This window comes from Pseudomonas sp. Tul2A7 (assembly GCF_054790505.1).
Genome location: NZ_CP186499.1, coordinates 2,653,029 through 2,710,699, shown reverse-complemented (window position 1 = coordinate 2,710,699; position 57,671 = coordinate 2,653,029). Strand labels below are relative to the sequence as shown.

Below are 57,671 nucleotides of genomic sequence, written 5' to 3'. Positions count from 1 at the left end.
CAACTGCTTAAAGCACTGCCGGAACAGGTTCTGCAACCAGCAAAAACCGGCGATGACGCCAAACACCTGTGGACAACTTCGCGCTGGGACGGCCTCGCACTGGGCCTCAACCAACCAACGCAATCCGCCATGGGCCTGGCCCTGAGCCGCATACCCGGGATCCCGGACAATCAGTTGCCCGGGCCAACAGTGATCTTCGCGCAAAAGCACTGGCGCAACATCGATTCCGCATCCAGCGAACATGCCTTGCTGCTGCATTGCCCAACCGCCAGCCGTGACATCGCAGACGAGGCAGCGTGGCGAATGCTCGCGCAACTGTGCCAGACACCGTTCTATCAGCGTTTGCGCATCGAACTGCAATTGGGCTACGCCGTGTTCAGTGCGCTGCGGCAGATCCAGGGTCAAACCAGTCTGCTGTTCGGTGTGCAATCGCCAAATGCCAAACCTGCGGAGTTGCTCGAGCACATTCAACAGTTTCTCAACGGCATTCCCGCGCTGATCGAACAGCTTGATGACGTCGGCCTCAGCCAACACCGGCAAAAGCTCGCCGATCAATTCGACGACGCCACCCTGGCCGGCAAAGAGGCGGCCGAATTGCTCTGGCAGGCCAAGCTCGCTGGCCACTCGTCGGATTATCTTGAGCAACTGGTCGCTGCCATCGGCCTACTGGATCGCCAGACACTGCTCAGCGCCGCACAGCGCTTGATCAACGCAGAAGGTGGCTGGCTCTGCCTCGCCAGCGATCCAGTGCCGCAAACGCCATGGCAAGCGGGAAATTGATCATTACCGAGGCTGCAAGGAGCTTTCTCAAAGATTCACGGGCAAACCCGGTGAAATTTTGAGTAACATAGCAGCCTAACTATTTGGAACATCTCTGCGCTGCCGTGGACTATAACTATGGACAGCGCTATCCCACCCACCCTGAGGAGACACACCATGTCCTGGACAAAACCTGCTTACACCGACCTGCGTATCGGCTTCGAAGTCACCATGTACTTCGCCAGCCGCTGAGTTCTGCTTACGTAGAATTGCAGTGCAACGCCTCGGCTCGCCGGGGCGTTTTATTTTCCGCGTTGAAATGATGGAGCGTTCATGTTCGTCCAGATTCTGGGTTCGGCCGCCGGTGGCGGTTTTCCGCAGTGGAACTGCAACTGCGTCAACTGCGCAGGCTTTCGCGACGGCAGCCTGAATGCCAAGGCCCGCACCCAATCGTCCATCGCGATCTCCGATGACGGCGTGAACTGGGTGCTGTGCAACGCCTCGCCGGATATCCGCGCGCAGCTGCAAAGCTTCGCCCCGATGCAACCGGGCCGCGCCCTGCGTGACACCGGCATCAGCGCGATCATTCTGATGGACAGCCAGATCGACCACACCACCGGCCTGCTCAGCCTGCGCGAAGGTTGCCCGCATCAGGTCTGGTGCACGGACATGGTTCATGAAGATCTGAGCACCGGTTTCCCGCTGTTCAAGATGCTCACGCACTGGAATGGCGGGCTGGACTGGAACCGCATCGAACTCGACCAGAGTTTCACCGTGGCCGCCTGCCCGAACCTGCGTTTCACCCCGCTGCCATTGCGCAGCGCCGCGCCACCGTACTCGCCGCACCGCTTCGATCCGCATCCGGGCGACAACATCGGTCTGATCGTTGAAGACCTGAAGACCGGCGGCAAATTGTTCTATGCGCCGGGGCTGGGCAAGGTCGATGCACCGCTGCTGGAGATCATGGCGAGCAGCGATTGCCTGTTGGTCGACGGCACGATGTGGGACGACGATGAAATGCAGCGCCGCGGCGTCGGCACCCGCACCGGTCGCGAGATGGGCCACCTGGCGCAGAACGGACCTGGCGGCATGCTCGAAGTGCTGGAGCAACTGCCTGAGCAGCGCAAGGTGCTTATCCACATCAACAACACCAACCCGATTCTCGATGAAGATTCGCCGGAGCGTGCGGAGTTGGCGCGGCGCAATGTTGAAGTGGCGTATGACGGCATGAGTATTGTGCTGTAAGCATTTGAGACCGCTGCGCAGTCTATCGCGAGCAGGCTCACTCCTACATTGAAATGCGATCACCTGTAGGAGTGAGCCTGCTCGCGATAAGGCCGGTACAGACACCAGATATTTCTAGGGTTTTTCCCCGGAGAACCGCAATGACCGACACCCCGCTGTCCCCCACCGAATTCGAAGCAGCCCTGCGCGCCAAAGGCGCCTACTACCACATCTACCACCCGTACCATGTGGCGATGTATGAAGGCCGCGCCACTCGCGAGCAGATTCAGGGCTGGGTCGCCAACCGCTTCTACTATCAGGTGAACATTCCCCTGAAAGACGCGGCGATCCTCGCCAATTGCCCGGATCGCGAAATCCGCCGCGAATGGATCCAGCGCCTGCTCGACCACGACGGCGCCCCCGGTGAAGACGGCGGCATCGAAGCCTGGCTGCGTCTCGGCCAAGCGGTCGGTCTCGACCCGGATCAACTGCGCTCCCAGGAACTGGTGCTGCCCGGCGTGCGTTTCGCCGTCGACGCCTACGTCAACTTCGCCCGCCGCGCCAGTTGGCAGGAAGCCGCCAGCAGCTCGTTGACCGAACTGTTCGCACCGCAGATCCACCAATCGCGCCTCGACAGTTGGCCGCAGCATTACCCGTGGATCGACCCGGCCGGTTACGAATACTTCCGCACCCGCCTCGGTCAGGCGCGGCGCGATGTCGAGCATGGTCTGGCGATCACGCTGGAGCACTACAAGACCCGCGAAGGCCAAGAGCGCATGCTGGAAATTCTCCAGTTCAAACTGGACATTCTTTGGAGCATGCTCGATGCCATGAGCATGGCCTACGAACTGAACCGCCCGCCGTATCACAGCGTCACCGAACAACGGGTCTGGCATAAAGGAATCACCTTATGAGTTTCGACCGCAGCAAAGTCCCGACCTGGCGTCCCGGCTACCGCTTCCAGTACGAACCGGCGCAGAAAGGCCATGTGCTGCTCTACCCCGAAGGCATGATCAAACTCAACGAAACCGCTGCGTTGATCGGCGGTTTGATCGACGGCGAACGCGATGTCGCGGCGATCATTGCCAAACTCGACGAGCAGTTCCCCGGCGTGCCTGAGCTCGGTGATGACATCGAGCAATTCATGGAGGTTGCCCGTGCGCAGCACTGGATCGAACTTGCCTGATCTGCCGGCCAAGCCTGAAATCGGCCTGCCGCTGTGGCTGCTCGCCGAGCTGACCTACCGCTGCCCGCTGCAATGCCCGTACTGCTCCAATCCGCTGGATTTCGCCGAGCAGGGCAAAGAACTGACCACAGAACAATGGGTCAAGGTGTTCCGCGAGGCGCGGGAGATGGGCGCGGCGCAACTGGGTTTTTCCGGCGGCGAGCCGCTGGTGCGTCAGGATCTCGCCGAGCTGATTCATGAAGCACGGCAGTTGGGTTTCTACACCAACCTGATCACCTCCGGCATCGGCCTGACCGAGCAGAAAATCAGCGACTTCAAGAAGGCCGGACTGGATCACATCCAGATCAGTTTTCAGGCCAGCGACGAGCAAGTGAACAACCTGCTCGCCGGTTCGAAAAAGGCTTTCGCGCAGAAGCTGGAAATGGCTCGGGCGGTGAAGGCCCACGGCTATCCGATGGTGCTGAACTTCGTCACCCATCGGCACAACATCGACAAGATCGACCGCATCATCGAGCTGTGCATTGCGCTCGAAGCCGACTTCGTCGAACTCGCCACCTGCCAGTTCTACGGTTGGGCGCAGCTCAATCGTGTCGGTCTGTTGCCGACCAAGGAACAACTGGTGCGCGCCGAACGCATCACCAACGAATACCGGGCGAAGCTGGAAGCCGAAGGGCATCCGTGCAAGCTGATTTTCGTCACCCCGGATTACTACGAAGAACGCCCGAAAGCCTGCATGAACGGCTGGGGCAGCATCTTTCTGACGGTCACCCCGGACGGCACCGCCCTGCCCTGCCATGGCGCCCGACAGCTGCCGGTGCAGTTTCCCAATGTGCGCGATCACAGCATGCAGCACATCTGGTACGACTCGTTCGGCTTCAACCGCTTTCGCGGTTACGACTGGATGCCCGAGCCGTGCCGCTCGTGCGATGAGAAAGAAAAAGACTTCGGCGGCTGCCGCTGTCAGGCGTTCATGCTCACCGGCGACGCGAGCAATGCTGATCCGGTGTGCAGCAAATCCGAACATCACGGCGTGGTTCTCAAGGCCCGCGAAGAAGCCGAGACCGCCACTCAAACCATCGAACAATTGGCCTTCCGCAATGAACGAAACTCGCGCCTCATCGCCAAGGGCTGAGCCTTTCAGCGCCTCGCAAGCCGTCGCTGCCGGCATGGATTTCGCCGAACTGCAACTCGGCGCCAATGGGCTGTTCTGGAATGAATACCGCCCGGAAGATGCCGCGTGCCGGATCTGGCATTGGCGCGATGGCGTGGCGAAATGTCTGACACCGGATGGTTTCAGTGTGCGCAGTCGGGTGTACGAATATGGCGGTGGCGCGTTTTGTCTGACGCCGGATGGGGTGGTTTTCGTCGCTGAGACGGATCAGCAGTTGTATCGGCAATCGCTGGATGGTTCGCCAGAGGCGCTGACGTCGGGCGGATGCCGTTATGGCGATGTGCAATTCGCCTTCGGCCAGGTTCTGGCGGTTGAAGAACAGCAAGATCAGCATCGGCTGGTGGCGATTGATCTGGCGGATGGCGCGCGACGTGTACTGGCCGAAGGTGCGGATTTCTACGCGGCGCCCACCCTCAGCCCGGATGGTCAGCGTTTGGCGTGGATCGAGTGGAGCCGGCCTCATCAACCGTGGACTTCAACACGATTGATGGTGGCTGACGGTGATTTTTCTGCGCCCCGTTGCGTGGCGGGAGACCAGGTTGAGGAGTCGATTCAACAACCGCGATTCGATGCCGAAGGTCGTTTGTACTGCCTGACTGATCGGGGTGGTTTCTGGCAGCCGTGGGTTGAAACTAGCGATGGCTTGAAACCACTGCTCGCTGCGCAGGCCGATCATGCGCCGGCACCGTGGCAACTCGGCGGCTGCACTTGGTTTCCTGTTGGGGATTCCTTTCTTGCCAGTTGGAGCGAAGGTGGTTTTGGGCGCCTGACGCTTGGCGATGAAGATTACACGGGGGATTACAGCCGCTTCCGCCACTTGGCGCTGGATGCACAAAACATCTACTGCATCGCCGCCTCGCCGATCAGCCCTTCGGCGGTCATCGCCATTGATCGAACCACGCGCGGAGTGGAGGTGTTGGCCGGTGGCGTAGCGCCCCTGCCCGCCGAACGCATCAGCCGTCCGCAAACCCTGCGCTACCCAAGCGGTTCGGGCGAAGCACACGGATTCTTTTATCCAGCCATGAGCGGCGAGACAAAACCGCCGCTGGTGGTGTTCATTCACGGCGGCCCGACATCAGCCTGCTACCCGATGCTTGATCCGCGCACTCAGTACTGGACGCAACGCGGCTTTGCCGTCGCTGATCTCAACTATCGCGGCAGCAGTGGTTATGGCCGCGAATATCGACAGGCCTTGCATCTGAGCTGGGGTGAAGTGGATGTCGAGGATGCTTGTGCGGTGGTGAACTATCTCGCCGAGCAGGGTTTGATCGACGGTGAACGCGCATTCATTCGTGGCGGCAGCGCAGGCGGCTACACCACATTATGTGCGCTGGCGTTCAAACAGGTTTTCCGCGCCGGAGCGAGCTTGTACGGCGTTAGCGACCCGGTTGCATTGGCTCGGGCAACGCACAAATTCGAGGGTGATTATCTGGACTGGCTGATCGGTGATCCCGAGCAGGACGCCGAACGCTACGCCGCACGCACACCGTTGCTGCACGCAAACAAAATACGCGTGCCGGTGATCTTCTTTCAGGGAGAACTGGACGCTGTGGTTGTCCCGCAACAAACCCGCGACATGGTCACGGCGCTGGAGCAGAACGGCATCGCGGTCGAAGCGCATTACTACCCCGACGAACGCCACGGCTTCCGTCGCGCGGCCAATCAGGCGCATGCGCTGGAGCAGGAGTGGAAGTTCTATCGGCGGGTGATGGGGTTGGCGGACTGATCAGGGCGCCCCGTTGAAATCGCGCAGCCCCATTCGCGAGCAGGCTCGCTCCCACACTGGATCTGTGTCGTTCACAAATCCGCTGTGGGAGCGAGCCTGCTCGCGAAAGCTATCTACTTGGCGCCGCAGTACTCAGCGCTTGGCGATGATGTACACCGCATGCACGATCCCCGGAATATAACCGCACAACGTCAGCAGAATGTTCAACCAGAACGCCCCGCCAAATCCGACCTGCAGAAAGACGCCCAGTGGTGGCAACAGAATAGCGATGATGATGCGAATGAAATCCATGGGGCAGCTCCTGTATGGGGGGTTGGCTCACTTGAGCCATACAAGCTAATCGACCTGCGCCGTTCGTCAGGGTTCAGTGCAACGGCCATTTGATCGCCATCACCCGCTCAAAAAAACGCCCCACGCCAAAAGAATCAGGCGTGGGGCGTGCGTTATACCGCGAGACGGTTCTGGAAATCGGGTAGGAAACTTCAGCTCAGACGGCAATCCCTTTGCGGCATTGCAGTTGTGCGGTGCGCACTCGCGAAAAGCCGCGGCCCAGGCGCAGGAGCATTTCGTCGATGTTGGTTTTGCTCACGGTGAGCGCCGGAGTGAAGCGCAGGCAGTTGGCTTGCGGGGCATTGAGCAGCAGGCCTTCATGCAGTGCGGCGTGGACCACGGCTTCGGCGGAATCGTCTGACAGGGTCAATCCGTAGAACAGGCCCTGGCCGCGCAGTTCGCCGTGGTCGTAGCGGTGTGCCAATCGGGCCAGACCTTCACGCAGGTGCTGACCGTTATCTTTGATCTGCTGGAGGAAGCTGCGGTCGTGCACGCTGTCGAGCACGACCAGACCGGCCGCCGTCATCAATGCATTGCCGTGATGCGTACCGCCGAGCTCGCCGGCCTCGAAACAGCAGGCCTTGCCCCGCGCCAGCAGCGCCGCCAATGGCACACCGCCGCCAAGCCCTTTGCCGAGCACAACGATATCGGCGCGCACGCCGTAGGATTGTTCGGCGAGCAAGGTGCCGCAGCGACCGATGCCGGTCTGTACTTCGTCGAGAATCAGCAGAATGCCCAATTCGCGGCACAGTCGTTCGACACCTTTGAGGTAATGCTCGGTCGCCGGCACAACTCCTGCGTCGCTCTGGATCGGCTCCAGCATGATCGCCACGGTCTGCGCATCAACCGCCGCGTGCAGTGCCGGCAAGTCGTTGAACGGCACCAGATCGAAACCCGGCAGCAGTGGCGCAAAACGGTTGTGCAGGTTGCAGCTGTCGGAGGCGGAAATCGTCGCCAGACTACGGCCATGACAACCCTGCTTCGCAACAATAATCCGCGACGCGCCGCCGCGATGCAGTTGGCCCCATTTGCGCGCCAGTTTGATCGCCGCTTCACAGGCTTCGCTGCCGCTGTTGAGCAAATAAGCCTGATCGCTGAAAGTGGCGGCGCAGAGGCGCTCGGCAAGGCTGAGCATGCCGCGATTATGCAGATTGAAACCGGGATTGATCAGCGCCTGCGCCTGACTGCTGATGGCTTTGACCAACGCCGAAGGGCTGTGGCCAAGGCTGTTGGCACCGCCGGCCTGGGAAAAGTCGAGGTACGCGCGGTCGTTACTGTCCCACAACCACGAACCCTGCCCCCGGACGAACACCTGCTGCGGTCGTTCGATGCTGGGCATCAGCCTTTCAACGCTAAGATTTTCGCTGCTTTCTGCAGGATTGGCCTCGAAGGCGAGGTCATCAAGACTCGGCGTCTGACGCCGCAAACTGAACAGATTCATTGAAAAACACCTCGTTTCAGGTGTTTTGAACTGCCTATGCAAACACTGTCGAAGCGAACGCTATTCATCGCGCTTTCTGGCCCTGTAAGCCTTGTGAATGCGGTTAGACTAGGCTCACCGAGGCTTGCGGGCCATTTCGATTTACCAGCATTTTCGATAAGCATTACTTATGGATTTCAAACAACTGCGTTATTTCGTCGCGGTCTACGAAGAAGGCCATGTTGGCCGGGCGGCGGAGCGCCTTTCGATCTCGCAACCGGCACTATCGCAGCAGATCCGTCAGCTCGAACAGAACCTCGACGTCACCCTGTTCGAACGCAGCAGCAAACGTCTGCTGCCGACCCTCGCCGCTCACACTTTGTACAACCATGCCTTGCCATTGCTTGATGGCTTGCAACGGGCGCGCGAGGCATTGGGCAACTTCAAGGGCCAGGCCTTGCGCACGCTGGCGATTGGCGTGCTGCAAACGGTTCACACCAGTCTGGTGCCGCAAATGCTCGAACGGGTGCGCAAGGCGCAACCGCATCTGGTGGTGCAGATTTATGAGTTGACCGGACTTGAGATCGAGCGGCGACTGCTCAACGGTTCATTGGACATCGGCATCAGTTATCTGCCGCCACGCCAACCTGGGCTGCACGGCGTAATGCTCTACGAAGATGAACTGACGCTGGTGATCCCGGCGGATCATCCGTTGCGTGAATTCAAGAAAGTCTCGATGCGCCAGGCCGCCGAACTGCCCATGTTGCTGTTGGGCGAAGAATTCCAGATCCGCCAGATCTGGCAGGCGCAACTGACCGCCCTGGGACGACGCCCGCAAGTGCAGGCCGAGCTGAACAATATGGTGGGGATTCTCGACAGTTTGCCGCACACCAAACTGGCGACCGTGTTGCCGGGGCGTTCGCAGAAGGAATACGACGATCAGGATCTGCTGTGGAAACCGCTGAGCGAACCACGGGTGCCGCTGAAGGTTGGCTTGGTCTGTCGCGATGTGCAGCGCCAGCAGGCGCCTTTGGCACTGTTACAAACGTTGCTGGAGGAAGTGATGGAGCGCGAAGTGAAGCCGGCGCTGGATCCGCTGGCCTGACTACTTTTCTGCAGGCAAAAGAAAACCCCGCCGAAGCGGGGCTTTGCAGACTGTTTCCCTGACATCCATTTCACTCCGCCACCCTGGCAGAATCCTACGTGTCCGTGTTGTTGCTTTGCGCTTCCTGCGCGACGTCCATGAAATGTAGATTAGCCGTGGATCCAATCCACGCATATGGGAGAACAGCAGCACGTCATGTAAGCAAATGCTTACATGACGCTTTCTCATCAGAATTGCGCTGCATCCAGCAGGAACAGCGACTCGCTACCGGCCTTCACCGACGCACTCAACGAGTGAATACGCGGCAGCAAACGGGCGAAGTAGAAGCGCGCGGTGCCAAGCTTGCTGGCATAGAAATCGTCCTGCGCTTCTTTACCCAACGAGGCTTTGGCCATCAACGCCCACATGTAGGCGTAGGAAACGTATCCAAACGCTTGCAGATATTCGACTGAGGCCGCGCCGATTTCGTTCGGGTTGTTTTTCGCCCGATCCAGCAGCCACGAGGTGAGCTCGTCGAGGGTATTGACCGCATCGTTCAGCGGTTTGGTGAATTCGCCCAGATCGGCACTCGCGGTGGCGGTGAAGTGGCGGATCTCGTCGGCGAACAGTTTGTAGAACGCGCCACCGCTGCCGACGATCTTGCGACCGACCAGGTCCAGTGCCTGAATGCCGTTGGTGCCTTCGTAGATCTGGGTGATGCGCACGTCGCGCACCAGTTGCTCCTGACCCCACTCGCGGATATAGCCGTGGCCGCCGAAAATCTGCTGGCCGTGCACGGTGGTTTCCAGACCCAGATCGGTGAGGAACGCCTTGGCCACCGGCGTCAGCAGTGCAACCAGATCTTCCGCACGTTTGCGGGTGGTGGCGTCTTCGCTGAACTTGGCGGTGTCGAGTTGCATCGCCACGTAGGTGGAGAACGCACGGCCGCCTTCGTTCGAGGCTTTCATGGTCAGCAGCATGCGCCGCACGTCCGGGTGGACGATGATCGGGTCTGCGACTTTGTCTTTGTTCTGCGCGCCGGTTGGCGAACGGCTTTGCAGACGGTCACGCGCATATTCAACGGCGTTCTGGTAAGAGCGCTCGCCGGTGGCCAGGCCCTGGATGCCGACGCCCAGACGTTCGTAGTTCATCATGGTGAACATCGCGGCGAGGCCTTTGTTCGGCTCGCCAACCAGATAACCCACGGCTTCGTCGAAGTTCATCACGCAGGTCGCGGACGCCTGGATGCCCATCTTGTGTTCGATCGAACCGCAGTTCGCCGGGTTGCGCGCGCCCAGGCTGCCGTCGGCATTGACCATGAACTTCGGCACCAGGAACAGCGAGATGCCCTTAGGACCGGCCGGAGCATCTGGCAGTTTGGCCAGCACCAGGTGAATGATGTTTTCGGTCAGGTCGTGTTCGCCACCGGTGATGAAGATCTTGGTGCCGCTGACTTTGTAGGAACCGTCGGCCTGAGGCTCGGCCTTGGTGCGGATGATCCCCAGGTCGGTGCCAGCGTGCGGCTCGGTCAGGCACATCGAACCGGCCCAGACGCCGGCGTACATGTTCGGCAGGTACGCAGCTTTCAGCTCTTCGCTGGCGTGGGCGTTGATCGACAGGCAGGCGCCGGCAGTCAGCATCGGGTACAGACCGAAGGACAGGCTGGCGGAGTTGACCATTTCTTCGACTTGCGCCGACACGGCTTTGGGCATGCCCATGCCGCCGTAGGCCGGATCACCGCCAACGCCGACCCAGCCGCCTTCGGCATAAGTCTGATAAGCCTGTGGGAAACCTGCCGGAGTGGTGACGGCACCGTCGGCCCAATGGCAACCTTCCTCGTCAGCCGCACGGCTCAGTGGCGCGATGCTTTTGCTGGTGACCTTGCCGGCCTCTTCGAGAATGGCTTCAACGGTTTCGGCGTCGACGGTCTCGGCCAGCGCTGGCAGTTCAGCCCAGAGTTTGGCGACTTCGAACACTTCATTGAGGACGAAGCGCATATCGCGCAGCGGCGCTTTGTAGTCAGCCATGGCAAACCTCGCAAGATCTAAACAGGTGATTCGTGGAATGGTGTTTTCGTTGAGCCGGAGTGTACCTCAACAACTTTTGCGACACATAGGGTCAACCGGTGACTGTTTTGTTATTTTTAGTCACCACAAAAATCGCAGCCCCGACAACGCCCGTTCCCTGTAGGCGCTGCCGAAGGCTGCGATCTTTTGATCTTCCTTAAAGCGCAAACAGTTCAGCAGGCAACTTCATCAAACAATCACTCCCCGCCTCAATCGCCGCCCGATGCGCTGACGTACGCGGCAACAAACGCTTGAAGTAAAACTCGCACGTCGCCAACTTCCCGCGCAGGTAATCCGCCTCACCCTCGCCCGCCTCCAGTTGCGCCTGCGCCACCAATGCCATACGCAACCACAAATAGCCGAGGATGATGTAACCGCTGTACATCAGGTAATCCACCGACGCCGCGCCCACCTCATCCGGGTTCTTCATCGCCGCCATCCCAACCTTCATGGTCAGGTCGCCCCACTGCTGGTTCAACTCATTGAGCTGCGCAACGAAACTGCCCAGTTGCGGGTGCTCGGCGTTGGCCGCGCAGAATTTGTGGACGATTTTTGTAAAACCCCGCAGCAACTTGCCCTGACTGCCCAGCACCTTGCGCCCCAGCAGATCCAGCGCCTGAATGCCGTTGGTGCCTTCGTAGATCGGCGCAATCCGACAGTCGCGAACCAACTGCTCCATGCCCCACTCGCGAATAAAACCGTGGCCACCAAACACCTGCATGCCGTGGTTGGTCACTTCCAGCCCGGTGTCGGTCATGAACGCCTTGCAGATCGGCGTGAGGAACGCCAGCAAGTCCTCAGCCTCCTGACGCGCCTCGGCATCGCTGCTCAGATGCGCGACATCAAGCAACTGCGCGGTGAAATACGTCAGCGCACGATTGCCCTCGTTGAAGGCCTTCATGGTCAGCAGCATGCGCCGCACATCCGGGTGAACGATGATCGGATCGGCGGCTTTGTCCGGGGCTTTGGCGCCGGTCAGCGAGCGCATCTGCAAACGGTCGTTGGCGTATTTGATCGCGCCCTGGAAACTCGCTTCGCCCAGACACAAACCCTGCATCCCGGTGCCGAGCCGTGCGTGGTTCATCATGGTGAACATGCAGTTCAGGCCCTTGTTCGCCTCGCCGATCAGATAGCCCTTGGCGCCGTCGAAGTTCAACACGCAAGTGGCCGACGCCTTGATGCCCATTTTGTGTTCGATCGAACCGCAGGACACGCCATTGCGCTCGCCTGCCTCACCCGTCGCATCCGGCAAGAATTTCGGCACGATAAACAGCGAAATCCCTTTGGTTCCGGCCGGCGCGTCCGGCAGTTTAGCCAACACCAGATGGATGATGTTGTCGCTCATGTCGTGCTCGCCGGCAGAGATGAAAATCTTGCTGCCGGTGACCGCGTAACTGCCATCGGCCTGAGGCACGGCGCGGGTCTTGATGATGCCCAGGTCGGTGCCGCAGTGGGCTTCAGTCAGGCACATGGTGCCGGTCCACTGGCCGGCGGTGAGTTTGCTCAGGTAGGTGTCTTTCTGCTCGGCGCTGCCGTGGGCGTGAATCGCCGACATCGCGCCGTGAGTCAGCCCCGGGTACATGCCCCAGGACGTGTTGCTGGAGCCGACCATTTCGCTGATCACCAGCCCCAGCGAACTCGGTAGGCCCTGGCCGCCGTAGGACGTGTCTGCGGCCAGACCGTGCCAGCCGCCTTCCACGTATTGTGCGAAGGCTTGCTTGAAGCCTGTAGGCGTTGTCACCACACCGTTGTCGAAATGGCAGCCCTCTTCGTCACCGCTGCGATTGAGCGGTGCCAGAATGTTCTCACAGAACTTCGCACCCTCTTCGAGAATCGCGTTGATCATGTCCGGGCTGGCGTCGTGCGCGCCGAGGGCGGCGTAGTTGCTGTGAAAGTCGAAGACGTGGTCGATCAGAAAGCGCATGTCGCGCAGGGGAGCTTTGTACTCAGGCATGGTGGCTTCTCCGTCAGCAGATTGCCTCAACCTACTGCCGGCCACCACGCCCCACAATCATTGTGCAGGCGCTGAATGCGCCGTCATCACTCAACCCGCAGCGGTGTCCATACGCACCGCGCCACGGCGGTTTTGTCCGTACGCCATCACGCAGTTACGCCCCGCGCCTTTAGCGGCGTAAAGCGCCTCGTCGGCAGACTTCAGCACTTGTTCCGGGTTGCGCTGCTCCACTCGCTCGGCGACGCCGATGCTCACTGTCACCGACACACTGGACGCTCCCGAACCGGCGCGGCGCTGGCGACCTTGCTGATCATCCTGCGGACGGTTTTCCTGATTGCGCAGTTGAATGCTGTAGGACGCAATCGACTCGCGGATCACCTCAAGATGCGGCATGCACTCTTCAAGGGTTTTGCCTGCGAACACCAGAGCAAATTCCTCACCACCGTAGCGATACGCCCTACCGCCACCGCTGATTTTCGACAGCTTGCTGGCGACCAGACGCAGTACCTGGTCACCGACATCGTGACCGTGGGTGTCGTTGAATTTCTTGAAGTGATCGACGTCGCTCATCGCCAGCACATAGTTGCGGCCCAAGCGCTGCATGCGTTCGTTGAGCGCGCGACGTCCCGGCAGACCGGTCAGTTCGTCGCGGAAGGCCATTTGATAAGCCTCGTGCGCAACGGCGGCGGCAATCATCAACATCACCTGACTGCACATGATGTTCAAGGTAAACGGCAGGATGAAGGTTTTCGGCAGCATCCAGAACACGCCGAGCAGGCCAACCAATTGTGCCGCATGCAGTGGGCGCGGATTGCGCCAGTACTGCCAGGCCAAGAGCAGGAACGCCGAGATAAATACCGGATAGGAAAGCTGGATCAGACTCATCCATGCGCCATGCAGCGCCGGCCAGCGGATTTCCGACAGCCACATCAGCAGCGCCTGGGGATAACTTTGCTCAAGCCCCAGCGCCACGCTGCCGAAGGCCAGCAGCACGGCGAAGCGCGCAACCATGTCCTGAAACAGATGCGTACGTTCCTGCCACGCAGCGAACAAGCCGAACAACAACGGCAGCAGCAAACATACAAGATGAAAGACCACGGCAGCGTCTTCGCGGACCTTGCCGTTGTCGCGGTAATAGTCGGTCTGGGTGTCGAGCAAAAAGTACGCGATGTACACCGTGAGCATCAGAAACAGTTCACGCTGACGCCGATAAACCGCGCAATAAGCGCCACCCAACAGCAGCACCAGGGTCGGCAACACATTGAACAGCGAAGTGAAGAACACGCTGAGGTCTTTGACGTACGCAGCCGCCAACCCCGCAAGTAACAACAGCAGTGAAGGTAGGAAATGGCTGAAACGTACAGCGGAAGAACGCGGCAAGGGTAAAGCTCCGACCCGTCATATCAAAGAGATGGCATTGTGCCTGCAAAGTGCAGCCAAGCCCACACAATGTGATCCAGATCACACACTGTCTCTTTAACGGCCGGTAGCCCGACTATCTGAACTGTTCACCAACAAAAAAACCGCTACCCCCTAACGGGAGCAGCGGTTTTCAGGAGACTGCGTTAAGGCTTAGTAACCCAGTGCGAAGTCTTCTTCTTTCATGTCCATCAGGTTGTTGGCGCCCGACAGCATAGTGGCCACGTGGGTACGGGTACGCGGCAGGATGCGCTGGAAGTAGAAACGCGCGGTTTGCAGCTTTGCGGTGTAGAACGCAGCGTCGCCGCTGCCTTCTGCCAGCTTTTCAGCAGCCAGACGCGCCATGTCGGCCCAGAAATAAGCCAGGCAGGCATAACCGGAGTACATCAGGTAGTCCACGGAAGCCGCGCCGACTTCTTCGCGATCTTTCATGGCGGCCATACCGACCTTCATGGTCAGCTCGCCCCATTCCTTGTTGATTGCCGCCAGCGGTGCGACAAACTCTGCAACGGCTTCGTTGCCTTCGTTGTTCTGGCAGAACTTGTGGACGATCTTGGTGAAGCCCTTCAGAGCTTCGCCTTGCGTCATCAGCACTTTACGGCCCAGCAGGTCGAGTGCCTGGATACCGGTGGTGCCTTCGTACAGCATCGAAATGCGGCTGTCGCGAACGTTCTGCTCCATGCCCCACTCGGCGATGAAGCCGTGGCCGCCGTAGATCTGTACGCCGTGGTTAGCGGATTCGAAGCCGACTTCGGTCATGAACGCTTTGGCGATCGGGGTCATGAAGGCCAACAGTGCGTCGGCTTTCTTTTTCTCTTCTTCATCGACGCCGTATTTGACGATGTCGACCTGTTTGGCAGTGAAGTACACCATCGCACGGTTGCCTTCGGCGAACGCCTTCATGGTCAACAGCATGCGGCGTACGTCTGGGTGCACGATGATCGGGTCAGCGGCTTTATCCGGCGCTTTCGGGCCAGTCAGCGAGCGCATTTGCAGACGATCGCGAGCGTATTTCAAGCCACCCTGGAAACCGATTTCGGCGTGGGCCAGGCCCTGCAGCGCGGTACCCAGACGTGCGGTGTTCATAAAGGTGAACATGCAGTTCAGGCCTTTGTTCGCCGGGCCGATCAGGTAACCGGTGGCGCCGTCGAAGTTCATCACGCAGGTGGCGTTGCCGTGAATGCCCATCTTGTGTTCCAGCGAACCGCAGCTCACTGCGTTGCGCTCACCGACGGTGCCATCGGCATTCGGCATGAATTTCGGAACGATGAACAGCGAGATGCCTTTGGTGCCAGCCGGTGCATCCGGCAGGCGGGCCAGCACGATGTGGACGATGTTATCGGCCATGTCGTGTTCACCGGCCGAGATGAAGATCTTGGTGCCGGAAACCTTGTAGGAACCGTCGGCCTGAGGTTCGGCTTTGGTGCGCAGCATGCCCAGGTCGGTGCCGCAGTGCGGTTCGGTCAGGCACATGGTGCCAGTCCATTCGCCGGAGACCAGTTTGGTCAGATAGGCTTCTTGCTGCTCTGGGGTGCCGTGCTCGGAGATGGTGTTCATCGCGCCGTGCGACAGGCCTGGGTACATGCCCCACGACCAGTTGGCTTCGCCAACCATTTCACTCACTGCCAGACCCAGCGACTCAGGCAGACCCTGACCGCCGTGCTCGACGTCGTGGGCCAGGCTTGGCCAGCCGCCTTCAACGAATTGCTTGTAAGCCTCTTTGAAGCCCGTCGGGGTTTTCACGCCGGACTCGCTCCAGGTGCAACCTTCGAGGTCGCCCACGCGGTTCAGCGGTGCCAGTACCTGCTCACAAAACTTGGCGCCTTCTTCGAGAATGGCGTCAACCATGTCCGGAGTTGCGTCTGCGCAAGCCGGAAGGCTCTGATAGTGCGCTTCGTAGCCGAGCAGTTCGTCACGAACGAAGCGAATATCACGCAAGGGGGCCTTGTAGTCAGGCATAGCGATAAACCTCTGCTGATGTAACCGGGAATGAACGACCGTGTTGATTTGTTGTGACGGTCAAACAGTTGTTTGAAACATACGTTTACGCCGAAATCTTGTCAAGCGTCGATCTTTTGCCGTTCGTCATCGCACCTTTCAAACGCCGGGCACAGCAAACCGCCATGCGTTCGAATGAGCCACGGGCGCTGAAAAAAGATTAGTTGAGGGAGAAGGACTTACAACAAAAAACGCCGCGACAAGGCGCGGCGTTCAGGGTGCAGATTGCGAAAAATCAGGCGAAGGTGTCGATGATCGTACCGAGCACTTCGTCGGAGGCTTTGGCGACTTTCACACCCAGCTCCGCCTGGATCTTGCCCTGAGACATCTCGACCATATTGCTGGCCAGATCCGATTGCTGGGCGCGATCGACACCGCGCAGACGATCAATCTGCACTTCAGACGACTGGCTGGTCACCGAGCGCTCGATTGTATTGTTGGCAATCTGGCTGGCAGCCTGATCGACGCGGTTCTGCCCGCTCTGAATCGAGCTCAGACCTGCATAAAAAGCTGTGTTACCGGAGATTTCCATAACAGTTCTCATCCCTGGGAAGGATCAATGGCTGCCATTGAAGCAGAGGCGCCAGAAAAACACCCGTCAAAAACACTAATGGCACAGTGCCTGCCCATAGAGAAAAGCTTAGTCGAGCAGATCCAGTTGCAAATGATCCGCCACCGTTTCTGCGCTCAGGGCCTTGAGTTTCGGCACGCGCCCCAGGCACGGCGCCGGAATCCGCTCGGCCAACGTCGCGAGGTTTTCTTCCAGCCGTGAAGTCTTCGGATCGATGATATTCGCCACCCACCCGGCCAGTTGCAGCCCATCACGGGCAATCGCCTCCGCCGTCAGCAAGGCATGACTGATGCACCCCAGCCGCACGCCCACCACCAGAATCACCGGCAACTTCAGCGCAATCGCCAGATCCGACAGATTATCCTGATCGGCCAAAGGCACCCGCCAGCCGCCCGCGCCTTCGATCAGAGTGAAATCGGCATGCATCGCCAGAATCTCGCGCATCGGCGCCAGCAGCGATTGCACGGTCAAGGCCACACCCGCTTCACGCGCCGCCAGATGCGGAGCAATCGCCGGCTCGAACGCCACCGGATTGACCTGTTGATAAGTCAGCGGCAGCGAACATTCGGCCAATAGCGCCAATGCATCGGAGTTGCGTAAACCCTTGGGCGTCACCTCGCACCCTGACGCCACCGGTTTTCCCGCCGCCGTACTCAACCCCGCCGAACGCGCCGCGTGCAGCAATCCGGCGGCGACCGTGGTCTTGCCGACATCGGTGTCCGTACCGGTGATGAAATAGGCTGCGCTCATACGGGTTTCTCCAACACGGCGTAGACCACCTGATAAGTCGCCGGCAACCCCGACGCCTCACGGAACTGCTCGTAAGCTTCAACCAAACCGAGAATCCGCGCCCGCCCGGTCAAACCGCCCGGGCGACCCGGATTCAGATTGTGCGCCCCCAAGGCTTTCAACTCATGGGTCAAACTGCGCACATCCGGGTAATGCAGCACGTGCGGTTGATTCTCCAGGCTCAGCGTGCGCAAACCACTGGCCGCACACAATTGCTCATAACGGGAGAACTCGCGGAAGCGGTTGACGTGCACCAGCCCATCGACCTGCCGCCAGCTGTCGCGCAACTCAAACAGCGTCCCTACACAAAGACTAGCAAACGCGAAGAACCCACCTGGTTTCAGCACACGAAACGCTTCGCTGAGCACCGCCTCGAAATCCGCACACCACTGCACCGCGAGGCTGGAGAAGATCAGGTCGCAGGTCGAATCCTGCAGCGGCAGGCGCTCGGCATCACCAGCAATAAAATACTCAGCGCCACCCAATGGCCGCGCGTGATCGAGCATTCCTTCGGCAATGTCCAACGCCAGACCGTGGCCCTCGGCAAACCGCGAAGCCAGCGCGCGGGTGAAATAACCCGTGCCACACCCCAGATCCAGCCAACGCGCCGGCACAAATTCCTGCGGCAAACGCTCAATCAACTGTGTACCGACATCACGTTGCAACTCGGCGACGCTGTCGTAACTGGCCGCCGCACGAGAAAAAGAGGCTGCGACCTGACGCTTGTCAGGCAAGCCGCCAGGCAGCACAAGAGACAAATCAGTCATCACCGCACTCATGTAAAAAAGCCTGGATAGCGCCCGCCAGTCCGTGGGGGTCTTCCAGAAGAAAGGCATGGCTGGCCTGTTCGATCAGACCGATTTCGATATCCGGTAACAGGGCGAACAATGCCCCCGCCGCTTCCGCCGGGACCAAGCCGTCCTGTCCGGCGAACAAATGAAACTGCGGGCCACGAAAAGCCTGCAGCGCTTCGCGGGTGTCCATTTGCGCAAGCAATTCCAATCCCGCCATCAACGCCGACGGCGCAGTATTTGGCGCGCCGCCCAACATCAACCGCGACAACCCGCGCGGGTCTTGCGCGCCTTGAGCACAGAGCAGCGAGAAGCGTTTGAGAGTTGTGCGCGGATCGGCCTGGCAACCGGCAAGAAACGCGTCGAAAGTCTCGCCGGGCATCGCGTTCGGCCACTGCTCATGGGCAACGAAAGAAGGATTGCTCGCCAGCGTCAGCAAACCGCAGCAACGCTCGCCACGGCGCGCCGCTAATTCGGACGCGAGCATGCCGCCCAGCGACCAGCCACCGAGCCAGACGTCTTGAGGAATGCACTCGTCGAGTTCATCGAGCCAGTCTTGCAGGTCGCTGGAGTTCAGCTCCGGCAGCGGCTCGATATCGACTTTCAGATGTTCATCAAGGCCTTGCAATGCGGCGGCCAGCGGCTCCATCGGCGACACACCGAGGCCCCAGCCGGGCAGCAGAATCAGGCGATCACGCATGGCTTGGCTCCGACGACAGTTGGGCAAAGCAATCGGCCAGTCCCTCTAACAATAGCTGCACCTGCGCCTCGCTGTGAGCGGCGGTCAGGGTCACGCGCAAGCGGGCACTACCGGCGGGCACGGTCGGCGGGCGGATCGCGGTGACCATCAGCCCGCGCTCGCGCAACATCTGCGACAGCCGCACCGCGCGTCCGGCATCGCCAATCATGATCGGCTGAATCGGCGTAAAGCTGTCCATCAGTTCCAGACCAATCTGCTCGGCGCCATGGCGGAACTGACGGATCAGCGTCTGCAGATGTTCGCGACGCCAGTGTTCAGTGCGCAGCAGCTCGATACTTTTCAGCGTCGCGCAGGCCAGCGCCGGTGGCTGGCTGGTGGTGTAGATGTACGGGCGGGCGAACTGGATCAGGCTTTCGATCAACTCTTCGCTGCCAGCGACAAATGCCCCCGCCGTGCCGAACGCTTTGCCGAGGGTGCCGACCAGCACCGGCACATCCTCCTGACTCAAACCAAAATGCTCGACGATGCCGCCGCCATTCGCACCCAGCGGCCCGAAACCGTGAGCGTCATCGACCATCAACCACGCGCCTTTGGCCTTGGCTTCACGGGCCAGCACCGGCAGATCCGCGAGGTCGCCGTCCATGCTGAACACACCGTCGGTGACCACCAACGTATTGCCGGTGGCTTTCTCCAGACGTTTGGCCAGGCTCACCGCGTCGTTGTGCAGATAGCGATTGAAACGCGCCCCAGACAACAGACCCGCATCCAATAACGAAGCGTGATTGAGGCGATCTTCCAGCACCGTATCGCCCTGCCCGACCAGCGCCGTGACCGCGCCGAGATTGGCCATGTAGCCGGTGGTGAACAGCAGCGCGCGCGGGCGGCCGGTGAGGTCAGCCAAAGCTTCCTCAAGGGCGTGATGCGGACTGCTGTGGCCGATCACCAGATGCGAGGCGCCACCACCGACACCCCAACGTTCAGCGCCGGCGCGCCAGGCTTCGATCACTTGCGGGTGATTGGCCAGACCGAGGTAATCGTTATTGCAGAAGGCAAGCAACGGTTTGCCGTCGACCACCACTTGCGGCCCCTGCGGGGACTCGAGCAGCGGTCGCTGGCGATAGAGGTTTTCGGCACGACGGGCAGCAAGGCGTGCGGCGAGATCGAAAGACATGCAGGCCTCGACTTTCAAGTGACACAGATCCCATGTGGGAGCGAGCCTGCTCGCGAATAGGCCTTCACATCCAACATCAATGTCGACTGAGGCACCGCTTTCGCGAGCAGGCTCGCTCCCACAGGGGTTTTGCATTCCTTCAGAGGAATCCGCGCAGCTTTAAACCGCGGCGTTATAGAACTGCTCGCTGCTCTTCTGCTCGACCAATGCCTGCTCAATTGCAGCTTGGTGAACCTCATCGGAATGTTCTTCACGGGCTTCCGGCTGGATGCCCAGACGCGCAAACAATTGCATGTCCTTGTCCGCCTGCGGGTTGGCCGTGGTCAGCAACTTGTCGCCGTAGAAAATCGAGTTGGCGCCGGCAAAGAATGCGAGAGCCTGCATCTGCTCGTTCATCGCTTCGCGGCCGGCGGACAGGCGCACATGGGATTGCGGCATGAGGATGCGCGCCACGGCGAGCATGCGGATGAAGTCGAACGGGTCGATGTCTTCGGCGTTTTCCAGTGGCGTGCCGGCAACTTTCACCAGCATGTTGATCGGCACCGACTCCGGATGCTCCGGCAGGTTGGCCAACTGGATCAGCAGGTTGGCGCGGTCATCCAGCGACTCGCCCATGCCGAGGATGCCACCGGAGCAGATCTTCATCCCCGACTCACGCACGTAAGCCAGGGTCTGCAGACGCTCGCTGTAAGTACGGGTGGTGATGATGCTGCCGTAGAACTCCGGCGACGTATCGAGGTTGTGGTTGTAGTAATCGAGGCCGGCCTTGGCCAGCGCTTCGGTCTGATCCTGATCGAGACGACCGAGGGTCATGCAGGTTTCCAGGCCCATAGCCTTCACGCCTTCGACCATTTTCAGCACGTACGGCATGTCTTTCGCCGACGGGTGCTTCCACGCCGCGCCCATGCAGAACCGCGTCGAGCCGATGGCCTTGGCGCGGGCAGCCTCTTCGAGGACCTTCTGCACTTCCATCAGCTTTTCTTTTTCAAGGCCGGTGTTGTAGTGACCGGACTGCGGGCAGTACTTGCAGTCTTCCGGACAGGCGCCGGTCTTGATCGACAGCAGGGTCGAGACCTGAACGCGGTTGGCGTTGAAATGTGCGCGGTGCACCGTTTGCGCCTGGAACAGCAAGTCGTTGAAGGGCTGTACGAAGAGTGCTTTGACTTCGGCCAAAGACCAGTCGTGACGCAGGGTGGCAGTGGTGCTCGCGCTCATGGGTAGTTCCTTGGTTATGCTTGGCTGGCGGCTGCGGGAACGGAATACCCACAGGCGCTACACGGATGTTCGGCATATTTAAGGAAGAGTCATGCGCTGTCAACCACGATACGAAGGGTCGGTTTACATCTGTTTAAATAATGTACAGCCCTGCTTGCTTTGCGATGAGCCGGCAGACGCAGAAATGCCAATCTGCGTGGCCTGTGAAACCGAACTGCCGTGGCTTGGCGAGCACTGCGTCACCTGCGCTTTGCCGTTGGTCGCAGCGGGCCTGACCTGTGGTGAGTGCCTGCTAGAGCCGCCGGCGTTCGAACAGGTGGTGGTGCCATGGCTGTATGGCTTCCCGGTCGACAGTTTGATTACGCGGTTTAAACACAATGCGAAATGGCCGTTTGGCCACCTGCTCGCCGACGTTCTCGGGCAATACCTGCAACATCGCTTCGATGAGGGTTTGCCAAGGCCTGATGTGTTGTTGCCGGTGCCGCTGGCGGGTAAACGTCTGCGCCAACGCGGATTCAATCAGGCTGCGATGCTGGCGCGGTGGTTGAGTCAGTCACTGGATCTTCCGTGCGAAGAACAGGTTCTGCGGCGAGTCAAGGAGACCGGTGCCCAGCAGGATCTTGATGCCAAGGCGCGTAAACATAATCTGCGCAATGCCTTCGAGATCATGCCGGATGCGCAGGTACAAGGCCGGCATTTGGCGCTGGTTGACGACGTATTGACCACTGGCGCGACCGCACAGGCTCTCGCCCGGTTGCTGATAAACGCTGGCGCCGCCCGGGTCGATGTCTATTGTCTGGCGCGCACGCCGAAGCCCGGAGCCTGAATATTGAACAGTCCCCTGTGGGAGCGAGCCTGCTCGCGAAAGGGGCCAGCACATTCAACATTTATGCTGGCTGACACTCCGCTTTCGCGAGCAGGCTCGCTCCCACAGGGTTCTGCGTCAGGCTTGACTCTCGCGTTGCGAGCGGCCAACTTCCTCCCCCACCGCCACAGCAAAAAAGCACCCCATCCATGTCCATGCCTTCCCTGTTGTCCCAGCACATCGTCCGCCGTCCGCAGCGTATCGCCCTGCTGCAACATATCGCCGAACAGGGCTCGATCACCCGCGCCGCAAAAAGCGCAGGCCTGAGCTACAAGGCGGCGTGGGACGCTATCGATGAGCTGAACAATCTGGCGCAAAAACCATTGGTCGAGCGCGCCGTGGGAGGCAAGGGCGGTGGCGGCGCGCAACTCTCCAGCGAAGGCGAACGCGTTTTGCGCCTGTACCAAAAACTCCAGGCCTTGCAGGCGCAGGTGCTGGAAGCGGCGGAGGACGCCAGCGATCTGGATCTGCTCGGTCGCCTGATGCTCAGAACCAGCGCGCGCAATCAGTTGCACGGCAAGGTCGTGGCGATCCAAGCGCAGGGCCGCAATGACCTGATCCGTCTCGAACTGGCCGAAGGGCTGTGCCTCGACGCGCAGATCACCCACGACAGCACCGTGCATCTGGAGCTGCAAGCCGGCACCGAAGTGGTGGCGCTGATCAAGGCCGGCTGGCTGGAATTGCTCGGCTGCGCGCAATCTGCAACGTCTGGTCACAATCTTCTGAAGGGCACTATCGAAGCGATTCTCGACGCCGAGGACGGCCCGAGCGAAGTACGGATTACCCTGCCCAACGGCCATACCCTCTGCGCCCTGGCTGAGCCGCTCGATTTGCGCACTCGCGGGCTGACCGTCGAGCAACCGGTGCAGGTGCAGTTTTCCCCGTCCAATGTGCTGATCGGCACGCCGCTGTAATCAGGCGCTGCAACGAAAGCGTCATCGACGCTCATTAAGGTAGCTGCCAAAACCAAGCAGGGAGCCTGATGTGAGCCTATTAGAAGAAAACCAATCCACTGACCTGGAAAAAATGGTCGGCCTCAGCCGTCGCGGTTTCATCGGCGCCGGTGCGCTGTGCGGCGCGGCGATGTTCCTCGGCGGCAGCCTGTTGAGCCGTAGCGCACTGGCCACCGGCGTCAGCGCCGGCAACAGCCGCCTGCTCGGTTTCGAGAGCATTCCCGCTGCGACCACCGATGTCATCACGCTGCCCAAAGGTTACAAGTCGTCAGTGCTGATCAGTTGGGGCCAACCGTTGCACAAGAACGGCCCGGCCTTCGACCCAAGCGGCAACGGCACCGCCGCCGCACAGGAAGTGCAGTTCGGCGACAACAACGACGGCATGAGCCTGTTCGCCTTCCCCGACGACCGCAACCGCGCATTGATGGCGATCAACAACGAATACACCAACTACCGCTATCTCTACCCGCACGGCGGCATGCCGCAATCGGCCGAAGACGTGCGCAAGGCGCTGGCCTGCGAAGGCGTGTCGGTGATTGAAGTGCAGCGCAAAAACGGTCAGTGGCAGTTCGTCCAAGGCTCGCGCTACAACCGCCGTATTCACGGTAACTCGCCGCTGCGCATCAGCGGTCCAGCGGCCGGTCACGACTTGATGAAAACCGCCGCCGACAAACACGGCAAAAAAGTCCTCGGTACCTTCCAGAACTGCGCCAACGGTAAAACCCCGTGGGGCACCTATCTGACCTGCGAAGAAAACTTCACCGACTGCTTCGGCAGCAGCAACGCCCAGCAGCAGTTTGACCCGGCGCAAAAACGCTACGGCGTCTCGATCGCCAGCCGCGAGATCAACTGGCACCCGTACGACCCGCGTTTCGACATGGCCAAGAACCCCAACGAACTCAACCGTCACGGCTGGGTGGTCGAAATCGATCCGTTCGATCCGCAATCGACTCCGGTCAAACGCACCGCGCTGGGCCGCTTCAAACATGAAAACGCCGCACTGGCCGAGACCGATGACGGCCGCGCCGTGGTGTACATGGGCGACGACGAGCGTGGCGAGTTCATCTACAAATTCGTCAGCCGCGACCGCATCAACCACCGCAACGCCAAGGCTAACCGCGACATCCTCGACCACGGCACCCTGTACGTGGCCAAGTTCGATGCTGGCGACAGCAACCCCGATCACCCGAAAGGCCAGGGCCAGTGGATCGAGCTGACCCACGGCAAAAACGGCATCGACGCCAGCAGCGGTTTTGCCGATCAGGCCGAAGTGCTGATCCACGCGCGCCTCGCCGCCAGCGTAGTCGGCGCAACGCGCATGGACCGCCCGGAATGGATCGTCGTCAGTCCGAAAGACGGCCAGGTTTATTGCACCCTGACCAACAACGCCAAACGCGGCGAAGACGGGCAACCAGTCGGTGGGCCGAACCCGCGTGAGAAGAACGTCTACGGGCAGATCCTGCGCTGGCGCACCGACCGCGACGATCACGCGTCGAAGACGTTTGCCTGGGACCTGTTTGTGGTTGCCGGCAATCCGGGCGTACATGCCGGGACGCCGAAGGGCGGCTCGAAGAACATCACCCCGCAGAACATGTTCAACAGCCCGGATGGTCTGGGCTTCGACAAGGCCGGGCGCTTGTGGATTCTCACCGATGGCGACTCCAGCAACGCCGGGGACTTTGCCGGGATGGGCAATAACCAGATGCTCTGTGCCGATCCGAAGACCGGTGAGATTCGTCGGTTCATGGTCGGGCCGATTGGTTGCGAGGTGACGGGGATCAGCTTCTCGCCGGATCAGAAGACCCTGTTTGTCGGGATTCAGCATCCGGGGGAGAACGGCGGGTCGACGTTCCCTGAGCATTTGCCGAATGGCAAGCCGCGGTCTTCGGTGATGGCGATCACTCGCGAGGATGGTGGAATCGTCGGCGCCTGACACACCGCCTTCGCGAGCAGGCTCGCTCCCACATTGGGAATGAGATCCCCTGTAGGAGTGAGCCTGCTCGCGATAGCGTCAGCACAGACACCAAACCCCTAAGGGCCTGCCATCTGCGCTACCATGCTGGGCCGGACGCGGCAGCCTGCTGCGCGCAGGAGTCAGCATGGCCCACCCGTTTGAAACCCTCACCCCCGACCTCGTGCTCGATGCCGTTGAAAGCATCGGCTTCCTCAGCGATGCGCGCATTCTGGCGCTCAACAGCTACGAAAACCGCGTCTATCAGGTCGGCATCGAAGACTCCGAACCGCTGATCGCCAAGTTCTACCGTCCGCAACGCTGGACCAACGAAGCCATCCTCGAAGAGCACCAATTCACCTTCGAACTGGCCGACGTCGAAATCCCCGTGGTGGCGCCGCTGATCCACAACGGCGAAACGCTGCACGAGCACGCAGGTTTCCGCTTCACCCTGTTCCCGCGTCGCGGCGGCCGTGCGCCGGAGCCGGGCAATCTTGATCAGTTGTACCGCCTCGGCCAGTTGCTCGGGCGGATTCACGCGGTCGGCGCGACCAAGCCGTTCGAACACCGTGAAGCGCTCGCCGTGCAGAACTTCGGCCACGCCTCGCTGAACACCTTGCTCGAAGGCAATTTCATTCCGAAAAGCCTGCTGCCGGCCTACGAGTCCGTCGCCCGCGACCTGCTTAAACGCGTGGAAGATGCTTACGCCAACACACCGCACCAGAACATCCGCATGCACGGCGATTGCCACCCCGGCAACATGATGTGCCGTGACGAGATGTTCCACATCGTCGACCTCGACGACTGCCGCATGGGCCCGGCGGTGCAGGACATCTGGATGATGCTCGCCGGTGATCGTCAGGAATGCCTGGGGCAGTTGTCGGAGTTGATGGATGGCTACAACGAATTCCACGATTTCGATCCGCGTGAACTGGCGCTGATCGAACCGTTGCGTGCCTTGCGTCTGATGCACTACAGCGCCTGGCTGGCGCGCCGCTGGGATGACCCAGCATTCCCGCACAGTTTCCCGTGGTTCGGCACCGAGCGCTATTGGGGCGATCAGGTGTTGGCGTTGCGTGAGCAATTGTCCGCGCTCAACGAAGAACCGCTGAAACTTTTCTGATCACCACCTCCCCCTTGTAGGAGTGAGCCTGCTCGCGATAGCGCTTTGTCAGTCGACGTAAATGTTAAATGTCAGACCGCGATCGCGAGCAGGCTCACTCCTACATTTGTCCGGTGTTCACAATTTCCCGACCATTACGCTACGGCACTCGCCGACAAATCTCCTTACAATCCCTCCTTTGTTAGCTGCCTAAGCAAGGATTCTGCATGCAAGCCGCCAACCCGCGTCGCGGGTACATTCTGGGCCTGAGTGCCTACATCATCTGGGGTCTGTTCCCGATCTACTTCAAAGCCATCGCCGAAGTGCCGGCGGTCGAGATCATCATCCACCGGGTGCTGTGGTCGGCGCTGTTTGGCGCGCTGTTGCTGATAGTGTGGAAACACCCGGGCTGGTTGCGCGAATTGCTCGACAATCCCAGGCGACTGGCGATTCTGGCCCTGAGCGGCACGCTGATTGCGGCCAACTGGCTGACCTACGTGTGGTCGGTGAACAACGGGCGCATGCTCGAAGCGAGCCTCGGTTACTACATCAATCCCTTGGTAAACGTGCTGTTGGGGATGTTGATCCTCGGCGAACGCTTGCGACGGATGCAGTGGATTGCGGTCGGTCTGGCGGCGGTTGGTGTCGCGCAACAGGTGTGGCAGGTCGGCAGTCTGCCGTGGGTGTCGCTGGTGCTGGCATTGACTTTTGGCTTCTACGGCTTGATCCGCAAACAGGCACCGGTCAAGGCGTTGCCGGGGTTGGTGGTGGAAACCTGGATGCTGGTACCGATCGCGATTGCCTGGCTGCTTTTCAACCAGACCGCGACCAGCGCGCAACCTGAGTTCTGGACTACGTCCCAAGCCTGGTGGCTAGTAGCGGCCGGGCCGGTGACGTTGATCCCACTGGTGTGCTTCAACGCCGCCACGCGCCACTTGCCGTACACCACGATCGGCTTCCTGCAATACCTGGCGCCGACCCTGGTGCTGTTGCAAGCTGTACTGCTGTTCGGCGAGCACTTGTCGTCGAGCACGTTAGTGGCGTTTATCTTCATCTGGGCCGGTCTGGCCGTTTACAGCGTCGATGCGGTGATCAGTTTACGCCGACGCAGCTGATCAAAAAACGTACAAACCCTCACAGGCCACGGTTCTCGTGGCCTGCATCGTTCCTTCCCAAGGTTATCCACAGCGTGATCCCCGCCGTTTGTGTGCAAGTCACTGAATGTTGGCGGTTTTTTGATCAGTTCCGCGCAAGCCCCGGCCGGCTTGACGCTGCGCCCGGCCTCTACAGGTTATCCACAGGCAGGTGCACGTTTAAACTGGATAACCTGATCGACCCTTAAACGTCTGTGCGTAACACCAGTTCGACCATCAGATCGTCAGCCAGGGTTTCCAGACGCGACTGCAAGACATCAAGCGACAGGGTCAGTGGCACCGCGAGGATAGCTTCAGCGTGGAACAGCGGCTCACTGCTCATCGGCGCTGGACGCACTTCCGTGACCAGCCTTTCCAGATTCACGCCCTGCTCGCTGAGCAAGCGGGTGATGTCGCGCACAATCCCCGGCCGATCATTGCCCACCAACTCCATGGCGATCGGTTTCCAGGTGCAGGACTGCTCGATGCCACTCTCGGCAATCAATACGCGGATGCCATGCGTCGACAATGCTTGTAAGGAATCGACTAATTCGTCGTAAGCCTCCGCCGGCACGCCGACCCGAAGAATCCCGGCGAACTGCCCGGCCATCCGCGACATGCGGCTTTCCAGCCAGTTACCGCCGTGCTCGGCGATGCATTGGGCGATGCGCTCGACCTGTCCGGGCTTGTCCGGGGCAAAAACGGTGAGTACGAGATGGTCCATGGCGCAGCCCTCTTGTCATGACTTTTGTTATAGAAGGGGAAGTATAGGCAAGGGTCGATTTTGCGTTGAGTCGACCGACGCTTTCGCGAGCAGGCTCGCTCCCACATAAACCGCTGCCATAGCAGCCAAATAGCATTTATGTGTACAACTTTTTATATTTAGCTGGAACAATCCATCTGTTTTTTGAGAACATCCCGTTCCGCGATGTGACCGCAATGCGACATGAGGTCGCAGAACGACGTAATTAGTCTGATTTTCACAAGCGCAACTCATCATGTAGTATGCCGCAGCGCGCACTACATAACGCTGGATCGATGTCTGCCCAAGGCCTGTTCGCAACCCTGAAAGCCCCGTCAGCAAGGCCCCAAGCCTTTGATTGGTCCCAGCCCAGCCGCCCGCAATGGCATGTACTGGTCGGCAGGTTTGTGGTTTAAATGGCCAGAGGCTTCATTGTCAAAATTGAAGAGCTGAAAAGCGAAATAGCTGAGCAGAGTGAGGCAAGCAATGACTGAACACGTTCAAGTCGGTGGCCTGCAGGTCGCCAAAGTCCTGTTCGACTTCGTGAACAACGAAGCCATTCCCGGTACCGGCCTCACCGCCGAAAAATTCTGGGAAGGTGCCGACAAGGTCATTCATGACCTGGCGCCGAAGAACAAAGCCCTACTCGCCAAACGCGATGACTTCCAGGCTCGCATTGACGCCTGGCATCAGGAACGCGCCGGTCAGGCGCACGACGCCGTGGCCTATAAAGCCTTCCTGCAAGAAATCGGTTATCTGCTGCCAGAAGCGGCTGATTTCCAGGCAACGACACAAAACGTCGATGATGAAATCGCCCGTACCGCCGGCCCGCAACTTGTTGTGCCGGTGATGAACGCCCGCTTCGCTCTCAATGCCTCGAACGCCCGCTGGGGTTCGCTGTACGACGCCCTCTACGGCACCGACGCGATCAGCGAAGACGGGGGCGCGGAAAAAGGCAAAGGCTACAACAAGGTGCGTGGCGACAAAGTCATCGCCTTCGCCCGTGCGTTTCTCGACGAAGCTGCGCCATTGGCTGCTGGCTCTCACGTTGACTCGACCGGCTACAAAATCGCTGACGGCAAACTGCTGGTCACCCTCAAGGGCGGCAGCAACACTGGCCTGCGCGACGATGCACAATTAATCGGTTTCCAGGGCGACGCCAACGCGCCAATCGCGATCCTGCTGAAACACAACGGTCTGCATTTCGAAATCCAGGTCGACGCCACCACCCCGGTTGGCCAGACCGATGCCGCCGGCGTCAAAGACATTCTGATGGAAGCGGCGCTGACCACCATCATGGACTGCGAAGACTCTGTCGCTGCGGTCGATGCCGACGACAAAGTGGTGATCTACCGCAACTGGCTCGGCCTGATGAAGGGCGACCTGGCGGAGTCCGTGTCCAAGGGCGGTCAGACCTTCACCCGCACCATGAACCCGGATCGCACCTACGCCGCGCCGAATGGCGGTGAAGTGACCCTGCACGGTCGTTCGCTGTTGTTCGTGCGTAACGTTGGCCACCTGATGACCATCGACGCGATCCTCGACAAAGACGGTAACGAAGTGCCGGAAGGCATCCTCGACGGTCTGGTCACTTGCCTCGCGGCGATGCACAACCTCAACGGCAACACCTCGCGCCGCAACACCCGCACCGGTTCCGTGTACATCGTTAAACCGAAGATGCACGGCCCGGAAGAGGCGGCGTTCACCAACGAGCTGTTCGGCCGCATCGAAGACGTGCTGGGCCTTACACGTAACACTCTGAAAGTCGGGATCATGGACGAGGAGCGCCGCACCACGGTCAACCTCAAGGCCTGTATCAAGGCAGCCAGTGAGCGCGTGGTGTTCATCAACACCGGCTTCCTCGACCGTACCGGCGACGAAATCCACACCTCCATGGAAGCCGGCCCGGTTGTGCGCAAGGCCGACATGAAGGCTGAGAAGTGGATCGGCGCCTACGAAAACTGGAACGTCGATATCGGTCTGAGCACCGGCCTGCAAGGTCGTGCGCAAATCGGTAAAGGCATGTGGGCGATGCCCGACCTGATGGCGGCGATGCTCGAGCAGAAAATCGCTCACCCGCTGGCCGGCGCCAACACCGCTTGGGTTCCATCGCCAACGGCTGCTGCGTTGCATGCGCTGCACTACCACAAGGTCGACGTGTTCGCGCGTCAGGCCGAACTGGCCAAACGTGCTCGCGCTTCGGTCGACGACATCCTGACCATCCCGCTGGCGGTCAATCCGAGCTGGACGCCGGAGCAGATCAAGAACGAACTGGACAACAATGCCCAGGGCATTCTCGGTTACGTGGTGCGCTGGATCGACCAGGGCGTGGGTTGCTCGAAAGTCCCGGACATCAATGACGTCGGCCTGATGGAAGACCGTGCCACGCTGCGTATCTCCAGCCAGCACATCGCCAACTGGCTGCGCCACGGTGTGGTCACCGAAGCGCAAGTGATGGAAAGCCTCAAGCGCATGGCGCCGGTGGTGGATCGTCAGAACGCCAACGACCCGCTGTACCGTCCGCTGGCACCGAACTTCGACAGCAACATCGCCTTTCAGGCGGCGGTCGAACTGGTGGTTGAAGGTACCAAGCAGCCAAACGGTTACACCGAGCCGGTATTGCACCGTCGTCGTCGCGAGTTCAAGGCTGCTAATGGCCAGTAAATTTGCGTAGATGTGAAAAAGCCCTGGTCGAGAGATCAGGGCTTTTTTGTTTGTGCGGTGTGGGCTGGTATTTGTGGTGGGCTTGAGATCGACCCCCCTCACCCCAGCCCTCTCCCCCAAGGGGTAGAGGGGGAAAGGGAGCAGATCTGTATGCTTTTCAAAATCTGAGCTCGGCTCAGGAATTGCCCAGGGTAGAGGGGGAAAGGGAGCAGATCTGTATGCTTTTCAAAATCTGAGCTCGGCTCAGGAATTGCCCAGGGTAGAGGGGAAAGGGAGCCGATCTCTGTGCTTTTCAAAATCTGAGCTCGGCTCAGGAATTGCCAAGGTAGAGGGGAAAGGGGAAAGGGGGCCGATCTTTGGGCTTTACAAACCCGGAGTTCGACTGAGGAATTACAGGTCGGTGTACCTTGCACATCCACCTCGGTCAGTCCCCTCTCCCTATGGGCGGTCCGACGTTTCGGGAGGGCTAGGGTGAGGGGCTTTTAAGGATCGATACCCAACTCGTGTTTGACCAGACCGAGCAACTTGCCCGTATCAATCGGCTTGAGCAGAAAATCCACCACGCTCAAATGCATCGCCGCAATCGCGTCTTTCACATCGGCATCGCCGGACACAATGATGATCGGCATCGCCGCCCGCACCGACTCACGCACTTGCCGAATCAGCTCAAGCCCACCGACATGGCCCATACGCAGATCGGTGATGACCAGGCCGATCGAAGGTTTGTCTTCAAGCATCTTCAGCGCCGTTTCGCCACTGGCCGCGGTCATGCAACGAATACCGTCCAACGCGAGAATCTCCGACAACAGCTCCCGGGCGTCCTTGTCGTCATCGACGATCAGTACGCGCTGCGGCGGCAAGTCGGGTTCGAGCATTACAGCGCTGAGCGCTTCACGCTCGGCGTCGCTCAAAATATCGTGGTCGGACATGGCATTCTCTACGTTTTCAAATCAATCACCTGGCACAGTCGTCAGACATCGCTAAGCAGAGCTTCAATGTGCACTTCGTCGGATTTTTTTCCAAGGGGGCAAGCAAGGGAATTTCCGACTGTTTGCGTAGGGAATCTCCGAAACTGCGCCAATGGTGGCAAAACCTAGACTTACGTCCAATGGGCACCCTGTCCGTAGGGGTCGACCATGGCCGTAACGATCCGACAACAACAATTCGAAAAAGACTGCGGTAATGGTTATGAGTAAAGCGGACGCCTTCACCCAGGCAGGGAAAACCGCGGTATTGCAGAACATTCAGGGCACCCTGCAATTCCTCCAGCGCTTCCCGCCCTTCAATCAGATGGAACATGCCCACCTCGCGTATCTGGTCGAGCAATGCCAACTGCGCTTTTACGCTCAGGGCGAGAGCATCATCAAACCCGCCGACGGCCCGGTCGAGCACTTCTATATCGTCAAACAGGGTCGGGTAGTCGGCGAACGTCAGCACATCACCAAACCCGGCACCGAGACCACATTTGAAATCACCACCGGCGAATGTTTTCCGCTGGCCGCATTGCTCGGCGAACGCGCGACCCGCACCGAACACCTGGCCGGCGAAGACACCTTCTGCCTGCAACTGAACAAACTGGCGTTCATCAAACTGTTTGCCCTTTCCAACGCCTTTCGCGACTTCTCCTTGCGCGGGGTCAGCAGCCTGCTCGATCAGGTCAATCAGCAAGTGCAGCAGAAAGCCGTGGAAACCCTCGGCACCCAGTACTCGCTGAACACTCGCCTCGGCGAACTGGCCATGCGTCACCCTGTAACGTGCAGCCCCGACACGCCACTACGCGAAGCGGTGAAGTTGATGCATGAGCAGCAGGTCGGCAGCATCGTCGCCGTGGATGAACACAAGGCGCCGCTGGGGATTTTCACCCTGCGCGATTTGCGCCATGTCGTGGCCGAAGGCATCGGCGATTTCAGTGAAGCCATCGAGCGCCATATGACGCCTTCGCCCTTTTATCTTTCGCCGGATCACAGTGCCTTCGACGCGGCGATTGCGATGACCGAGCGGCATATCGCCCACGTCTGTCTGGTCAAGGATCAGCGCCTGTGCGGCGTGGTCTCCGAGCGCGATCTGTTTTCCTTGCAACGGGTCGACCTGGTGCATCTGGCGCGGACGATTCGCAGCGCGCAACGCGTCGAACAACTGGTGAGCCTGCGTGGTGAGATCGGCCAACTGGTCGAGCGCATGCTCGCCCACGGCGCTTCTTCGACGCAGATCACCCACATCATCACCCTGCTCAACGACCACACCGTATGCCGGGTGATCGAACTGACTCTCGCGGAAAAAGGCGATCCCGGCGTGCCGTTCAGTTGGCTGTGCTTCGGCAGCGAAGGCCGGCGCGAGCAGACCCTGCACACCGATCAGGACAACGGCATTCTGTTCGACGCCCGCGATGCCGCCCATGCAGCGGAGATTCGCGGCAAGCTGCTGCCGATTGCCCAGCAGATCAACCAGAGTCTGGCGCTGTGCGGCTTCACCCTGTGCAAGGGCAACATCATGGCCGGCAACCCCGAGCTGTGTCTGTCGCGGGCAGAATGGGCACGGCGCTTTGCAGCTTTTATTCGTGAGGCGACGCCGGAGAATCTGCTCGGGTCGAGTATTTATTTCGACTTGCGCGTGGTCTGGGGTGATGAACAAGGCTGTGAACAACTGCGCCGAGGCATTCTTGATCAGGTCGGTGACAACCGTTTGTTCCAGCGCATGATGGCCGAAAACGCTCTGCGCAATCGCCCGCCGGTGGGGCGTTTCCGCGAGTTTGTGCTGGCGCGCAAGAATGGCGAGAAAGCCACGCTGGACCTGAAGGTTCAGGGACTGACGCCGTTCGTGGATGGCGCGCGACTGCTCGCACTGGCCAACGGCATCGACGCCAACAACACCCTCGAACGCTTCCGTCAGTTGGTCGATAAAGAAGTCATCGAACGGCTGGACGGCGCGGCGTATGAAGAGGCGTATCACTTCATTCAGCAGACCCGCATGCAACAGCATCAACTGCAGACGCGGGAGAACCAGCCGTACTCCAACCGCGTCGATCCCGACAGCCTCAATCACCTCGACCGGCGCATCCTGCGTGAATCGTTGCGACAGGCTCAACGCCTGCAAAGCAGCCTGACCTTGCGGTATCAGCTATGAGCCTGTTTTCGTGGCTGCGCCCGGCGAGTGCGGTGGTGCCGGTGGATTTCCAGCAGCGTCTGGCGCAGCTGCCGGCGATTACCGAACTGCGCGAATGCACGTTGCGTGAACAACGTTGGGTGGTGCTGGATCTGGAAACCACCGGACTCAACCTGAACAAGGATCGGGTGTTGTCGATTGGCGCGGTGGTGATCGAGGACGGCGCGATCGATTTCAGCCAGCAGTTCGAACGCACGTTGCAATGTCGCGAATTGAAGCTCAGCCCCAGCGTGTTGATTCACGGGCTGGGGCCGAATGCGATTGCGGCGGGCAGTGAGCCGGCCGAAGCATTGTTGGAGTTCATGGAGTTTGTCGGTGACAGCCCGGTATTGGCGTTTCATGCGCCGTTCGATCAGCACATGCTCGGGCGCGCGTTGAAGGAGCATCTGGGGCACAAGTTGCAGCAGGTGTTTCTGGATGTCGCCGACATTGCACCGCTGGTTTGCCCACAGGCGCACATTCGTGAGGCCGGGCTGGATGAGTGGATCGACTGGTTCAAGCTTGAGGTGTTCGAGCGGCATAACGCGAGCGCCGATGCGCTGGCGACGGCGGAACTGGCGTTGATTCTGTTCAGCCGGGCGCGGGGGCAGCAGATTCATAGTCCGTTGAACTTGCAGCAGCGGTTGAGTCAGTGGAAGCGGCGGCAGCAGGCGCCTTCGTTCTGAATCAAAAGCCCCTCACCCCAGCCCTCTCCCAGAGGGAGAGGGAGCCGACCGAGGTGTCTCGGGTTTTCCATCGACCTGAGAAACCGAGTCGATTATGGATTCAGCAGAAATCTTTCACGTCGGTGTATTGCGTCAATATCCCCCAATCGGTCCCCTCTCCCTCTGGGAGAGGGCTAGGGTGAGGGTTTGCCTTCGCCGCCCACCCGACCAGTGGCCAATTGCTAACCATTCCCACCTCTGCCACAATCGCGAACAATTCGCGTTAGTTAATATTTCCCAATCGGTGATGTCCGGTGTCGTCAGTCCCAAGCCCTAACAGTGAGCTCGTCGGTGCGATGTATCGCGACCATCGTGGTTGGCTGTTGGCATGGCTGCGACGCAATGTGGCGTGTCCGCAGCGTGCCGAAGACCTGAGTCAGGACACCTTTGTGCGCCTGCTCGGTCGCGACGAAATGCTGACACCCCGCGAGCCGCGCGCCTTTCTGGTGGCGATCGCCAAAGGCTTGCTGTTCGACTACTTCCGTCGCGCGGCGCTGGAACAGGCCTACCTCACCGAACTGATGCTGATCCCCGAAGGCGAACAACCGTCGGTGGAAGAACAGCAAATGATCCTCGAAGACCTCAAAGCCATCGACCGCTTGCTCGGCAAACTGTCGACCAAGGCCCGCGCCGCTTTCCTTTATAACCGCCTCGATGGCCTCAGCCATGCCGAGATCGCCGACAAGCTCGGCGTCTCGGTGCCGCGCGTGCGCCAGTATCTGGCGCAAGGCATTCGCCAGTGCTACATCGCCCTGTACGGTGAGCCGACATGAGCCCGGCCAGTTCCAGACCGGTGCCGGCGCATGTGCTGGATGCGGCGATTGCCTGGCAACTGACCCTCGACTCGAGCAGTCCGCTGGAGCGCGAAGAGTTCGCCAAATGGCATGCGGCCCATGAAGAACACGCCCGTGCGTGGCGGCAACTGGGCATGCTCGATCAGCGTTTCAGCGTGGCCAAAGGGCCGGCGCGCAGTGCGCTGCTGCAATCACGCGAGGGCATTCGCCGGCGGGTGCGCAAACTTGGCAGCGGGCTGGCCAGCGTCGTGGTGCTTGTTGGTGTGGGGCTTTTCGCCAGCGAACGGTTTATGCCGCTGGATTACTGGCTCGCCGATCAACGCACGGCTACGGGCGAACAGCGCACCGTGCACCTGGCGGATGGCACTGTGCTGAATCTCAATACCCACAGTGCGGTGGATGTGCGGTTCGATGACAAGCGCCGGCTGATCGTGTTGCAGGAAGGCGAAATTCTCGTCGAGACCGGTCATGGCGATGCGCGCCCGTTCATCGTTGAAACCCGCGAAGGCAGCATGCGCGCCTTGGGTACGCGCTTTCTGGTCAAGCGTGAAGAAGCAGGCACGCGCCTGAGCGTGTTGCAGTCGGCCGTGGCCGCCCACGGGCAAGCAAATCCAGAAGAGCAAATCCTCCATGAAGGCCAGCAAGTGCTGCTGCGCAGTGACGGATTGGGCTCGATTGTCGCGCTCAATCCCGGCGCCGACGCCTGGACGCGCGGGATGCTGGTGGTGGATAACGCACGCCTCGGCGATCTGGTGCATGAGCTCGGGCGTTATCGTCGCGGGCATCTGGGCGTGGCGCCGGAAGTGGCGGACCTGCGGATTACCGGCAGCTTCCCGCTGCATGACACCGATAAGGCCCTGAGCGCATTGCTGCCGACCCTGCCGGTACAGATCGAGCGGCATACGCCGTATTGGGTCACTGTCGCCAAGGCTGAGCCCTCCTCCCCTTGACCTGATCGTTCCCACGCTCTGCGTGGGAGTGCAGCCCGGGACGCTCTGCGTCCCTGTCGAAGCGGACGCAGAGCGTCCATTGAGGCATTCCCACGCGGAGCATGGGAACGATCAACCCCGCAGAAATGTGGCTGTTTTCCAGTTAATCGAAATTATTTCCATCCAGCCCTATCACTTTTTGATTTTCATCCGGCACACAGGCAATTGAGAAATGTTTCCATTCAGGAGCCGCCGTATGTCCCGTTCGCTAGACACCTTGTTGCGCCCCAGTCTGCTGGCCGTCGCCATCGCTCTCGGCGCCCCGCTGATCAGCAGCCCGCTGCTCGCCGCTGAACAAGCGTCCAGCGTGCGCGCCTACAACCTGCCGGCCGCGCCCCTGTCCACCACGCTGAACCAGATCGCCAGCCAAGGCGGCATTGCGCTATCGCTGAATCCGTCGCTAGCGGCGGGCAAGACGTCGGCACCGGTCAACGGCCAGTACGATGCGGCTGGCGCCTTGCGTGCGGCCCTGCGCGGCACCGGTCTGCAACTGGAGCAAAGCAGCACCGGCACCTACACCCTGGTCGCCGTGCCTGAAGGAACGCTGGCCCTGCCGGAAACTTCCGTCATCGGCGTGGAAAACTTCGAAAGCGCCTGGGGCCCGGTCGAAGGCTATACCGCCACTCGCACCGCTGCTGGCAGCAAGACCGACACCGCGCTGGTCGAAGCACCGCGTTCGATCTCCGTCGCTACCCGCCAGCAAATGGACGACCGCAGCGTGCACAGCCTCGACGACGCGGTGCGCTACATGCCGGGCATCACCGCCAGCAGCTACGGCAGCGACACCCGCGCCGACTGGTTGCGTGTGCGCGGCTTCGAACCGACCCAGTTCCTCGACGGCCTGCCGCTGCCGAAAGGCGTGTACGCCAACCCGAAACAGGAAACCTGGAACCTCGACCGCCTCGCCCTGCTGCGCGGCCCAGCCTCTTCGGTTTACGGCCAGACCCCACCGGGCGGCCTGCTCGACATGGTCAGCCGTCGTCCAAGCGCTGAAGCCAGCAATGAAATCCAGCTGCAATACGGCAGTGACAACCACCGCCAGATCAACTTCGCCAGCACCGGCAAGATCGATGACGCCGGCCAGTTTCTCTACGGCCTCAGCGGCGTAGTACGCGACAGCGGCACGCAGATCGATCACGTCGACAACAAACGCTACAACATCGCACCGAGCCTGACCTGGAACATCGACGACGACACCAAGCTCACCCTGCTGAGCCAGTTCACCCGCGACGATACCGGCATCACCAGCCAGTTTCTGCCAATTCAGGGCACCAAGATCAAGTCACCGTTCGGCGATATCTCTCACCACAAGAATCTGGGTGATCCGGACTGGGAATATTACGATCGCACCTACTACGCACTGGGCTATGCCTTCGAACATCGTCTGAACGATGTCTGGCAGTTCAAGCAGAACCTGCGTTATACCAAGTCGGATCTGTCGTTCCAGTCGCTGACGCCGGGGTCGTACCCATTCACCGAAGTGGATGATCAAGGCAATGTCGGACGCACCAGCACCAGCGTCGAAGAAGACATCAGCCAGTTCGCCGTGGACAACAACTTCCAGGCCGACTTCGCCACTGGCGATATCCGCCACACTCTGTTGTTGGGTCTGGACCATCAGCGCAGCAACACCAACTACACCTCGATCTTCGGCTTTTCGGATACCACTCCGGGCACCAACGTGATCACCCCGATCTACGGCCAGCCGATCATTCGTCCAGCGCGTTCCACCGCGTTTTACGATTACAACCAGAAGACCTACCAGACCGGCCTGTACATCCAGGACCAGATGGCCCTCGACCAGTGGCGCCTGACCCTCGGCGGCCGTGAAGACTGGGTGCACACCAGCACAAAATTCATCAACAAGGGCGATGCCACCAACACCCAGCGCGACAAGGCCTTCAGCGGCAACGCCGCGCTCAGCTACGTCTTCGACAACGGTTTCGTGCCGTACCTGTCGTACGCCGAATCCTTCCAGCCGACCACAGGCGCCGACGCTACCTCGACCGGTTCGCTCAAGCCAACCGAAGGCAAACAGTGGGAATTGGGCATCAAGTACCAGCCACCGGGCAGCAAAACCCTGCTGACCGCCGCCGTGTATGACCTCACCCAGAAGAACGTTTCGGTCAACACTTTCGTCAACAACGTGTCGATCACCAGCCAGACCGGCGAAGTGAAAGTCAAAGGTCTGGAGCTGGAAGCGGTTTCCGATGTGACCGATAACCTCAAAGTCATCGCTGCCTACACCTTGGCCAAATCGGAAGTGCAGAATGGCGTCGACAAGGGCAATCGCCTGCAACTGATGCCGAACCAGCAAGCGTCGCTGTGGACCGATTACACCTGGCACGCCGGCGTCCTCGACGGCTTCGGCATTGGCGGTGGCGTGCGTTACACCGGCAACACCTACGGCGACAAGGCCAACACCTGGCTGGGCAAGGCGGACGCCTACACCGTGTTCGACGCTTCGGTGCATTACGACCTCGGCCGTCTGGACAACAGCCTCAAAGGCGCGTCGTTGGCCGTCAACGCGACCAACCTGTTCGACAAGGAATACATTTCCACCTGCGACAGCTTCTACTGCTACTACGGCGACACGCGCAGTGTCGTCGCCAGCGCCACTTACAAGTGGTAAGCAACTGAGCTGAAACAGGCCCTGTGACCAGGCCGTCCTTCGTGGACGGCTTTGGTGTTTTTGAAGGTCATGAAATGAAAAGTAAAACAATTCGTCGCTGGTCGTTCGTGCACACCTGGACCAGCCTGGTCTGTACCGTGTTTTTGCTGATGCTGGCACTGACCGGTCTGCCGCTGATCTTCCATCATGAGATCGAACATCTGCTCGGCGATGCGCCCGAAGTGCGCGAGATGCCGGCCGACACGTCGCGTCTGAATCTGGCGCAACTGGTCGAGGCCGCAGAAAAGCATCGCCCCGATGAGGTCGTGCAGTACTTCGGTTTCGATGATGACGAACCGAATGCCGTACTGACGATCATGGCGAAAACCGCCGGCACCGAACCGAACTCCTCGCACACCTTCATGCTCGACGCGCGTACCGGTGAAGCGCTGGAAACGCCGTCCGCCAACGGCGGCTTGATGCTGTTTATCCTGCGTCTGCACGTCGACATGTTTGCCGGGCTACCGGGCAAATTGCTGCTGGCGTTCATGGGGCTGCTGTTTGTCGTGGCCATCGTGTCCGGGACGGTGCTGTATTTGCCGTTCATGCGCCGTTTGAAGTTCGGCACCGTACGCCAGGACAAATCCACCCGCCTGCGCTGGCTCGACCTGCACAACCTGATCGGTGTCGTCACCCTGACCTGGGCGTTGGTGGTCGGCGTGACCGGCGTGATCAGCGCCTGCGCCGACCTGCTGATCGCTGCCTGGCGCAATGACGCACTGAATGCGCTGATCGAGCCTTACCGCGATGCGCCACCGCTGACGCACCTGGCGCCGGCCACGCGTTTGCTCGACATCGCTGCTGAAGTTGCGCCGGAGATGAAACCTGATTTCATTGCCTTCCCCGGCACACGCTTTTCCAGCGAACACCATTACTCGGTGTTCATGAAGGGCGGCACGCACCTGACTTCGCATCTGTTGACGCCGGTACTGATCGACGCCACAACGCTGCAGGTCACTGCGGTGGCCGAACGACCGTGGTACATGGACGCCATGGGCATGTCGCAGCCGCTGCACTTTGGTGATTACGGCGGCATGCCGATGAAGATCCTCTGGGCCACCCTCGATGTGCTGACGATCATCGTGCTCGGCAGTGGCGTGTATCTGTGGGTGGTGCGGCGCAAAGGGGCCAAGCCTGTGCTGGAAACGGCGGAGGCGTCTGCATGAAGCCGCGTCAGTCGAATTTCTGGAAGGTATTCAGCACGCCGATCGTGATTGCGTTGCTCAGTGCAGCAGGGTTGTTTGCGGCGTTGCTGGGGGATGGGATTTGGGATGCATTGAGCTGGGTTGGGCTGGGTGTTCCGGCATTTCTGGCGATACGAGGTTTTCTGCCGCGAAGCTGAAAAACCTTTGTAGGAGTGAGCCTGCTCGCGATGGCTGCGGGTCAGTCAACATAGGTGTTGAATGTTATTACGCTATCGCGAGCAGGCTCACTCCTACATTTGGTTCGGCGCAAGGCTTGAGCTCGTGCACTGACAGGCTATGCTGCTCCCTCATCGTTCTGATCGAGACCCTGCCAATGTCCGCCCCCAGCATGACCCTGTACCACAACACGCTCTCCCCGTTCGTGCGCAAAGTGATGGTGTTGCTGCACGAAACCGGCCAGCAGGATCGCGTTGCCTTGCAAGATTGCGTGCTCAGCCCGGTCAGCCCGAGTGCCGAGCTCAATGCCGATAACCCGTTGGGCAAGATTCCCGCCCTGCGTCTGGCCGACGGCAATGTCATCCATGACAGCCGTGTCATTCTCGAATACCTCGATCAACAACACGTTGGCAACCCGCTGATCCCACGCGAAGGCGCGGCGCGCTGGCGGCGTCTGACCCTGGCCTCGATGGCTGACGGGATCATGGATGCGTCGGTGATGGTGCGTTATGAAATGGTCCTGCGTGCTCCGGAAAAGCATTGGGATGAATGGCTTGAAGCGCAGCGTGACAAGATCCGCCGCGCCCTCGCTGTGCTGGAAAGCGACGCGATTGCCGAGCTGACCAGCCATTTCGATGTGGCGGCGATCAGCGTGGCCTGTGCCTTGGGTTATCTCGATTTGCGCTTTCCGGACTTGGGCTGGCGTGACGCCACCCCGCAACTGGCCAACTGGTTTTTTGAAGTAAGTCAGCGACCGTCCATGATCGCGACCATGCCCAAACCTTAAATCGGCGGCGCCTGTTCCGGCCTCTTCGCGAGCAGGCTCGCTCCCACATTGTTTTTGGGTATGGCAGAAATCTCTGTGCCAACACCAATCCTGTGGGAGCGAGCCCGCTCGCGAATGCACCACCTCGGTTCCGGCGGCAGCGCTGCAAAAATCAGTGTCACCAAAACCTCCACCTCTCGCTGATCTTCACGCAACCCGCTCATTGCATCGCCCCCACATCAAACTCCAACGGCTTCGCCGGTTTCTGCCCGATCCCGTACCAATCCAGTTTGCGCGTCAGCACCATGAACACACCGAGCAGACCGAACAGCAACAACGAGCCCATCAACAACGCGTAATCCTCAGCGCTCAGCAAGCCATAGAGCAAGCCATACAAAGCCGCCAGCCCTGCCGAAAAGCTCAAACCATGACGCACACTGCGCAGCACATGGCAGACATAAAACCCGATCAACAACACACAACCGCTGGCCGACAACAGATACGCCGGGGCAAAACCAATGTGCTCCGACAGCGACAGCAGCAACAGATAAAAGAACGCCAGCGCCACACCGACCAACGCGTATTGCACCGGGTGCACCGCCAGGCTCTTGAGTACTTCGAAGAGGAAGAAGCCAGCGAACGTCAGGACGATGAACAGCAGCGCATATTTGATCGCTCGGTCACTCTTCAGGTACTGATCCACCGGTTCAATGAAGCTCACACCGAAGCTGCGACCGTTGAACGCCTCGCAATCATTGCTGCTCACGCAACGGCTCATGGCGTCTTGCAGGTTGGTGGAGAAAAAAGTGGTCTGCCAATCGGCGCTGAAACCCTGATCGTTGATCTCACGTTTGGCCGGCAGGAAATTGCCGATGAAACTCGGGTGTGGCCAGTTGGCCGTGAGACTGACGCTGCTGCTCTTGCCCACTGGCAGCACTTGCAACGAACCGGTGCCTTGCAGACGCAGGTCGAAGCCGAAGCTCAGTTCCGTGGTTTTGCTGGTGTCGAGCAGCGGCAGCGTTACCCGTACGCCTTCACCGAGCCAACCGACTTGCGTACCAGGGACGAAGTCCAGACGCTGGCCGTCGAGTTCCAGTTTCAGGGCATTTTCGATGCCGCGAATGTCGCTGATGCCGACCGCAAGAAACGGTGCATCGAACTGGTAATCGCTGAAGTCTTCTCTAATGCCCAATTGTGCTTGCAACGAGAAATGGCCATTGATGCGGTTGTCGGCGTGGAACAACCGCGCCTCATAAATACCCCGCGCACGCAGTTCGGTTTGCACCTGGCCGTCGAGTTCGAAACGCTCCGGCAGGAAGTACAAACGACCGCGCTCTTCGCTCGGTTCGTCGTAGCGCTGGTTGGTCTTGTCGTTGGTTTTCCAGTTGTGAATCACTTTGCGATACGGCACCACCATCACCGGCCCGCTCAGTTGCTGGCTGTAGCTGGAACTGCGGGCGATGTCTTCGAGCACGCCGTCGCGCAGTTGCTGGCGGTCGTCGATGACGCCGTCGATCATCAGCAGCGGGATCAGCAACAGCAGGATCAGCACGGCGATGGCGCCGAGCTTGATGGTCAAATTCTTGTTCATGGGACTCTCCCTGTTTGGATGGGCAGAGTCTGGTGATCGGGTGTGGGGGTTTTGTGGGGGGAATGTGGAGATTGTGTGGAGACTTCACCGGCCCCTTCGCGAGCAGGCTCGCTCCCACATTGGATCTGTGTCGTTCACAAATACCCTGTGGGAGCGAGCCTGCTCGCGAAGGACGCACCTCGGTATCAAGGCAAGCGCAATGTCACTTCAACACCGTTCTCGACATTGCGGATCTGCATCGACCCGCCATGCAACTTGACCACTTCTTCAACGAAGTTAAGCCCCAACCCGGTGCTTTTTCGTCCACTGTCCGGACGTGGCAACGAGTAGAAGCGCTCAGTCAGACGCGGCAAAGCGTAGTCAGGAATCGGCGCCGTTTCATTGAACAATCGAAATTCGATCTTCTCGCCGACCCGTTCGGCACTGAAGCGCAGCAACCCCTCAACCGGAGTGAAATCCAGCGCATTCTCCAGCAGATTACCCAACGCCTGACGCAGCAGAAACGGCTCGCCGATCAACAGAAGATCAGCCGCAATCGCCTGTTCGATGCGCAACTGTTTGCCTTCAATCCGCGCTGCCTGCCCCTGCAACAACTGATCAACCAGCGCCGCCAACGGCACGGCGACCCGCTCTTCAAGGCCCTGACGTTGTTCCACCTGCGCCAGATTCAGCAACCGTTCGATCAACTGCTGCATCCGCGCACTTTCGCTGTCGATGTTGCCGACAAAGCGTAGGCGCTGAACCGGCGGCATGTCGCCTTGCAGCAACTCGGCGGCGCCACGAATCGCCGCCAGCGGACTTTTCAGTTCATGGGTCAGCGTGTGCACATAGCGCTCAACGTACGCCTTACCCTCCAGCTGTGTGCGCATCTGCTCGACCGCTGTCGCCAGTTGCTCCAGCTCACCGCCGCGATAGTGCGGCACTTCCACCCGCCGCCCTTCGCTCACCGCTTGTGCATAACCGGTCAAACGGTGCAGCGCACGGCTCAACCACCATGACAACAAAGCACCGAACAGCAGACCGAGGCCGATCAACCCGGCGCCGTAATACAGCAAGCGCCGCTCGGTACGATCCACGTAAGGCTGTAAAGAGCTATTGGGTTTGGCCACGGTGACCACACCGATAATCTGCCCGTTGTCGCGGATCGGCGCGCCGACGTGCATGACTGAAGATGCCGGGTCATCCGCATCGCTGCGACTGGAGCGCGCACCGTACTCGCCACGCAGGGTCAGGTAGACGTCGTTCCAGCGCGAGTAATCCTGACCCACCGCGACACCACTGGAATCGAGCACGACGATCCCTTTCGCGTCGGTGACGTAGATGCGATGGTTGACCTGATTTTTCGGTAAGCCCCAAATGGTTGCTTGCGGCTGACGATCACCATACGCGCGCAGCAATTCAGGCCAGCGGTTCTCGCTAAGGGTGCCGGCCTTGAAATCGTCCCGCAGGATCTCCGCCATCAGGTTGGCGGTATCGACCAGGGTTTCTTCGGTGGACTGACGCACGCCGGGACGGATTTCTTCCATCACCGTGTTGAGCACGAAATACCCGGTCAGGCCGACAAACAGCACATACACCAGAAAGATCCGCAGCCCCAGTGACATCAGCTGTGCCCCGGGCTGTAGCTGTAACCGAGGCCGCGATGGGTCTGGATCGGCTCGGCGTCGGCGCGCACCAGACGCAGTTTGGCGCGAAGGCTTTTGACGTGGCTGTCGATGCTGCGCTCGTAACCGGCGTCGGCCGCTACGCCCAGCGCGTCGAGCAACTGCTCGCGACTGAATACCCGCTCGGGTTGTTCTAGCAGGCATTGCAACAGGCGGAATTCGTGGCGGGTCAGGCTTAATGTCTGGCCGCGATAAATGATTTGAATCCGTTCCGGATCGATACGGAACAACGCTGAAGTGGCTTCAATCACAGGACGCGGCGCCATGCGTTTAAGGATTGCCTTCACTCGCGCCGCGACTTCACGCGGGCTGAACGGCTTGACCACATAATCGTCGGCACCAATTTCCAGACCCACCACGCGATCAATCTCGGCATCGCGGGCGCTGAGGAACAGCACCGGCACTTCGCTGAAGCGCCGCAGTTGCTTGCAGGTCTCGAAACCGCTGATGTCCGGCAGGCCGATGTCGAGGATGATCAGATCGGCCGGCGTCTGCCGCTGATGTTCAAGCGCCGCCGCGCCGAGGCTCAGCCACGTGGTGGTGAAGCCCTCGCCCTGCAAGGCAAAAATCAGCGTGTCGGCAATCGCCGCTTCGTCTTCGACAATCAGGATATGAGGCATGGCGTCCGAGCCCGTGGGTTAAGTGCGCGAACGGTGCCCCAAGCCTGACGTTACGTCAATGAGACCACTTGGCTCAGCAGTCCGGTTTGTCGGCGGTGAAGCGCCGCGCCGGGTTTACCGCAGCGCCAAACTCGCGCAAGGCCTTGGCACCGATCAGCAGCGGATAGTTGAAGTTGCTGCGGTCGGTCAGGTTGACCTCAACGGTACGCTTGACGTTACCCAGGCACAGCTCCAGATCGACCACCGGGCGCTTGGCGACTTCGGTGCTTTCGCCCTCGTCCTCTTCGTCCGAGCGGCTCTTGATCTTGCTGATCCGTGCGACCTTGTGTTCGTAGACCTTGTTGCTGGCGTCCTTGGTGGCGAGGCGGAAGCGCACCCATTCGTCGCCATCGCGGGTGAAGGTTTCGATGTCCTTGGCCGACAGCGAGGCGGTCAGCGCGCCGGTGTCCATCTTGGCCTTGAGCACTTCACCGCCGATTTCCGGCAGCGCAATGTATTCATAGCGCCCGTACAGGGTCGGCTCGGCGGCCATGACCGGCAGGGCGACGAGGGCAAACAGTGCAAGGAGGGATTTCACGTAAGGGGCTTCCTTGAGAGGTTGGGCAACGGGATTTTAGACCGTTGCGCGCTTGATCGTTCCCACGCTCTGCGTGGGCATGCATCCAGTGACGCTCTGCGTCACAGGGACGCGGAGCGTCACGGGCGGCGTTACCACGCAGAGCGTGGGAACGATCAGGTTAACGCGACTGAAGTGAAACATTCGTCACCACCGATTTGGCCTGCCGCGCGAAGCTGCTTATCATGGCGCGCCCATCCGTTTGCAAAGAGTTGCTTATGCGCCGCCTGCTCACCGGCTGTTTCGTCACCCTGCTGCTGTTGCTCAACACCCTGATCCTGATCGGGCCGTTGCTGGTCTTCGCCCTGCTCAAACTGATCGCACCAGGCCGCTGGCGCGATTACGCGTCGGGCGCGGTGATGTGGATCGCCGAGACCTGGGCCGAGATCGACAAGCTGATTTTCCGCTTGTGCATCCCCACCCAATGGGACATTCGCGGTGGCGAAGATTTGCGCGGCGACACCTCGTATCTGGTGGTCAGCAACCACCAGTCGTGGGTGGATATTCCGGCGCTGATTCAGACGCTGAACCGGCGCACGCCGTTCTTCAAATTCTTCCTCAAGAAAGAACTGATCTGGGTACCGTTTCTGGGGCTGGCGTGGTGGGCGCTGGATTACCCGTTCATGAAGCGCTACACCAAGGCATTCCTGGCGAAGCACCCGGAGCTGGCCGGCAAGGATCTGGAAATCACCAGACAGGCCTGCGAGCTGTTCAAGCGGCAGCCGGTGACCGTGGTCAATTATCTGGAAGGCACGCGCTACACCGCGGCGAAAAGCGCGCAGCAACAATCACCGTTCAATCACCTGCTCAAGCCCAAGGCTGGCGGCGTGGCGTTTGTCCTGGCGGCGATGGGTGAACAGCTGGATGCGATTCTCGACGTCACCGTGGTTTATCCACAGGAGCGAATTCCGGGTTTCTGGGATTTGATCAGCGGCAACGTGCCGCGCGTGATCGTCGATATCAAGACCCGCGAACTCGACCCGGCACTGTGGCAGGGCGACTACGAGAATGATCCGGCGTTTCGCCAGAAGGTCCAGAACTGGGTCAACCAGCTCTGGAACGAGAAGGATCAGCGCATCGCCGAGCTGCGCAACGAGCGGCGCTGAATCAGCTACCGGTGCCGGCGCCCCAGATGCTGTCCAGACTCTGCAGCAGCGGGCCGCCAACGCCTTGGTCACCAAGATACTTGAGCAGCACCGGGGCAAACTGGCCGACCATGCCGCTGTCCATGCCCAACGCACCGAAAGCGTTGTTCAGGTCATTGGTGTCCTTGACGTTGCCCAGCGCGTTTTCCAGACCGGCAGACTTGCCGGACTGACCGAGCAACCCGCTCAACGCCGCCAGGTTGCCGCTACCGCCCGACAGCTTGTCGATTCCCGGCACTTCTTTGGCTAACTGCGAATAATCGGTGCTGCTCAATTGGTTCTTGGCCAGGCCCAGCATCGCGCTGGTGCCGCCGACGGCTTGCTGCGGGGTAACGCCCAGACCGGTGACGGCTTGCAGCAGGCCAGCCGTTTCCGAGGTCGGCGCGGCGGCGGTGGCAGCGTTGCCGCCCTGCATGCTGGAAGCAGCCTTGGTCACGTCGTCCAGACTGAAACCGGCAAACACCGGGCTGGCCGCAAGGGTCATCAGTGAAGCCAAGGCAATACCGCGTGAAATCTTCATTCAGACATCCTCTTGCGCTGTGAAAACCACCCGTTGAACGGGCAGTGAAACTGCCGGTTTGACCGGGTATCCGCCGGCATGTTCCGGCGCGGCGCATCCATTTTCATCCGGCCCGCGTATATAAAACGTGAAATCCCGGACACCCTCGCGATGAATGGCACAACCGCTGTCGCTGAACTAGCCTGTGAACAGTCCGAGCCCAGCCCTCGTCGCCCGGCCTTTGCCTGGAGTTGAACGAGGCGCAGAAAGCCTTGATCGGTAAACCGATTGCGCTGGCAGTGAGTCTGGAGCCGAAAGGTGGTTCGCCGACCGGGCAGCCGACGGGGCCGGTTCTGTATCAGGGGGCCTTGGCGGCGCTTTAAAGCAAAGCCCCTCACCCTAGCCCTCTCCCAGAGGGAGAGGGGACTGACCGTGGGATATTGACGTAATACGCCGACATGAAAGACTTGCGTTGAATCCATAGTCGACTCGATCTTTCAGGTCGATGTACGACGCGAGACACCTCGGTCGGCCCCCTCTCCCTCAGGGAGAGGGCTGGGCGGGCGGCGTTCCGATGAGGGTCGCTTTTGACCTTGCCTTCCAATAAAAAACGGCGGCCCTGAGGTCGCCGTTTTGTATTGCACTCAAGCCTTATGCCGCACTGAACAACTTATGCGGATCAATCACAAACTTCTTCGGCACGCCCGCATCGAACTCGCCATAACCTTCCGGCGCCTGATCAAGGCTGATCACCTGCACGCCCACCACTTCGGCGATGTTGATGCGATCCCACATGATCGCCTGCATCAGCTGGCGGTTGTACTTCATCACTGGCGTCTGGCCGGTGTGGAAGCTGTGCGACTTGGCCCAGCCCAGACCGAAGCGAATGCTCAGGCTGCCCATTTTTGCGGCAGCGTCCACGGCACCTGGATCTTCGGTCACGTACAGGCCCGGAATACCGATCTTGCCGGCGACACGCACCACGCCCATCAGTGAATTGAGCACGGTGGCGGGAGCCTCGGCTTTGACGCCGTCGTGGCCGTGGCCGCGTGCTTCGAAGCCGACGCAGTCCACCGCGCAATCCACTTCCGGCTCGCCGAGCAGTGCGGCGATCTGTTCGTGCAGCGGCGTGTCCTTGGACAGGTCGACGATTTCAAAACCTTGAGCCTTGGCGTGAGCCAAGCGGATGGTGTTTACGTCGCCCACGATCACCACAGCCGCACCGAGCAGGCGCGCCGAGGCTGCAGCGGCCAGACCGACCGGGCCAGCGCCCGCGATGTAAACGGTGCTGCCCGGGCCAACGCCCGCTGTTACGGCGCCGTGGTAACCGGTGGGCAGAATGTCGGAGAGGCAGGTCAGGTCGCGGATTTTCTCCATGGCCTTGTCGCGATCCGGCAGTTTCAGCAGGTTGAAGTCGGCGTACGGCACCAGCACATATTCAGCCTGGCCACCGGTCCAGTCGCCCATGTCGACATAACCGTAAGCGCCGCCGGCACGGGCCGGGTTGACCGTCAGGCAAACGCCGGTGTGTTGCTCCTTGCAGGAACGGCAGCGCCCGCAAGCCACGTTGAACGGTACGGAAACCAGATCACCGATTTTCAGGTTTTCGACGTCGGAGCCTTTTTCGATCACCTCGCCGGTGATCTCGTGGCCCAGCACCAGACCGGTCTGCGCCGTGGTACGGCCGCGCACCATATGCTGGTCGGAGCCGCAGATGTTGGTGGAAACCACTTTGAGAATGACCCCGTGCTCGATCTTGCGACCGCGCGGGTCCTGCATTTTCGGATAGTCGATTTTCTGTACTTCGACCTTGCCAGCGCCGAGATACACCACACCACGATTGCCAGACATGCTTTCACCTCGCTGTTGTTTTTATGGAACCGCGTTGCCCAGGCAGGCAGCGCGTTGAATGCTCGGGTATTGCTTGTTGGTCTTGCGTTGTCAGTTATGGCCCCTTCGCGAGCAGGCTCGCTCCCACAGTTGATCTTTGGTGTGACAGAGACCTGTGTTTCAACACAAATCCCTGTGGGAGCGAGCCTGCTCGCGAAAGCGCTCTAAAGAACGACGGTTCTATTGGCGTTCAAAAAAACCCGTCTCTCAATGTGATACCCAACCGCCCGCGCCAGCGTCAGGCCTTCAATATCGCGCCCCTTGGCAATCAGATCCTCAGGGTAATGACTGTGATCCACCGCCTCGACGCCTTGGGCGATGATCGGCCCTTCATCGAGATCGTTATTGATGTAATGCGCCGTCGCGCCGACCAGTTTCACGCCTTTGTTATAAGCCTGGTGATACGGCTTGGCGCCCTTGAAACCCGGCAGCAGCGAGTGATGAATGTTGATCGCTTTGCCATCGAGCTTGCGGCACAGCTCCGGCGACAGCACCTGCATATAGCGCGCGAGGATCACCAGTTCGGCGCCGGACTCTTCGATCACCTGCCACACCTGACGCTCCTGCGACGGTTTGTCGTTGGGGTCGAGGGGGAAATGGTAGTAGGGAATCTGGTGCCAGTCGGCCAGCGGTTTCAGATCCGGGTGGTTGGAGACCACTGCCGCCACGTCCATCGACAACTGGCCGATGCGCTGGCGGTAGAGCAAATCGTTGAGGCAGTGATCGGCCTTGGAGACCATGATCACCACTTTTGGCCGGTAGTTCGGCGCAGTCAGCTCGAAGATCATGCCGAAGGCCTGGCCGCGTTCGGCGAGGCCGTCGCGGAAGGACTGTTCGTCGAAGCCGTCGGGCTGACGGAATTCCACGCGAATGAAGAAGCGGCCGGAGAGGCGGTCATCAAACGAGTGGTGCTCGGTGACGTAGCAGCCCTGCTCGAACAGAAAACGCGTGACCGCGTCCACGGTGCCGAGGACGCTGGGGCAGTCGGCGGTCAGAATCCATGTGTCTGGGGCGCGGCTCATGGTGCGGTGACTCCTGTTCTTGTGCGGGGTGTCAGGGGGATTTTTGCCCCTCACCCTAGCCCTCTCCCAGAGGGAGAGGGGACTTACCTAAGTGTCTGCCGAGTTACATCGACCTGAAATCTCGCGGGTGAATACAGATCGCAAAAACACCCGAGATCGGCTCCCTTTCCCCTCTCCCCCTTGGGGGAGAGGGCTGGGGTGAGGGGGAAAAAGTCTCCAGCCCTACACGCAAGCACGCTCAACGCAATTCACTTTAAGCCTGAACGCTCAACCCGTACTCAGCCGAAGCATCCTGCAACCACAACCACCAGTAATCCGAAAAGCTACGACGAATCAGCAGTTCCCAGGTGTCTTCAGCAGTATGACGAATCATCAGCTGCGACTTGGCAAACACCGTGCCGACCGCTTTACCCACCGGGAAGTTATTCGGATGCACGTCATAGCTGGTCGACTTCATCAGCACCTGACGCACGTTCGGGCCGCTCAGTTCGAGCACCTGCTGGCCGCCGCTGACGTTGACGATCGCGATATGCAGATCGCCCAGCGCTTCACGCAGTTGCTGTTCGGCGGCGAACTCTTCACCGCTTGGCACGATCAGCAGCCACTCGTCCGGGCCCATCCATTGCAGGCTGGTTTCGCCTTTGACGATGACGCTCAGAGCGCCGGGCAGTTCGATGCCCAACGCTTTGTGCACACCGGCGGCGAACGCGGCATCGTGGCCGTCGCCACGAATGGTCAGGTGACCGAGGAGTTTCTTTTCCCGCACGATCACGCCGGCGTTCTTGCGGCCCTTGCCGACCAGGCTGGCGAGGTCGGCATGGTGCAGCGACGACTCGGCCTTGGCGCCGGTGGTCGGGCGTTGTTGGTACACGTTGGCTGTGGTCATAAAGCACCTTCCTGAATTCTGTTGGTTCCTGCGGTGGCTGATCTGCCGCTTTCGCGAGCAGGCTCGCTCCCACAGGGGAACGCGGTCGAATGTGGGAGCGAGCCTGCTCGCGAATAGCCGCCCGCCCACAGTTCTTGAGGCCGTCAGATGTTCTGGCGATCACCCTTCGGATCGAAGAACACCGAAGAAACAATCTCTGCCTCGATCACGCTGCCATCGGCCAGCGGTGCAAACACCCGCTCGCCCATGCGCTTCAGACCGCCCTTGACCACACCCATGGCAAACGAATAACCGAGGGAGTTGTGCGCGTAGCTGGAGGTCACGTGGCCAACCATGGTCATCGGGATCGTCTGCTTGGTGTTGAACACCAATTGCGCACCTTCCGGCAGCCACACGTTCGGATCGATCGGCTTCAGACCGACCAGTTGCTTACGCTGATCCTTCACGCAGTCTTCACGGTTCATCCCACGCTGACCGATCCACGAGAACGGTTTGGTGCGACCCACGCACCAGCCCATGTTCAGGTCGTCCGGGGTCATCGAGCCGTCAGTGTCCTGACCAACGATGATGAAACCCTTCTCGGCACGCAGGACGTGCATGGTCTCGGTGCCGTACGGGGTCAGGTTGTATTGCTTGCCGGCCTCGACGATTTTCTCCAGCACGCCCATCGCGTAGTCGGCCTGCACGTTGACTTCGTACGACAGCTCACCGGTAAACGAGATGCGGAACACCCGCGCCGGCACACCGCCGACGAGACCTTCTTTCCAGGTCATGAACGGGAAGGCTTCGTTGCTCAGATCAATGTCGGTCACGGCGCTGAGCAGCTTGCGGCTGTTCGGCCCGGACAGGGTCATGGTCGCCCAGTGGTCGGTGACGGAGGTGAAGTAAACCTTCATGTCCGGCCATTCGGTCTGGTGGTACAGCTCCAGCCATTGCAGCACGCGCGCCGCGCCGCCGGTGGTGGTGGTCATGACGAAATGGTTGTCGGCCAGACACGCCGTGACACCGTCGTCGAAGACCATGCCGTCTTCTTTGCACATCAAACCGTAGCGGGCCTTGCCCACGTCGAGTTTGGTCCAGGCGTTGGTGTACACGCGGTTAAGAAACTCGCGGGCATCCGGGCCTTGAATGTCGATCTTGCCGAGGGTCGAGGCGTCGAGCAGGCCGACGCTGTCGCGCACGGCTTTGCACTCGCGCTTCACCGCGGCATGCAGGTCTTCACCGTTTTTCGGGAAGTACCATGGACGTTTCCACTGACCGACGTCTTCAAACTCGGCGCCATTCTTCACATGCCAGGCATGCAGCGCGGTGTGACGCACCGGTTCGAAAATGTGCCCACAGTGACGACCGGCCACGGCGCCGAAAGTCACCGGCGTGTAGTTCGGGCGGAACATCGTGGTGCCCATCTGCGGGATGGTTACGTTCAGCGAGCGGGCGGCGATGGCCAGACCGTTGACGTTGCCGAGCTTGCCCTGATCGGTGCCGAAGCCCAGCGCGGTGTAGCGTTTGACGTGCTCGACCGACTCGAAACCTTCGCGGGTTGCCAGTTCGATGGCGGCGGCAGTCACGTCGTTTTGCAGGTCGACGAATTGCTTCGGCGCCCGTGCAGTGTTCTTTTCGTGCGGCACCTGGAACAGCGCCAGCGTCGGTTCTTCGTGACGGCTCAGGGCTTTCGGCAGCACGCCTTCGACGGTCTGGAAACCGGCTTCAGCGGCAGCGCGCACGCCACCTTCAAAACCGTCAGCGAGCGAATCGCCGAGACCGTAAACGCCGTTGATGCCACCGACGCACACGCGTTTCTGCGGTGCTTCGCCCGGTACGAAACCGAGGATGTCTTCGCGCCAGGTCGGCTTGCCACCAAGGTGCGAAGCCAGGTGAACGACCGGGCTGTAACCGCCGGAACTGGCAACCACATCGCAGTCGAGCCATTCGCCCGGGCTGGTCACCGAATGGGCTTTGACATCAATCGCGGCAACGCGGGCAGCGGTCACGCGCTTGCTGCCACGGGCTTCAATCACGGCACTGCCAGTGAGGATACGAATACCTTTGGCGCGGGCTTCTTCCACCAGTGCACCACGCGGATTGCTGCGCGCATCGGCGATGGCCACCACTTGCAGACTGGCGTCGAGCCAATCCAGAGCTACGCGATAAGCGTGATCGTTGTTGGTCGACAGCACCAGTTTCTTGCCCGGCGCTACGCCGTAGCGACGCACGTAAGTCGACACCGCACCGGCGAGCATGTTGCCCGGCACGTCGTTGTTGCCGTAAACCAGCGGACGCTCGCAGGCACCGGTCGCCAGCACCACACGCTTGGCGCGAACACGGTGAATGCGCTGGCGCACTTGACCAATCGGCGCGCGGTCACCGAGGTGATCGGTGAGGCGTTCGTGAATGGTCAGGAAGTTGTGGTCGTGGTAACCATTGACCGTGGCGCGCGGCAACAGCAGCACGTCCGGGGTGTTCTTCAGTTCGGTGATGACGCTGGCGACCCAGTCCATCGCCGGTTTGCCGTCGAGGCTTTCACGGGAGTCGAGCAGACTGCCGCCGAACTCTTCCTGCTCATCGGCCAGAATCACTCGGGCACCGCTGCGCGCAGCGGCCAGGGCAGCGGCGAGACCGGCCGGGCCAGCGCCGACGATCAGCACGTCGCAGTGCTGGTTCATGTAGTCGTAGGTGTCCGGATCGACTTCGGTCGGCGAACGGCCAAGACCTGCAGCCTTGCGAATGTACTTCTCGTAAGTCATCCAGAACGATTGCGGGTACATGAAGGTTTTGTAGTAGAAACCCGGCGGCATCAGCTTGCCGCCGACCTTGCCGAGAATGCCCATCATGTCGTTGTTGACGCTCGGCCAGCCATTGGTACTGGTCGCGACCAGACCTTGATACAGCGCTTGTTGCGTGGCGCGCACGTTGGGAATCTGCGTGGCTTCGGTGGCACCGATCTGCAGCACCGCGTTCGGCTCTTCGGCACCGGCGGCGAAGATCCCGCGAGGACGCGAATACTTGAAGCTGCGGCCGATGATGTCGACGCCGTTGGCGATCAGCGCGGCGGCCAGCGAGTCACCCTCGAAGCCTTTGTAGCTCTGACCGTTGAAGGTGAAGCTCAGCACTTTGTTGCGGTCGATCCGTCCACCGTTGGACAGGCGATTGGTCTGGCTCATACCTTCTCTCCCAGCGCCGTCGTGGCTGTTTTCGCCGAATCAGCCTTGTCGGTGAATTGCGGCTTGGTGCCGATCTTGTAGGTTTCGAGAATCTCGTAGGTCACGGTGTCGCGGGTGACGTTGAAGTACTGACGGCAACCGGCAACGTGATCCCACAACTCGTGGTGCAGACCGCGCGGGTTATCGCGGAAGAACATGTAGTCGCCCCACTCCTCGTCGGTGCAGGCGCCAGGGTCGAGCGGGCGCGGGATGTGCGCCTGACCGGATGCGTGGAATTCCTCTTCGGAGCGCAGTTCGCCGCAGTGAGGACAGAAGATATGCAACATGGGGATTTCTCCTGTTAGTGGGCAACCGCAGCAGCGCCGTGTTCATCGATCAACGCACCGTTGTGGAAACGGTCGATGGAGAAAGGTGCGGCCAACGGGTGCATTTCACCCTTGGCCAGACTCGCGGCAAACACGTTGCCCGAGCCAGGTGTGGCTTTGAAACCGCCGGTGCCCCAACCGCAGTTGAAGAACATGTTCGGTACCGGGGTTTTCGAAATGATCGGGCAAGCGTCCGGGGTGGTGTCGACGATGCCGCCCCACTGACGGTTCATGCGTACGCGCGACAACACCGGGAACATCTCGACGATGGCCTGAATGGTGTGCTCGATCACCGGATACGAACCGCGCTGGCCGTAGCCGTTGTAACCGTCGATACCGGCGCCGATCACCAGGTCGCCCTTGTCGGACTGGCTGATGTAACCGTGCACGGCGTTGGACATGATCACGCTGTCGATAATCGGCTTGATCGGCTCGGACACCAGCGCTTGCAGCGGGTGGGATTCGATCGGCAGACGGAACCCGGCGAGTTTGGCCATGTGCCCGGAGTTACCGGCAGTGACCACACCGACGCGCTTGGCGCCGATGAAACCCTTGTTGGTTTCAACACCGATGCACACGCCGTTTTCCTTGCGGAAACCGATCACTTCGGTCTGCTGGATCAAGTCCACGCCCAAGGCGTCGGCGGCACGGGCAAAGCCCCAGGCTACGGCATCATGACGGGCGACGCCGCCGCGACGCTGCACGGTGGCGCCCATGATTGGGTAGCGGGTGTTTTTCGAGCAGTCGAGGTACGGAATTTCGTCAGCCACTTGCTTGGCGTTGAGCAGTTCGCCATCGACGCCATTGAGGCGGTTGGCGCTGACCCGACGCTCGGAATCACGGATGTCCTGCAGGGTGTGGCACAGGTTGTAAACGCCGCGCTGGGAGAACATCACGTTGTAGTTGAGATCCTGGGACAGGCCTTCCCACAATTTCATCGCGTGTTCGTAGAGGTGCGCCGACTCGTCCCACAAGTAGTTGGAACGCACGATGGTGGTGTTGCGCGCGGTGTTACCACCGCCCAGCCAACCCTTCTCGACCACGGCGACGTTGGTGATGCCGTGTTCTTTCGCCAAATAGTAGGCAGTCGCCAGACCGTGCCCGCCGCCGCCGACGATGACCACGTCGTAGACCTTCTTCGGCGTTGGCGTGCGCCACATGCGCTGCCAGTTTTCGTGGTGGCTGAGGGAGTGTTTGAAGAGGCCGAAGCCCGAATAGCGTTGCATAGTCATTTACTCCAGAACGCTCAGCGGTAAACCGGGAAGTCTGCGCACAGGGCCGACACTTGCTGGGCAACATTGGCCTCGACATCGGCATCACCGAGGTTGTCGAGGATGTCGCAGATCCAGCCAGCCAACACTTCGCACTGGGTCACTTTGAAACCGCGAGTGGTGACAGCCGGAGTGCCGATGCGCAGGCCCGAGGTCACGAACGGCGATTGCGGGTCGTTCGGCACGGCGTTCTTGTTCACGGTGATGTGTGCACGGCCAAGGGCGGCGTCGGCGTCTTTGCCGGTCAGGCCCTGACGGATCAGGCTGACCAGGAACAAGTGATTGTCGGTGCCGCCGGACACTACATCGTAGCCACGTTTGATAAACACGCTGGCCATCGCCTGAGCGTTGTCGATCACTTGTTGCTGATACGCCTTGAAGCCTGGCTCCAGTGCTTCCTTGAAACACACGGCTTTACCGGCGATGACGTGCATCAGCGGGCCGCCCTGAGCACCGGGGAATACGGCGGCGTTGAGCTTCTTCTCGATCTCTTCGTTGGACTTGGCCAGGATCAAGCCGCCACGTGGGCCGCGCAGGGTTTTGTGGGTGGTGGTGGTGACCACGTCGGCGTACGGCAGCGGGTTCGGGTACAGACCGGCGGCAACCAGACCGGCGACGTGGGCCATGTCGACGAACAGCAGCGCGCCGACCTTGTCAGCGATCTGACGGAAGCGCGGGAAGTCCAGAGTCTTCGAGTAAGCGGAGAAACCGGCGACGATCATTTTCGGCTTGGATTCGACGGCGAGACGCTCGACTTCGTCGTAATCGATCAGCCCGGTGTCGGTGTTGATGCCGTACTGCACGGCGTTGTAGAGCTTGCCCGAGGACGACACTTTGGCGCCGTGGGTCAGGTGACCGCCGTGGGCCAGGCTCATGCCGAGAATGGTGTCGCCCGGCTGGATCAGCGCCAGGTACACGGCGCTGTTGGCCGAAGAACCGGAGTGTGGCTGAACGTTGGCGTAATCGGCGCCGAACAGTTGCTTGGCGCGTTCGATGGCCAGTGCTTCGACTTTATCGACGTGCTCGCAGCCACCGTAGTAGCGCTTGCCCGGATAGCCTTCGGCGTACTTGTTGGTCAGACCGCTGCCTTGCGCTTGCATCACGCGTTTGCTGGTGTAGTTCTCCGACGCGATCAGCTCGATGTGATCTTCCTGACGTTGCTCCTCGGCATTCATCGCCGCCAGCAGTGCATCGTCGTAACCCTGGATCTGGTCTTGCTTGCTGAACATCGCGTCTCTCCCAGCGGCATCTGTGCGCCATTCGTCTCGGTAAGGCACTGGCAATGAAGGCAGTGCCCTTTGATGCCGATGGTATGACCGGCGCAGACAGCTCAAATGCCTGCGCGCGCCACGCAAAGGTGCGTTTACGACATGGCTGGAAATGGCTTGTTGAATCTGCACAGATCCCCTGTAGGAGTGAGCCTGCTCGCGATGGCGGTGGGTCAGCTGAGCAAATGTTGGCTGATACACCGCCATCGCGAGCAGGCTCACTCCTACAGGGGTTATGCGAT

General features: G+C 60.2%; 50 protein-coding genes and 1 pseudogene (2 of these 51 cut by a window edge). 24 read left to right on the top strand and 27 right to left on the bottom strand.

Translation table 11 applies throughout. The features are described 5' to 3' along the window. The 7 genes from pqqF to ACOYXJ_RS12120 all read left to right on the top strand — a co-directional run. Positions 1-780 carry the end of a pyrroloquinoline quinone biosynthesis protein PqqF gene (gene pqqF / locus ACOYXJ_RS12150; protein WP_460369656.1) on the top strand. Its footprint begins 1,635 nt before the window's first position, so the window shows 780 of its 2,415 coding nt (coding positions 1,636-2,415); its start codon lies off the left edge, out of view; the stop codon is at positions 778-780. Positions 781-936: 156 nt separating this feature from the next. Next, on the top strand, positions 937-1,011 hold the full coding sequence (pqqA, locus tag ACOYXJ_RS12145; protein WP_003422658.1) for a pyrroloquinoline quinone precursor peptide PqqA: 75 nt from the start codon (positions 937-939) through the stop codon (positions 1,009-1,011). A gap of 81 nt (positions 1,012-1,092) precedes the next feature. Next, positions 1,093-2,004, top strand: a complete 912-nt coding sequence (gene pqqB, locus ACOYXJ_RS12140) for a pyrroloquinoline quinone biosynthesis protein PqqB (protein ID WP_150793305.1) — start codon at positions 1,093-1,095, stop codon at positions 2,002-2,004. A gap of 140 nt (positions 2,005-2,144) precedes the next feature. Then, a complete protein-coding gene (pqqC, locus tag ACOYXJ_RS12135; protein WP_003228879.1) occupies positions 2,145-2,897 on the top strand; it encodes a pyrroloquinoline-quinone synthase PqqC in 753 nt (250 codons plus the stop codon). Continuing rightward, positions 2,894-3,169 carry a pyrroloquinoline quinone biosynthesis peptide chaperone PqqD gene (gene pqqD / locus ACOYXJ_RS12130; protein ID WP_095050301.1) on the top strand — a complete coding sequence of 92 codons (276 nt, stop codon included), beginning with the start codon at positions 2,894-2,896 and terminating at the stop codon, positions 3,167-3,169. Before pqqC ends, pqqD begins: the two co-directional genes overlap by 4 nt. Next, positions 3,162-4,301 carry a pyrroloquinoline quinone biosynthesis protein PqqE gene (pqqE, locus tag ACOYXJ_RS12125; protein ID WP_460373130.1) on the top strand — a complete coding sequence of 380 codons (1,140 nt, stop codon included), beginning with the start codon at positions 3,162-3,164 and terminating at the stop codon, positions 4,299-4,301. Before pqqD ends, pqqE begins: the two co-directional genes overlap by 8 nt. Next, complete coding sequence (locus ACOYXJ_RS12120) at positions 4,267-6,066, top strand: S9 family peptidase (RefSeq protein WP_460369653.1); 1,800 nt, start codon at positions 4,267-4,269, stop codon at positions 6,064-6,066. The genes pqqE and ACOYXJ_RS12120 overlap by 35 nt, the downstream gene beginning before the upstream one ends. A gap of 132 nt (positions 6,067-6,198) precedes the next feature. Here the strand turns inward: ACOYXJ_RS12120 and ACOYXJ_RS12115 are convergent, their stop codons facing one another. Both ACOYXJ_RS12115 and ACOYXJ_RS12110 read right to left on the bottom strand, forming a co-directional pair. Continuing rightward, positions 6,199-6,357, bottom strand: a complete 159-nt coding sequence (locus ACOYXJ_RS12115; protein WP_003228885.1) for a YqaE/Pmp3 family membrane protein — start codon at positions 6,355-6,357, stop codon at positions 6,199-6,201. Positions 6,358-6,553: 196 nt separating this feature from the next. Next, a complete protein-coding gene (locus ACOYXJ_RS12110) occupies positions 6,554-7,837 on the bottom strand; it encodes an aspartate aminotransferase family protein (RefSeq protein ID WP_460369651.1) in 1,284 nt (427 codons plus the stop codon). A 169-nt stretch (positions 7,838-8,006) separates the two neighbouring features. On the opposite strand from ACOYXJ_RS12110, the gene ACOYXJ_RS12105 reads away from it, so the two are divergent. Further along, positions 8,007-8,921 carry a LysR family transcriptional regulator gene (locus ACOYXJ_RS12105; protein WP_077574788.1) on the top strand — a complete coding sequence of 305 codons (915 nt, stop codon included), beginning with the start codon at positions 8,007-8,009 and terminating at the stop codon, positions 8,919-8,921. A 227-nt stretch (positions 8,922-9,148) separates the two neighbouring features. Here ACOYXJ_RS12105 and ACOYXJ_RS12100 read toward each other — a convergent pair whose 3' ends face one another. From ACOYXJ_RS12100 to bioB, 10 genes are all read right to left on the bottom strand, one after another. Next, positions 9,149-10,927: an acyl-CoA dehydrogenase C-terminal domain-containing protein gene (locus ACOYXJ_RS12100; RefSeq protein ID WP_457463555.1), complete on the bottom strand. Its 1,779-nt coding sequence runs from the start codon at positions 10,925-10,927 to the stop codon at positions 9,149-9,151. Between the two features lie 196 nt (positions 10,928-11,123). Then, positions 11,124-12,920 carry an acyl-CoA dehydrogenase C-terminal domain-containing protein gene (locus ACOYXJ_RS12095; protein ID WP_460369648.1) on the bottom strand — a complete coding sequence of 599 codons (1,797 nt, stop codon included), beginning with the start codon at positions 12,918-12,920 and terminating at the stop codon, positions 11,124-11,126. A 90-nt stretch (positions 12,921-13,010) separates the two neighbouring features. Continuing rightward, the gene (locus ACOYXJ_RS12090) at positions 13,011-14,300 is read right to left on the bottom strand and encodes a GGDEF domain-containing protein (protein WP_016983164.1); all 1,290 of its coding nucleotides are present in this window, start codon (positions 14,298-14,300) and stop codon (positions 13,011-13,013) included. 192 nt (positions 14,301-14,492) lie between these two features. Further along, a complete protein-coding gene (locus ACOYXJ_RS12085) occupies positions 14,493-16,298 on the bottom strand; it encodes a phenylacyl-CoA dehydrogenase (RefSeq protein ID WP_460369646.1) in 1,806 nt (601 codons plus the stop codon). A 274-nt stretch (positions 16,299-16,572) separates the two neighbouring features. Then, positions 16,573-16,869: a pyrroloquinoline quinone biosynthesis protein PqqE gene (locus ACOYXJ_RS12080; protein WP_095122564.1), complete on the bottom strand. Its 297-nt coding sequence runs from the start codon at positions 16,867-16,869 to the stop codon at positions 16,573-16,575. Positions 16,870-16,977: 108 nt separating this feature from the next. Then, positions 16,978-17,658, bottom strand: a complete 681-nt coding sequence (gene bioD / locus ACOYXJ_RS12075; protein WP_460369644.1) for a dethiobiotin synthase — start codon at positions 17,656-17,658, stop codon at positions 16,978-16,980. Continuing rightward, positions 17,655-18,464: a malonyl-ACP O-methyltransferase BioC gene (gene bioC / locus ACOYXJ_RS12070; protein WP_460369641.1), complete on the bottom strand. Its 810-nt coding sequence runs from the start codon at positions 18,462-18,464 to the stop codon at positions 17,655-17,657. Before bioC ends, bioD begins: the two co-directional genes overlap by 4 nt. After that, positions 18,457-19,188, bottom strand: a complete 732-nt coding sequence (locus ACOYXJ_RS12065) for an alpha/beta fold hydrolase (protein WP_460369639.1) — start codon at positions 19,186-19,188, stop codon at positions 18,457-18,459. Before ACOYXJ_RS12065 ends, bioC begins: the two co-directional genes overlap by 8 nt. Continuing rightward, positions 19,181-20,359 (bottom strand): 8-amino-7-oxononanoate synthase, encoded by a 1,179-nt coding sequence (gene bioF, locus ACOYXJ_RS12060; protein ID WP_460369637.1) that lies wholly within the window; start codon positions 20,357-20,359, stop codon positions 19,181-19,183. Before bioF ends, ACOYXJ_RS12065 begins: the two co-directional genes overlap by 8 nt. A 159-nt stretch (positions 20,360-20,518) precedes the next feature. Next, positions 20,519-21,574 (bottom strand): biotin synthase BioB, encoded by a 1,056-nt coding sequence (gene bioB, locus ACOYXJ_RS12055; RefSeq protein WP_160059674.1) that lies wholly within the window; start codon positions 21,572-21,574, stop codon positions 20,519-20,521. Between the two features lie 91 nt (positions 21,575-21,665). Between bioB and ACOYXJ_RS12050 the strand changes: the two genes are divergently transcribed. The 5 genes from ACOYXJ_RS12050 (at position 21,666) to rarD (ending at position 27,560) form a co-directional block, all read left to right on the top strand. After that, positions 21,666-22,400 (top strand): phosphoribosyltransferase family protein, encoded by a 735-nt coding sequence (locus tag ACOYXJ_RS12050; protein ID WP_460369635.1) that lies wholly within the window; start codon positions 21,666-21,668, stop codon positions 22,398-22,400. A 188-nt stretch (positions 22,401-22,588) separates the two neighbouring features. After that, positions 22,589-23,353 (top strand): TOBE domain-containing protein, encoded by a 765-nt coding sequence (locus tag ACOYXJ_RS12045; protein WP_460369633.1) that lies wholly within the window; start codon positions 22,589-22,591, stop codon positions 23,351-23,353. A gap of 70 nt (positions 23,354-23,423) precedes the next feature. Then, positions 23,424-25,325: a PhoX family protein gene (locus tag ACOYXJ_RS12040; RefSeq protein ID WP_460369631.1), complete on the top strand. Its 1,902-nt coding sequence runs from the start codon at positions 23,424-23,426 to the stop codon at positions 25,323-25,325. A gap of 166 nt (positions 25,326-25,491) precedes the next feature. After that, positions 25,492-26,466, top strand: a complete 975-nt coding sequence (locus ACOYXJ_RS12035) for a serine/threonine protein kinase (protein WP_110720743.1) — start codon at positions 25,492-25,494, stop codon at positions 26,464-26,466. 206 nt (positions 26,467-26,672) lie between these two features. Next, positions 26,673-27,560 (top strand): EamA family transporter RarD, encoded by an 888-nt coding sequence (rarD, locus tag ACOYXJ_RS12030; RefSeq protein ID WP_460369628.1) that lies wholly within the window; start codon positions 26,673-26,675, stop codon positions 27,558-27,560. A gap of 223 nt (positions 27,561-27,783) precedes the next feature. Here the strand turns inward: rarD and ACOYXJ_RS12025 are convergent, their stop codons facing one another. Next, entirely contained in the window at positions 27,784-28,302 is a 519-nt protein-coding gene (locus ACOYXJ_RS12025) for a glycine cleavage system transcriptional repressor (RefSeq protein ID WP_007910018.1), read from the bottom strand. A 504-nt stretch (positions 28,303-28,806) separates the two neighbouring features. Between ACOYXJ_RS12025 and ACOYXJ_RS12020 the strand changes: the two genes are divergently transcribed. Beyond that, a complete protein-coding gene (locus ACOYXJ_RS12020; RefSeq protein WP_460369626.1) occupies positions 28,807-30,984 on the top strand; it encodes a malate synthase G in 2,178 nt (725 codons plus the stop codon). 482 nt (positions 30,985-31,466) lie between these two features. Here ACOYXJ_RS12020 and ACOYXJ_RS12015 read toward each other — a convergent pair whose 3' ends face one another. After that, the gene (locus ACOYXJ_RS12015) at positions 31,467-31,913 is read right to left on the bottom strand and encodes a response regulator (protein WP_102900106.1); all 447 of its coding nucleotides are present in this window, start codon (positions 31,911-31,913) and stop codon (positions 31,467-31,469) included. Positions 31,914-32,172: 259 nt separating this feature from the next. Here ACOYXJ_RS12015 and ACOYXJ_RS12010 point away from each other — a divergent pair, with 259 nt between their 5' ends. From ACOYXJ_RS12010 to ACOYXJ_RS11975, 8 genes are all read left to right on the top strand, one after another. After that, positions 32,173-34,107, top strand: a complete 1,935-nt coding sequence (locus tag ACOYXJ_RS12010; protein WP_460369624.1) for a putative nucleotidyltransferase substrate binding domain-containing protein — start codon at positions 32,173-32,175, stop codon at positions 34,105-34,107. After that, positions 34,104-34,811, top strand: a complete 708-nt coding sequence (locus ACOYXJ_RS12005; RefSeq protein WP_186616326.1) for a 3'-5' exonuclease — start codon at positions 34,104-34,106, stop codon at positions 34,809-34,811. The genes ACOYXJ_RS12010 and ACOYXJ_RS12005 overlap by 4 nt, the downstream gene beginning before the upstream one ends. 335 nt (positions 34,812-35,146) lie before the next feature. Then, on the top strand, positions 35,147-35,623 hold the full coding sequence (locus ACOYXJ_RS12000; RefSeq protein ID WP_189684071.1) for an RNA polymerase sigma factor: 477 nt from the start codon (positions 35,147-35,149) through the stop codon (positions 35,621-35,623). Then, a complete protein-coding gene (locus tag ACOYXJ_RS11995; protein ID WP_460369622.1) occupies positions 35,620-36,594 on the top strand; it encodes a FecR domain-containing protein in 975 nt (324 codons plus the stop codon). Before ACOYXJ_RS12000 ends, ACOYXJ_RS11995 begins: the two co-directional genes overlap by 4 nt. 235 nt (positions 36,595-36,829) lie before the next feature. Continuing rightward, complete coding sequence (locus ACOYXJ_RS11990; protein WP_460369620.1) at positions 36,830-39,265, top strand: TonB-dependent siderophore receptor; 2,436 nt, start codon at positions 36,830-36,832, stop codon at positions 39,263-39,265. Positions 39,266-39,339: 74 nt separating this feature from the next. Continuing rightward, the gene (locus ACOYXJ_RS11985; protein WP_460369618.1) at positions 39,340-40,470 is read left to right on the top strand and encodes a PepSY-associated TM helix domain-containing protein; all 1,131 of its coding nucleotides are present in this window, start codon (positions 39,340-39,342) and stop codon (positions 40,468-40,470) included. After that, complete coding sequence (locus ACOYXJ_RS11980; protein WP_102900101.1) at positions 40,467-40,646, top strand: hypothetical protein; 180 nt, start codon at positions 40,467-40,469, stop codon at positions 40,644-40,646. The genes ACOYXJ_RS11985 and ACOYXJ_RS11980 overlap by 4 nt, the downstream gene beginning before the upstream one ends. Before the next feature lie 176 nt (positions 40,647-40,822). Beyond that, positions 40,823-41,452, top strand: a complete 630-nt coding sequence (locus ACOYXJ_RS11975) for a glutathione S-transferase (protein ID WP_460369616.1) — start codon at positions 40,823-40,825, stop codon at positions 41,450-41,452. Positions 41,453-41,651: 199 nt separating this feature from the next. On the opposite strand, the gene creD is transcribed toward ACOYXJ_RS11975, so the two are convergent. The 4 genes from creD to rloA2 all read right to left on the bottom strand — a co-directional run bounded on the left by creD (position 41,652) and on the right by rloA2 (position 45,883). Continuing rightward, positions 41,652-43,022, bottom strand: a complete 1,371-nt coding sequence (gene creD, locus ACOYXJ_RS11970; RefSeq protein WP_460369614.1) for a cell envelope integrity protein CreD — start codon at positions 43,020-43,022, stop codon at positions 41,652-41,654. A gap of 185 nt (positions 43,023-43,207) precedes the next feature. Next, the gene (creC, locus tag ACOYXJ_RS11965; protein WP_460369612.1) at positions 43,208-44,626 is read right to left on the bottom strand and encodes a two-component system sensor histidine kinase CreC; all 1,419 of its coding nucleotides are present in this window, start codon (positions 44,624-44,626) and stop codon (positions 43,208-43,210) included. Further along, the gene (creB, locus tag ACOYXJ_RS11960) at positions 44,626-45,306 is read right to left on the bottom strand and encodes a two-component system response regulator CreB (protein WP_150793283.1); all 681 of its coding nucleotides are present in this window, start codon (positions 45,304-45,306) and stop codon (positions 44,626-44,628) included. The genes creC and creB overlap by 1 nt, the downstream gene beginning before the upstream one ends. Before the next feature lie 73 nt (positions 45,307-45,379). Beyond that, positions 45,380-45,883, bottom strand: coding sequence for a retropepsin-like aspartic peptidase RloA2 (gene rloA2 / locus ACOYXJ_RS11955; RefSeq protein ID WP_095050277.1), 504 nt, complete (start codon positions 45,881-45,883; stop codon positions 45,380-45,382). A 257-nt stretch (positions 45,884-46,140) separates the two neighbouring features. On the opposite strand from rloA2, the gene ACOYXJ_RS11950 reads away from it, so the two are divergent. After that, positions 46,141-47,028 carry an acyltransferase gene (locus ACOYXJ_RS11950; RefSeq protein WP_460369610.1) on the top strand — a complete coding sequence of 296 codons (888 nt, stop codon included), beginning with the start codon at positions 46,141-46,143 and terminating at the stop codon, positions 47,026-47,028. 1 nt (position 47,029) lies between these two features. On the opposite strand, the gene ACOYXJ_RS11945 is transcribed toward ACOYXJ_RS11950, so the two are convergent. Next, positions 47,030-47,587: a DUF2780 domain-containing protein gene (locus ACOYXJ_RS11945; RefSeq protein ID WP_460369608.1), complete on the bottom strand. Its 558-nt coding sequence runs from the start codon at positions 47,585-47,587 to the stop codon at positions 47,030-47,032. Between the two features lie 224 nt (positions 47,588-47,811). Here ACOYXJ_RS11945 and ACOYXJ_RS11940 point away from each other — a divergent pair. After that, positions 47,812-47,949: pseudogene (locus tag ACOYXJ_RS11940) on the top strand (anti-sigma factor); the annotation flags it as partial. A gap of 268 nt (positions 47,950-48,217) precedes the next feature. Here the strand turns inward: ACOYXJ_RS11940 and fdhA are convergent. The 8 genes from fdhA to ACOYXJ_RS11900 all read right to left on the bottom strand — a co-directional run. Further along, the gene (fdhA, locus tag ACOYXJ_RS11935) at positions 48,218-49,417 is read right to left on the bottom strand and encodes a formaldehyde dehydrogenase, glutathione-independent (RefSeq protein WP_093429915.1); all 1,200 of its coding nucleotides are present in this window, start codon (positions 49,415-49,417) and stop codon (positions 48,218-48,220) included. Positions 49,418-49,620: 203 nt separating this feature from the next. Further along, positions 49,621-50,478: a formyltetrahydrofolate deformylase gene (gene purU, locus ACOYXJ_RS11930; protein ID WP_034155014.1), complete on the bottom strand. Its 858-nt coding sequence runs from the start codon at positions 50,476-50,478 to the stop codon at positions 49,621-49,623. Positions 50,479-50,731: 253 nt separating this feature from the next. After that, positions 50,732-51,364, bottom strand: coding sequence for a sarcosine oxidase subunit gamma (locus tag ACOYXJ_RS11925; RefSeq protein WP_122594760.1), 633 nt, complete (start codon positions 51,362-51,364; stop codon positions 50,732-50,734). A gap of 143 nt (positions 51,365-51,507) precedes the next feature. Then, a complete protein-coding gene (locus ACOYXJ_RS11920; protein ID WP_150793279.1) occupies positions 51,508-54,525 on the bottom strand; it encodes a sarcosine oxidase subunit alpha in 3,018 nt (1,005 codons plus the stop codon). Further along, entirely contained in the window at positions 54,522-54,851 is a 330-nt protein-coding gene (locus ACOYXJ_RS11915) for a sarcosine oxidase subunit delta (RefSeq protein WP_007913119.1), read from the bottom strand. The genes ACOYXJ_RS11920 and ACOYXJ_RS11915 overlap by 4 nt, the downstream gene beginning before the upstream one ends. A gap of 14 nt (positions 54,852-54,865) precedes the next feature. Continuing rightward, complete coding sequence (locus ACOYXJ_RS11910) at positions 54,866-56,116, bottom strand: sarcosine oxidase subunit beta (RefSeq protein WP_150793278.1); 1,251 nt, start codon at positions 56,114-56,116, stop codon at positions 54,866-54,868. Positions 56,117-56,136: 20 nt separating this feature from the next. After that, positions 56,137-57,390, bottom strand: coding sequence for a serine hydroxymethyltransferase (locus ACOYXJ_RS11905; protein ID WP_007913117.1), 1,254 nt, complete (start codon positions 57,388-57,390; stop codon positions 56,137-56,139). Between the two features lie 272 nt (positions 57,391-57,662). Next, positions 57,663-57,671, bottom strand: partial view of a TraX family protein gene (locus ACOYXJ_RS11900; RefSeq protein WP_460369603.1) — the 3' portion only. Its footprint extends 702 nt past the window's final position; only the last 9 of its 711 coding nucleotides appear in the window; its start codon lies off the right edge, out of view; the stop codon is at positions 57,663-57,665.

What these genes read in the sequence shown, in the direction of transcription:
- pqqB (WP_150793305.1), top strand. Translation starts at nt 1,093, where the DNA reads ATGTTCGTCCAGATTCTGGGTTCGGCCGCCGGTGGCGGTTTTCCGCAG.
- pqqC (WP_003228879.1), top strand. Translation starts at nt 2,145, where the DNA reads ATGACCGACACCCCGCTGTCCCCCACCGAATTCGAAGCAGCCCTGCGC.
- pqqD (WP_095050301.1), top strand. Translation starts at nt 2,894, where the DNA reads ATGAGTTTCGACCGCAGCAAAGTCCCGACCTGGCGTCCCGGCTACCGC.
- ACOYXJ_RS12120 (WP_460369653.1), top strand. Translation starts at nt 4,267, where the DNA reads ATGAACGAAACTCGCGCCTCATCGCCAAGGGCTGAGCCTTTCAGCGCC.
- ACOYXJ_RS12115 (WP_003228885.1), bottom strand. Translation starts at nt 6,357, where the DNA reads ATGGATTTCATTCGCATCATCATCGCTATTCTGTTGCCACCACTGGGC.
- ACOYXJ_RS12110 (WP_460369651.1), bottom strand. Translation starts at nt 7,837, where the DNA reads ATGAATCTGTTCAGTTTGCGGCGTCAGACGCCGAGTCTTGATGACCTC.
- ACOYXJ_RS12105 (WP_077574788.1), top strand. Translation starts at nt 8,007, where the DNA reads ATGGATTTCAAACAACTGCGTTATTTCGTCGCGGTCTACGAAGAAGGC.
- ACOYXJ_RS12100 (WP_457463555.1), bottom strand. Translation starts at nt 10,927, where the DNA reads ATGGCTGACTACAAAGCGCCGCTGCGCGATATGCGCTTCGTCCTCAAT.
- ACOYXJ_RS12095 (WP_460369648.1), bottom strand. Translation starts at nt 12,920, where the DNA reads ATGCCTGAGTACAAAGCTCCCCTGCGCGACATGCGCTTTCTGATCGAC.
- ACOYXJ_RS12085 (WP_460369646.1), bottom strand. Translation starts at nt 16,298, where the DNA reads ATGCCTGACTACAAGGCCCCCTTGCGTGATATTCGCTTCGTTCGTGAC.
- ACOYXJ_RS12080 (WP_095122564.1), bottom strand. Translation starts at nt 16,869, where the DNA reads ATGGAAATCTCCGGTAACACAGCTTTTTATGCAGGTCTGAGCTCGATT.
- bioD (WP_460369644.1), bottom strand. Translation starts at nt 17,658, where the DNA reads ATGAGCGCAGCCTATTTCATCACCGGTACGGACACCGATGTCGGCAAG.
- bioC (WP_460369641.1), bottom strand. Translation starts at nt 18,464, where the DNA reads ATGACTGATTTGTCTCTTGTGCTGCCTGGCGGCTTGCCTGACAAGCGT.
- ACOYXJ_RS12065 (WP_460369639.1), bottom strand. Translation starts at nt 19,188, where the DNA reads ATGCGTGATCGCCTGATTCTGCTGCCCGGCTGGGGCCTCGGTGTGTCG.
- bioF (WP_460369637.1), bottom strand. Translation starts at nt 20,359, where the DNA reads ATGTCTTTCGATCTCGCCGCACGCCTTGCTGCCCGTCGTGCCGAAAAC.
- bioB (WP_160059674.1), bottom strand. Translation starts at nt 21,574, where the DNA reads ATGAGCGCGAGCACCACTGCCACCCTGCGTCACGACTGGTCTTTGGCC.
- ACOYXJ_RS12050 (WP_460369635.1), top strand. Translation starts at nt 21,666, where the DNA reads ATGCGCTGTCAACCACGATACGAAGGGTCGGTTTACATCTGTTTAAAT.
- ACOYXJ_RS12045 (WP_460369633.1), top strand. Translation starts at nt 22,589, where the DNA reads ATGTCCATGCCTTCCCTGTTGTCCCAGCACATCGTCCGCCGTCCGCAG.
- ACOYXJ_RS12035 (WP_110720743.1), top strand. Translation starts at nt 25,492, where the DNA reads ATGGCCCACCCGTTTGAAACCCTCACCCCCGACCTCGTGCTCGATGCC.
- rarD (WP_460369628.1), top strand. Translation starts at nt 26,673, where the DNA reads ATGCAAGCCGCCAACCCGCGTCGCGGGTACATTCTGGGCCTGAGTGCC.
- ACOYXJ_RS12025 (WP_007910018.1), bottom strand. Translation starts at nt 28,302, where the DNA reads ATGGACCATCTCGTACTCACCGTTTTTGCCCCGGACAAGCCCGGACAG.
- ACOYXJ_RS12020 (WP_460369626.1), top strand. Translation starts at nt 28,807, where the DNA reads ATGACTGAACACGTTCAAGTCGGTGGCCTGCAGGTCGCCAAAGTCCTG.
- ACOYXJ_RS12015 (WP_102900106.1), bottom strand. Translation starts at nt 31,913, where the DNA reads ATGTCCGACCACGATATTTTGAGCGACGCCGAGCGTGAAGCGCTCAGC.
- ACOYXJ_RS12010 (WP_460369624.1), top strand. Translation starts at nt 32,173, where the DNA reads ATGAGTAAAGCGGACGCCTTCACCCAGGCAGGGAAAACCGCGGTATTG.
- ACOYXJ_RS12005 (WP_186616326.1), top strand. Translation starts at nt 34,104, where the DNA reads ATGAGCCTGTTTTCGTGGCTGCGCCCGGCGAGTGCGGTGGTGCCGGTG.
- ACOYXJ_RS12000 (WP_189684071.1), top strand. Translation starts at nt 35,147, where the DNA reads ATGTATCGCGACCATCGTGGTTGGCTGTTGGCATGGCTGCGACGCAAT.
- ACOYXJ_RS11995 (WP_460369622.1), top strand. Translation starts at nt 35,620, where the DNA reads ATGAGCCCGGCCAGTTCCAGACCGGTGCCGGCGCATGTGCTGGATGCG.
- ACOYXJ_RS11990 (WP_460369620.1), top strand. Translation starts at nt 36,830, where the DNA reads ATGTCCCGTTCGCTAGACACCTTGTTGCGCCCCAGTCTGCTGGCCGTC.
- ACOYXJ_RS11985 (WP_460369618.1), top strand. Translation starts at nt 39,340, where the DNA reads ATGAAAAGTAAAACAATTCGTCGCTGGTCGTTCGTGCACACCTGGACC.
- ACOYXJ_RS11980 (WP_102900101.1), top strand. Translation starts at nt 40,467, where the DNA reads ATGAAGCCGCGTCAGTCGAATTTCTGGAAGGTATTCAGCACGCCGATC.
- ACOYXJ_RS11975 (WP_460369616.1), top strand. Translation starts at nt 40,823, where the DNA reads ATGTCCGCCCCCAGCATGACCCTGTACCACAACACGCTCTCCCCGTTC.
- creD (WP_460369614.1), bottom strand. Translation starts at nt 43,022, where the DNA reads ATGAACAAGAATTTGACCATCAAGCTCGGCGCCATCGCCGTGCTGATC.
- creC (WP_460369612.1), bottom strand. Translation starts at nt 44,626, where the DNA reads ATGTCACTGGGGCTGCGGATCTTTCTGGTGTATGTGCTGTTTGTCGGC.
- creB (WP_150793283.1), bottom strand. Translation starts at nt 45,306, where the DNA reads ATGCCTCATATCCTGATTGTCGAAGACGAAGCGGCGATTGCCGACACG.
- ACOYXJ_RS11950 (WP_460369610.1), top strand. Translation starts at nt 46,141, where the DNA reads ATGCGCCGCCTGCTCACCGGCTGTTTCGTCACCCTGCTGCTGTTGCTC.
- ACOYXJ_RS11945 (WP_460369608.1), bottom strand. Translation starts at nt 47,587, where the DNA reads ATGAAGATTTCACGCGGTATTGCCTTGGCTTCACTGATGACCCTTGCG.
- fdhA (WP_093429915.1), bottom strand. Translation starts at nt 49,417, where the DNA reads ATGTCTGGCAATCGTGGTGTGGTGTATCTCGGCGCTGGCAAGGTCGAA.
- purU (WP_034155014.1), bottom strand. Translation starts at nt 50,478, where the DNA reads ATGAGCCGCGCCCCAGACACATGGATTCTGACCGCCGACTGCCCCAGC.
- ACOYXJ_RS11925 (WP_122594760.1), bottom strand. Translation starts at nt 51,364, where the DNA reads ATGACCACAGCCAACGTGTACCAACAACGCCCGACCACCGGCGCCAAG.
- ACOYXJ_RS11920 (WP_150793279.1), bottom strand. Translation starts at nt 54,525, where the DNA reads ATGAGCCAGACCAATCGCCTGTCCAACGGTGGACGGATCGACCGCAAC.
- ACOYXJ_RS11915 (WP_007913119.1), bottom strand. Translation starts at nt 54,851, where the DNA reads ATGTTGCATATCTTCTGTCCTCACTGCGGCGAACTGCGCTCCGAAGAG.
- ACOYXJ_RS11910 (WP_150793278.1), bottom strand. Translation starts at nt 56,116, where the DNA reads ATGCAACGCTATTCGGGCTTCGGCCTCTTCAAACACTCCCTCAGCCAC.
- ACOYXJ_RS11905 (WP_007913117.1), bottom strand. Translation starts at nt 57,390, where the DNA reads ATGTTCAGCAAGCAAGACCAGATCCAGGGTTACGACGATGCACTGCTG.